Origin of the sequence: Flavobacterium caeni, from assembly GCF_900101895.1 — a bacterium.
GTDB lineage: Bacteria > Bacteroidota > Bacteroidia > Flavobacteriales > Flavobacteriaceae > Flavobacterium > Flavobacterium caeni.
The window spans coordinates 57,672-104,900 of record NZ_FMVF01000013.1 but is presented as its reverse complement, the minus strand read 5'-3'; the positions used below and the strand labels follow the sequence as shown (position 1 = coordinate 104,900).

Genomic DNA, 47,229 nt, shown 5'->3' with positions numbered 1-47,229 from the left:
TGGCTGTAGACCTTCGTGCCGTAGCGGTTGAAGATCTCCAAGCGACGAACGTTCAGGCCCGCCAAATCGAAGAAGTCGTTGTCGCTGCCGTCGCCGGGGGAAATACCCTTCTGGATCGTGCAAGAAACAGAATCGACCGGAATACTCGCCGTATAACTACATCCTTCCTGCGAAACCGTCAAGTAGTAGGTTCCTGTTGCCGTCGCCACTAAAGTAGCTTCGTCGGCCCCAGGAATTGGAACGTTTTCACTGTCTGCCCATGCATAAGTCGCCGATGATCCGAAGCTCGTGCCCGGTGCGATCGACAAGACAAATTGTGGTCCGACGCAATCGCCCACCAACGCAAACTCAGGCAACGAAATGATCGTCACGGTCAGGGTTTGTCCTGTGGCGCATTGACCTGCGTCCGGGGTAAATACGTAATCGGTTGAACCCGGTGTTTGGGTGTTGATCACAGCCGGGTTCCATGTACCGGAGATGCCCATAGGCGAAATGTTCTCTAGGGTTGGCGCCAGCGTATCCATACACAGCGAACCGATCGGCTCGAAGCCCGGCTCCAATACGAAGTTGACCACAACGGTCATCGTCGCCTGTATCGCGCACTGGCCTGGGTCTGGATCAAACGTATAAGTGGTGGTGGTCTGGTTGTTCGGCAGTGGCGACCAGACGCCAGTGATGCCGTTGGTCGAAGTCGTCGGGAGCGTAAAACTCGCACCCGAACAAATTGGTGCCAACGGTACAAAATCTGGCAGTTGGTTGGCCGGCAACACTGTGACGGTTAGACTCGTCGGGAGCGTACAATCTTGTCCGGCCGCAGGGGTAAAATCGAAATTGAAGGTACCCGGAACCGCAGTAGAAATCACCGCTGGCGACCAAACGCCAACCACGCCGTTGAGCGAAGTCGTTGGCAAGCCCGGCGCTACGGTACCCACGCACAACACCGGAATCGGAGCGAATTGCGGCGTCACCTCTGGGTTGACCGTAATATCTAAACAAACCGGCAAGGCGCAAGTCTGGCTCGCGTCTGGCGTAAAGCAATAATTGAGCGTTCCGGCCAGCGATGTATCGACAGATGCCGGACTCCAGGTTCCCGTCACGCCGTTGACCGAAGTGGTCGGCAAGGCAATGGCCGTCGCATTTTGACAAACGTTGGTTGGTAACGTAAACGTAGGCGTCACTTGTGCATCGACCGATACGTTGACACCCGCCGTGTTCACACAACCCGAACGGTTCACGGTTACTTCATAGTAACCTGCTTGGGTTACGGTGATGCTACTCGTGGTATCAGGCAACGGATTGGTGTCGAAGGTCCAGCTAAAGGTGACTTCGCCCAAATCAAAATTGATTGGCGTCACGGCAATCGTTCCAGACGATCCTGCGCAAATCGAGAAGTCGGCCGGCAAGGTAAACTGCGGTGTCAAATCGTTGATGATGAGCTCGAAAGTCGTCACCCCAAAACAGCCCGAGGCGTTCTCTGCCCTGACATAAATGGTTTGCGGATTCGAGGTGTTGGTGTACGCCGTCGGGGTACTGATCTCGGTACCGTCTACACCGGCTTGCGCTTCGGCCAGGGTGGTGTAGTACGTCAAGGTAAAGCCGCTGCCGATTGGTGCGATGATCGACGAAGCATTGGTGGTCAAATCGAACACCCCGGTAGTCGCCGCGTCGCAAATGGTCAACGCGTTGGCTTGGCCAGGAACGACCGGCGGGTAGTATTCGACCACAATCGAATCGGTACCAGAACATGTAGAGTTGTTCAAGACCGCGGTAACTGAATACTCGCCCTCTTGGGTCACGGTCAGCGTCGCGCCCGTAGCATCGGGAATTTGTTGGTCGCCCAAGAACCACGTAAAGGTATATTCATCGGGGTTCAAAGAAGAGTTGAGTTCGATGCTTCCGCCTTCGCACAAAGCGCTTCCGTTCTCTTCGAGCAGGTTGTCGCCGAGTTCGAGGTTGCCCAATCCAAAACTGCCCCCTTCGATGAATACCGCCGAATCGAGCGCGTTGTCTTGGCCGAATGGTCCAAAGTCAGAAATGGCCAACTTGATGTGGTAGGGTTGTCCCGGAATTACAGGAGCCGATGCCGTCAACGGAACGGTCACCCCATTAAAGTTGATCGGCGCTTCGAGCGGATTGCCTTCCGGCGCGTCATAATAGGCCGCAAAATACTCTTCGTTGGCCGACTCACACGCGTCGTTGTACAAATTGTTGCGGATGGTGGTCACCGAAATTGGGATGTCGGTGTTTGGCAACACGGCCAGGTTCGTGGTTTCGTTTGTCGTCAAGTTCGTCAGGATAAATCCGAATACATCCGAATAGTTACATTGGAAAGTACCATACTCCTCCGACGCAAAGATGAAATTAAAGCTGATGTTGTTGGTGAGCGGTACGAAATCGAATTCCAAAGAAGTCGCATTCCCCAAGGTGCCCACAATGCCTTGATCGATCAAAATCTGATCGAGGTCGGCATCGCCCGGCCAAGTGAAATCGCCTTCACTTTGAATATTGGTGTTCGGGCCCGGCGCCATATTGGCATCGCCCGAACTCAGCACCACGCCGTATTCAAACGGGAAGCTCGATCCGTTACGTTCAAAATAACCGATGCCGTTGGTGTCCAATCCGAAGTCGGTGCCTGTAGACGAGGTCACATTCGAAACGCTCGCGCAAGTGGTGTTGAGCAATACGTCTTCGATCAATTGAAGGTTGGTATGGCTGGTGGTAGTCGACGAGATCGGCGGCGGGATCGTTCCGATACAGATGTCGAAAGTCGAGGTTTGCCCCTGTGTCTCTGTCCAAGAATAGACACGGATAAAATAGGTTTGTCCCACGGTAAGCCCTGTGGCGATACTTTGGTTGGCGTCGCTACAATACACCTGGGTCAGGTTGCCGCAGTTGTCGCCTACATAAAGTATGTGGAACAGGTCTTCGGTCGAACCTTGGATGTTGAACAAGTCGATGTTGTGTGCCGTGGTCGATGCCGTAAATTGGAACCAAACGTCGTCGTCTGCCGAGCCACCGCAATCTTGCGGCAAGGTCGATGGCGTCGCACCGATGATGGTACCCGATGCAATTTGCGCACAAGATTGGTCGCCGTTTACCGGCACCACGATGGCCGTGTCGCACTCGTCGTTGGTGATCAATGAAGCGAAAGAAAGCGGACCGGCCCAGTTGCTCAAATCGCCGGGCGCACAAATCGCGCGAACGTAGAAAACATAGGCGGTACCTGAAGTCAATGCGGCCAAATAAGGATTATCTGAAGTTTCGATTCCCTCAGCGTCGGGTGCAGGAATCGGTGAGCCCGCCGGTAGAAGAATAACTTCCCATTGCGTTGCCGTTCCTGATTCGGTCCAGCCCAAAAGCGCCGATGTGGTCGTCACATCGTCTACATACAATTGGGTTGGTTTCGGACAGGTTGCCGGGACGCATTGTACCGTACCCGAGAACAAAGTCGTTCCCTGATCGAATCCATTAGGGCCGTAGGTAAATACCTGTTCGCCCGATTGGTTATGGATTTGGATGCCCACCTCTCCGGCAAAAGCGCCGCCGTTGTTCCAGAACAACTCGAATCCGATGTTGTTACACAAAGTGATTACTTGTTGGATAGGGCCCTCGCCATCGGTAAAGTCGGCGCCAATCGTAGCCACCGGAATACCGTTTTGGAAAATCGTCATCGTGTTGCCGTTCCAACCGTCGCCAAAACTGTCGGTCATCGTAAAGGTATAGTCGCAAACATCGGCAGGGGCGCAAATCTGTGTCGAGAAATCGAATCCTGCGCTCCAGAAACTGTTGTCGGTTTCCGAACACACCGAACGCACATAAACCGTATAGCTCGTAGCCGCCGTCAAATCGACGTCGTACACAAAAGGAGGAGCCGTTGCAAGCACCCAGCCCGTGGCATCTTGTGCAGGAGGCGGTGCCGTAGAAGGCAACACCAATACATTCCAAGAGGTAGCCGCTGGCGTATTGTTTTCGTCCCAAGTAATGGTGGCAGAAGTGAGCGAAGTGCTGGTCACGGTCACACCGGTTGGTGCCAAACAGGTTGGCGGCACGCACTCGGCGGTTCCTGCAAACAAAGTCTCGCCTTGCTGGTTACCGCCTGGGTTGTGGGTAAAAATATTCTGTCCGAGGAAGCTCGTAACGGTAAGCCCGACCTCGCCCGCAAAAGCGCCACCTTCGTTCCAGAAAATTTCAAATGAAACACCGTGACAAAGTGGGATCTGTACATCAATAGGTCCTTCGCCGGTTTCGAAATTGGCACCGATGGTGGCCACCACAACGCCATTCTGCAAAATGTTCATCGTGTTGCCGTTCCAGCCGTCGCCGAACGTATCGATCATCGTAAAGGTATAGACGCATTGTTCCGATGCGGCACAAATGGTTGTGTTCGCTGTGTACGGACCGGCAAGCGTACTGATGTCGTCTGCCGCGCAAATCGCACGAACGTAGAAATCATAGGCCGTTCCCGATACCAATCCGGTAGTGATCGTCACCAACGTTTCGGTGGTGTCTACCCAGTTCGGATCATCGACCGCCGGCGCAGGGCTGCCCGCAGCAACAAAGATGTACTGCCACGCGGTTTCGTTCAAGCCCGGTGTCCAGCCAAACTGGATCGAGGTCAAATCGGGGTTCTGGGTGTACAAGGCTGTCGGTTTAGGACAGGTTGGCAACGTAAAGAACGGCTCCGAAGGGTTCGACCATGGATTGTCGCCCGGCGTCGTACATACGGCCCTTACATAAATCACATATTCTGTGTCGGGCAACAAGCCAGACGTCAGTTCGAATGGATTCTCGGTGGTGTTGGCCGTTGGCGTGGTGTTTTCATCGGGTGCCGGCGATCCTATCGGAAGCACGACAATATCCCACGATGCCGGCGGCAAGCCGTTCGGGGTCCAGGCGATGGTCACGCCATTCGGTGTCGGGCTCGACCAGGTGACCTGGGTTGGCGGCAAACACAGCGGATTGGCGCAATCTACTTCACCGTTATAAATGGTCGAACCTTGTTGGTCGCCTGCAAATGGGCCGAACGAGAAAATCGACTGGCCAAAGGAGTTGATCACGGTAAATCCGACTTCGCCAGGGAAATCGCCACCGGTATTCCAGAAAATCTCGAACGGACCGTCGCACATAGGGATTGAAACCTGGATCGGGCCTTCGCCGTCTTCGAATGTCGGTCCTATCTCGCCCACGGGCAATCCGTCCTGGATGATGCTCATGGTGTTGCCGTTCCAGCCGTCGCCGAACGTATCGGTCAATTCAAAAATATAGTTACAGCCACTGGTACACGATGTGGTGTTGAACAAGTAAGGTCCTGCCCATTGGCTGAACGACACCCCATCTGGGCAAAGCGCCCTGACCCAATACTGGTATGGCGTACCGAGTTGAAGCGTCGTGCCCTCCTGCGTGAGTTGCGTCACGCCAAAGTTCGTGTTGGTGCCCGCCGGGATACCTGCGGCGCTCGGCACCGGTGTTCCTGCGGTTTGTACGAACACTTCCCATGCGGTAGCCCCGCCCGGGTTCTGCCAAGAAAGGTTGGCGCTGTTCGGGCCTGTTCCCGTGGCCGAAAGCCCCGTAGGCGGCGCACAGGTGACGTCCTGTATCGTAAGGTTGTATTCGAAGCTATCGTTGGTAGACGAAATGACGATGTAAATCGTATTGCCCGCCGTGACTTCCAACGCAGGGATGCTTCTGATCGAGCCGTTGTTGTTGCCCACGCCGGCCAAACAGTTCGAACCGATATCGGAACATTCATCGTAAACAAAAACACCCGTTCCGGTATTGCCCAGCGGGTTCATTTCGATGCTGATCAGTCCCGTAGTGGTGGCCGGCACGGTGTACGAATACACCACATCGTTGCCCGCCAAAAAGTCGCCGGTGGTACCGCAACCCGTTCCGCCCGGAGACGGAAAATTGATGTTATTGCCCTGTTGGATCGTGTTCCCCGTATCGAAATACGGAAGCGGCGTCACCACAATCGGGCCGTCGCACGTAGAGCCAAGTGGCGAAGTCGTAAAGTTGAACGGTCCCGTTTGTTGGCTCACCGATTCGGAACAAACCGCGGTCACGTAAAATTGATAGGCGGTGTCTGGTGTCAAAGGCCCTGGCGGATCTTCGAGTGGAATGGTATAGCTGTCGGTAGCGCCGCCATCGGCGATGCCGGAGATAACGGTGCCGGTTCCGGGAACAAATCCCGACGGGCCATATTCGATGTTGTACGAAACGGCCGATCCTTGCCAGGTGAGTGTAGCGTTGTAGGCCGATACGTTCTCGACCCCGAATTGTGTCGGCTCGGGGCAACGCTCGACAATGTGCACGTCGTCGACAAGCCAACGGTCGCCGCTGGTTTGGTCGCCTTCTTGGGTAAACACCTTGACGAACGCAAAATACCGCGTCCCGGTAAAAGAGAAGTTGATGACTTTTTCTTCGTAGTCGAGCTGGTTGGCCGTAACGGTGCTGAGCGTCGTTTCGGTGTACTGCTGCAAGACCACATAGGCCGCAAAATTGAGCGGATCGGGATCGGAAGAAACACGTATTTGATACAACGTACCCGTGTCGCCGTTCAGGGTTTGCCGCGTAAAAAAACGCAATTGGCGGTTGGCCTGGATGTTGAGCACTTGCGGGGTAATCAGCCATTCTTCGGCCAGTACGCCATCGCCTGTATTTTCACGGTTGACAAACGCCGCTTTTGCGCCGCCATTGGCCGGATAAACCCCGGGGTTGACTTGCCAATTGAACGGCTCGTTAAGCCGGTTGTCCTTGACCAGCCAGTTTCCCGACGCCATGGTCCAGACGCCCGAGGCATCCGGTTCGTCGGGAGCGGCTTCGAAATCCTCATCGAGCTGTGCAAAGCCCGAAAAAGTAACAAAGCCCATTAAAAACAATAGGAAATGTTTTTTCATAAAACGAAAAATTTAGTTGGTTGTTATAGGTTTTTGCAATTTTTGCTTCCCAAATTTAACTAATTTTATCAAACTTTTATGAATTTTTTAATGGTTTGGTGTTAAATATAAAATTTGTTGCGTTTTCCCCAATTATAGCCGACTTTCACTAGTTTTGCATACATTCGCTGATCATGCTCGAGAAAGAAAACATCAAATTTGAAAAGACCGTTCTGGTTGGGATTGTCACCCAAAACCAAAACGAGGAAAAGCTCGCGGAATACCTCGACGAGCTTGAATTCCTGACCTTTACCGCAGGTGGCGAAGCCGTAAAACGCTTTTCGCAAAAAATGGATCGTCCGAACCCGAAAACCTTTCTCGGCACGGGAAAAATGGACGAAATCAACTATTATGTAAAAGACAACGGCATCTCGACCGTCATTTTCGACGACGAGCTATCGCCTTCTCAGCAAAAAAACATCCAGCGCATACTGGGCTGCAAGGTGTTGGACCGCACCAACCTCATCCTCGATATTTTTGCGCAACGCGCCGAGACCTCATATGCGCGCACGCAGGTCGAACTCGCGCAGTACCAATATTTGCTGCCACGTCTTTCGGGCATGTGGACGCACTTGGAACGCCAACGCGGCGGTATCGGGATGCGCGGACCGGGCGAGACCGAAATCGAGACCGACCGCCGTATCGTACGCGACCGCATCGCCTTGTTGAAAGACAAAATCAAAACGATCGACAAACAAATGTCGGTGCAACGTGGCAACCGTGGCGCGATGGTGCGTGTGGCTTTGGTGGGTTACACCAATGTGGGCAAATCGACGCTCATGAATGCGATCGGCAAAAGCGACGTTTTTGTAGAAAATAAACTGTTTGCGACACTCGACACCACGGTACGCAAAGTGGTCATCAAGAACTTGCCGTTTTTGCTCTCGGACACCGTGGGATTCATCCGAAAATTGCCGACGCAACTCGTCGAATCGTTCAAGAGTACGCTCGATGAAGTGCGCGAAGCCGATTTGCTGCTGCACGTGGTCGACATTTCGCATCCCGATTTTGAGGACCACATCGCATCGGTCAACCAGATTTTACAGGACATCAAAAGCCACGACAAACCCACGATCATGGTGTTCAACAAAATCGACGCCTACAGGCATTTGACGATAGACGAAGACGACCTCATCACCGAGAAAACCGAGCGCCACTACACGCTCGACGAATGGAAGCAAACCTGGATGTCACGCGTTGGCGAAAAGAATGCGCTGTTCATTTCGGCTACCGAGAAGGCGAATTTCGAGGAGTTCCGCAAAAGGGTGTACGAGGCCGTGCGGCAAATACACATCACGCGGTTCCCGTACAACAACTTCCTGTATCCCGATTACGACGACGCGGTAGAAAAAGAAGACAAAGCATAAAAAAGCCCTCTGTTGAGGGCTTTTATTTTTAGGAGGTATTTTAGAATCCGATGTTCACCGACAAACCAAACACCTCGCGCACCTGGAATCCCTTGAAGGCATTGTCGTCGTAGATGGTCTGGAACGACAGCACCGTGGTCAAATAACGGTTGATTTTCATCACCACGTTGAGCTGGTAATCGAGGTCGACGTTTTGCGGATCCTCGAGGTAATTCGAATACAGCGTCAGGATATTCTCGAACGTGACATTGGTCATCACCGCAAACTTGTAGTAACCCGAAGCGTGGAAACCAAGCTCGTAACGCATGCTTTTGCCACGGTCTACGCCAAAATACGTTCCGTCTACATACGGTTCCAAGGTTGGGATTCCGCCGGCATCATACACGATACGATCCGACGTATACTGGCTGTCTACAAACGTAATTTTTGACGTGGCCGGCGCAATATTGATCTTCAGGTTCTCGCCTTTTTGATACAGCATACCCGGACCAAAAGTCAGGTAGCCCGGCGACAGGAAACTGGTGTTGGGCGTACGGATCTCGCGGTCGAGCGAATCGCGTCCGTAAATGTAACCCTTGGTCAATTGCGTCTTGAAATTCAGGAAGAACGAGTACGACCAATCGCCTTTGGCCTTTTTGCCGAGCAACGAGTTGAACTCAAAGCGGTCGTCGGTTTTCTTTTCGAACGACGAATTCTCGGTTTTGACCAAGCCGTACGACGCGATCACTTTGTTGTCCCATGACCAATCGTCTTTTTTGTAATTGAGGTCGTAGTTGATCCCGACGGTTCCCGAGATGTTGTTCTCGCCACCCGCCTGCCAGTTGCTAAAGCTCGATTGGTTGAGCAACAGCGAAAAGTTACCCTTTGATTTCCAGATTTTTACCGTGTCTGCCGGTGTCGGTGCGGCGGGTTCTTGCGCCCAAATCGACATCGTTCCGACAAAAAATAACGAGAGTAGTACAATTTTCTTCATAGGTCGAAAGTTAGGATTGTATCGTAAATATAGGGATTTACACGCTAATCTGTCGCTGTTTTTCGCGTTAATTTGACGCTTTGGTTTTCTTGTACAACGGAACCGCAGAACAGGCCTCGCCATACATGATGCTCTTGGCCAGCGGTTGCAGGTATTGCGCGGCAAGCAAATACGCGCTCGTGGGCACCGGTTTGCGCGAACAACCCTTGATGATGACAGGCTTGTCTGCAAAAGGTGTGTAGTCGATGGTAGGAAGGATTTCCTGGTACAACGCCGTATCGATGTCCTCGGGTGTGCCGTTGACGATTCTCTTGGCAAATGGCGTCAAATGTACCGTCACCAAAATCGATGCCCACGCCGGCACGATGGCATCGGTCGAGCAATGCACGGCAACATAGGCATCCTGGTACTGCGTCCAATCGTGGTTTTTGAGCTGCTCGCGAAAATCCTTCTCGCGCAACAACAAGCCTTCGAAAAGCCATTGCGCGATGTCGACCTGGATGCGACGCCCGACCGGATAATAATCCTCGAGATCGAACACTTCGAGCGCCGAATTCGCGACGCGGTTGACGATTTCCCCTTCCATCACAGCATCCCAAGTTCAAGTTTGGCCTCTTCGCTCATCAAATCCTTGCTCCACGGCGGATCGAACGTGATCTCTACCTCGACATCCTTGACGTTGTCGATGCCCTTGACTTTTTCTTCGACTTCGCGCGGCAAACTCTCGGCCACGGGGCAGTTTGGCGAGGTAAGCGTCATCAGGATCTTGACCTCGTAATCGGTATTGACCATGACGTCGTAAATGAGCCCGAGTTCATAAATATCGACGGGAATCTCGGGGTCGTAAATTGTCTTGAGTTTCTTGACGATGGCCTCTCCGAGCGCATTGGTGTCTATTTCTTGTTCCATAATCAGTTGTTTTGTGAGTCGAACGCAAGTGCGTACATCTTGATTTGTTTGACCATCGATACGAGTCCGTTGGCGCGTGTGGGCGACAAATGTTCCCGGAGTCCGATTTGGTCGATGAATTGGGTGTCGGCGGCCAAAATATCGGCGGCCTTTTGGTGCGAGAACACGCGGATCAAGATCGCGATGATGCCTTTGGTGAGGATGGCGTCGGAATCGGCCGAAAAAACCACCTTGCCGTCCTGTTGTTCGCCGTGCAGCCACACCTTCGACTGGCAGCCCTTGATCAGGTTGGATTCGGTTTTGTATTGCTCTTGGATCACGGGCAGGGTTTTGCCCAAATCAATCACATACTGGTAGCGTTCGTCCCAGTCCTGCGGGTCGAACATCGCAAACTCGTCGACAATCTCGTCCTGTATTTCTTTGATGGTCATTTTTTTTCGGCTATGGCTACTAAATGGTTCACAAACGCGGCAATTTCTGCCGGTGGCGTACCGTGATCGAACACCGTGGATTGGTAGGTTTCGCCCTCGTACGTCACTTTGAGGTCGGCCATGGCGGCGCCGTCGTAAAACCGTTTCTCGGTGGGTGCTTTGAGGTTCGGGAAATCGTCCAGTTTGAGCTTGCCGAACTCCGCTACCAAAACCTTCCAATCGGCATCGGCAATCTTTGTGGTCTTACCTTGTTTGTCGTTGCGGTCGCGCGACACGGCCATCGATTGGTTTTTGATGGTAATGTGTTGGTAAAACCCGCGCGTGTTGGCCGTGTATTCGACCTCGGCGGTTTTGATCTGTTGTTCGTCTGCGCAACCTTTCCCAAGGAAAATGGTCAACAGCAGCATCGATAGTATTTTCATCGTTTCTATTTTTTAAGACAACATCGTCTTGGCTTTTTTGACGCCTTCGACGAGTCGGTCGATTTCTTCGGTGGTATTGTAAAACGAAAACGAGGCGCGCACCGTGCCGGGAATGTCAAAAAACTGCATCACCGGTTGCGCGCAATGGTGACCCGTTCTAACGGCGATGCCCATTTTGTCGAGGATGGCGCCGATGTCGTACGGATGGATCCCCGCTATGTTAAACGAAATCACCGACGTTTTTTGCGCCGAGGTGCCGTAAATCTTCAATCCTTCGATCCCGAGCAACTTTTGGGTGCCGTATTCGAGCAACATTTTTTCTTGCTTTTGGATATTTTCAAAACCGATGCCGTTCAAATAATCGATGGCCGTCCCCAGTACGATGCCGCCCGCGATGTTGGGCGTGCCTGCCTCGAATTTGTGCGGCAAATCGGCGTAGGTGGTTTTTTCGAACGTCACCTCCTTGATCATTTCGCCGCCGCCCATGTACGGTGGCAACCGGTTGAGCCATTGTTCCTTGCCATACAAAATACCGGTTCCGGTAGGCCCGCAAACCTTGTGACCTGAAAAAGCATAGAAGTCGCAGTCGAGCGCTTGCACATCGGGTTTGAGGTGCGGGGCCGCCTGCGCGCCGTCGATAAATACCGCCGCACCAAACTGGTGGGCTTTTGCGATCATCTCGGCGATGGGATTGATCGTGCCCAGCGCATTCGAGATGTGGTTGACGGTGACGAGTTTGGTTTTTTCCGAAAGTAACTTTTCGTATTCGGATTGGATCAGCGCGCCATTTTCATCCATCGGGATGACCTTTAACGCAGCACCCGTTTTCTCGCAAAGCATTTGCCAAGGCACGATGTTGCTGTGGTGTTCCATGGCCGACACCAGGATTTCGTCGCCCGGCTTTACCAACGATGTAAATCCGTGCGCGACCAGATTGACGCTTTGCGTGGTGCCCGAGGTGAACAGTATCTCGTGCGCGAATTCGGCATTGAGGTGGTGCTGGATTTTTTGCCGCGAGGCTTCGTAGGCATCGGTGGCCAACTGGCTCAGCGTGTGTACGCCGCGGTGGATGTTGGCATTGATTTCCTGGTAGTATTTAGCGATCGCGTCGATCACGACTTGCGGTTTTTGTGCCGTCGCGCCGTTGTCGAAATACACGAGCGGTTTGCCGTTTACCGTTTGGTTCAATATCGGGAAATCTTCGCGGATCTTTGAAAAGTCTGACATGGGTATTCTAAAATGCACCACAAAAGTACGAAAACCGCATCGTTAAACGCTTAATAATATGTTATTTGTTTGGGCGCGGTCAGTAGGTTTCGCTCGACCCGCCGCCGCTAAAACCGCCGCCGCCAAAAGGCATCCCGCCGGTATCGTTCGCCACGGGCTGCACGTTGATTTGCGCATTGACGATGACGGCCTGCGCATACAGCATCGTGTTCTTGTTGGAATGTCGGTCGGGTTCATACGTTATGCCCGATTCCTTGTGACGTAATTTTCGGATCAAACCATAGGCCAGGGCAAACAACAATACGCCGGCCAGTATCAGCGCCGCATCGGGCCGTAGCATGCCATAGTAGTGGCGTATCGTGAGTACCGAAGCCACGAGTGCCAGGCATCCGAGCCACAAAAGCGGCTTGTTTTTGGTCTTGACGCCGTACCACAAATACCCGATGGGCAAGCCAAAAGTCAACACATAAAAAACCCAAGCAAACGGGATGTCCTGACCGGGCAAGACGGCAAGCCCAAGCAAATCGACCGAGAGTTCGCGCACCACGAAATAGTTGACCGAGACATAGGCCAAAACCAACGCAAAAACCTGTACGCTGCACAATACATTTTTATAGAAAAGCATGCCGTCTTTGGCGCGAACAACGTAGTAAGACGCATACAACGCTATACCCAATAAGAGTCCGACAAAGGGCACATACAACTTCGAAAACAATTCCAGATCGAACGCCAAACACGCGAAAAACCCAGCGACGCCTACCATGCCCAACACCGTCGACAGCGTGTGGACGTAACGGATGGACGCAAAAACGCCCGTTATGGCCAAGGCCACAAAAGCAGCCGTCGCGCTTTCGGTATTCATGCCCACGGCGGTGGCGACCAACGTGACAAATCCGAGGATGAACGCGTCGTCGAGCCCATGTGCGAAGAAGTTTTGCCTGGCGAAAAATTCGCTGCCTGCCAAGCCCACGACTGCATAGAGCCAAAGCGCCCATTCATAGCGCTCCGAAAGAATCGCGAATACAAACAACGATGCCGCGCCCACCACCGACGAATACAACAGTGTACCCAACACAAAAAATCCGATACGTACCAGTAGGTTGTTGTGGGTTTTTAGCGTCGGTGTTTTGCTGTGCGCCGCGGCCAGTTGTTCACTGGTGATGAACCCGCCGTCGCAAAGTGTTTGGGCGCCTTCGAGGAAGAAGGTATTGGCGAGCAGTGTTTTATCGTAGGCGATCATCGTTCTTTTTGTTAAAGCGTTTGATGGCAAAAACGAACAACGTGATCGAGCCAATAAAATACAACGGCGCAGCCAAGATCAGCAATTCGCTAAAAAAATTCAAGCCGATAAAATCGATGGCTTTGAACATCAAAATATTCCATCCGATGTAGGCATAGACGAGCGCAAAAACAAACAGCGACAACGCGTCGATCGCATGGCTTTTTTTGTAAAAATAAAACGTTGCTGCGGCCAGGACGATGGCATATACCGGCCAAAAACCTTCGATAAGCCCGGCCACGCAACAAATCCCCAGCAGGTGCTGCGCAAAGGTGAGAAACACCAGGGCAAAGTGCTTTTTCAGCGCGGTGCGCTGGCTGTACTCGGTCCAACCCACAAGCAAAATGCCGAGTATAATCCCCGAAAAAAGCAACGCCGGATGGCCCAGGAAATCATTATCTAAAACCGTCTGTGGCGTGGCGGTAATGCCCACGGCCGCGGCGAGGGCCGTGGTGCCGATGGTCAACGCGCTGCGGTTGTCGAAATAATACGCCGATGCAAACGCCAGCGCGGCCGAAAGCAATGTGGGTACTTCGTGATAGGACCCGAACGAAGCGTACTGGTACTGCCAGTAGCCGATAAACGTAGTGCCCAAAATGGTCGCCAGCAACACCAGGTATTGGTACGCCGGATGGTCAAAATCTACTTCCTCCCGATGGAATCCTGTTGATTTCTTGAAGCAAAAGTAATAGCTCCCCGCGCACAACAACAGCAGTAAAACCAAGATTGCCGTGTGCCCGATGGTATCGATGTTTTCATAGATTAGAATGCCCGCCCCGGCCGTGAACAGCAAGACTGAAGCATAAAGCAACATCTGCAATTCATGGTGCAGCGAAAAAATGCCGAGCGACCGATAGGCCTTGACCTCGGCCAATTGTTGGCGGGAAATGACCGATTCATCCAGCAGCCGCTGCGCAACCGATTCCTGTTCTGCGTTCATTGGTTTTTTTGATGATGTGCAATCAAATATAATTGTTTTTGCATTGGGGCTGTAAAACGTAGGGATGTTTTTTTAATTTTACTACCGCTAACGTATTCACACCTATGAAAAAACGCCATTGGTTTGGTTTGATCGTGGTGGCCGCCTTGGGTGTGGTCGTCGGGGTCAATTATCCGAAGCTCGACCTGATTTCGGGGTTTGCAGCCAAGAGCGTCGCGACCGGGCATTTTGCCGATGGCCGTACGTTGCAGATGATCGAAGAAGGCGACAACGACATCCCGCTCGTGGATCTTGCGCTGAACAACATCGACGAAAAAAACAAATGGGCGACCGCATCGGTTTTTGGGTTGAACACGCGTAAGGCCATCTACCGCGAAGGTTTGGGCTCGGTGTTGGTAGACGACGATTTCGATACCACCAAGCCATACGCCATCCCCAAACGAACCAAAGGGCCTGTGGCCGCGTTTCCCTACGGCGACGCCGAGCCGCGCGATACTTTTTTTGACGAGGTCAATTACGGCCGTTTGCAAAAAGCGGTAGACGACGCTTTTGACCACAACGGCAACAAAACCAAAAGGACGCGCTCGGTACTGGTGGTGTACAAAGACAAAATCATTGCCGAAAAATACGATGCCGGTTTCAGTAAAAAATCGCGTATCCTGGGCTGGTCGATGACCAAGAGTTTAACGGCCACCTACTTTGGCATCCTGCAACACCAAAAAAAGTTCGACATTTTCAAACCCGCGCCCATATCGGAATGGCGCAAGGACCAACGCCGCAACATCACCACGAGTAATTTGCTGCGCATGAACAGCGGGCTCGAGTGGGACGAAAACTACGAAACCATCTCGGACGCGACCCAAATGTTGTTCCTGGCCAAAGACATGACGGCCGTACAACGCGACAAATGCCGTGCTTTTGCGCCCAACGAGCACTGGAATTATTCGTCGGGGACAACCAATCTGCTCTCGGGCATTTTGCGCAAACAATTCAAGACGCACCAGCAATACCTCGATTTTTGGTATGCGTCGCTGATCGACAAGATCGGGATGCACTCGATGTTTGTCGAGACCGACATGTCGGGCAATTTCGTGGGATCGTCCTATGGTTGGGCCACGACGCGCGATTGGGCTAAATTCGGACTGTTGTACCTGCACAAAGGCCAGTGGAAAAACGAACGCCTGTTCGACGAAAAATGGATCGACTATGTGACCACGCCGGCCAAGGGTTCAAACGACCATTACGGCGGCCATTTCTGGATCAACAAGGGTGGTTATTATCCCGATGCGCCGCGCGACCTGTATTCGGCCAATGGGTTTCAGGGGCAGCACGTGTTCATTGTTCCGTCTAAGGATTTGGTGATCGTGCGGATGGGATTAAAGGAAAACCCTGGGTTCGATTTCAACCACTTTTTGAAGGAAATCACCGGAAGTATCAAAAAAGTAAAAGCCTGATCACACCGACCAGGCTTTTTTATTTGTGGGATGCCCTAGCCCCGATGGAAGCGGTTATCCTTTTGCGGCCGCAGCGCAGCGGAGGCCGTAAAAGATAAAAGCGGACAGCGGGAAAAAGCTCCTAAAAATCGTTAATGAAAAACTCGTTTGTCTTTCGTCTTTCGTCTTTCGACTTACAAATCAAACCCCATGTTCACGCCCAATTTCATCGCAATGATCTTGGTGATGCGCTGTTTCAATTCCGGGATTTTAATGCTTTCGATGACTTCGTTCGAGAACGCGTACATGAGCAATGCCTTCGCCTCTTTTTGCGGAATCCCGCGCGATTGCATGTAAAACATCGCCTTGTCGTCGAGTTGGCCGATCGTGCAGCCGTGCGAACATTTGACGTCGTCGGCAAAGATTTCGAGCTGCGGCTTGGCGTTGATCGTGGCTTTGTCGCTGAGCAAAATGTTGTTGTTTTGCTGGAACGCGTCGGTTTTTTGGGCTTCTTTTTCGACGAAAATCTTGCCGTTGAACACGCCGGTCGAACGGTCGCCGAAAATCCCTTTGTAATTCTGGTGCGATTCGCAATTCGGCGTCGCGTGATGGACGAGCGTGTAGTGGTCTACGTGCTGCTTGCCCTCGATGATTGTAATGCCCTTGAGCGTCGAATCGATGCCTTCGCCTTCGTGGTAGAAATTGAGGTTGTTGCGCGTCAAATTCCCGCCAAACGAGAACGTGTGTACCGAAACGTGCGTTTGTTCCTTTTGCGAAATGTAGGTATTGTCTACGAGCGACGCTTCGAGGTTGTCGTTTTGGATCTTGTAATAATCGACGATAGCGCGTTTTCTTGCAAAAATCTCGGTCACCGAATTGGTGAGCACTGGATTGTCGTTGAGCGATTGGTGCCGCTCGATGATTTGCACGTGCGCGTTTTCGCCGACGATGATCAAATTGCGCGGCTGTACGAGCAATGCGGCCTCATTCCCGGTCGAAAAGTTGATGATTTCGATCGGTTTTTCGACGACTTTGCTTTTGGGGATGTTGATGTAGGCGCCTTCGAGTGCAAACGCGGTGTTGAGCGTGGTCAGGCTTTCGTCCTTGCTCGCGACTTTGTTGAAATACTCGTCGATGACCATTTTGTATTTGGGCTTGGTGAGCGCCGATGACATCAGGCAAACATCGAGTCCGTCGTGTGTCGTCGAAGACAAAAACGAACTGAATTTGCCGTCGATGAAAATGACTTTATACGTGTCGATTTCGTGCAGGAAATACTTCTTGACATCGGCGAAATCGACCGCGCCATCGGTCTTGGGGAACACGCTGAAATCGTTTTTCAAAATTGCACCCAGCGACGTGTATTTCCAGGCTTCTTCCTTTTTGGTCGGGAAGCCTTTGGTCTCGAAATTTTTGAGCGCAGACGTTCGAACGTCGTGCAGGTCGGAATGCACGTCGACGCTTTCTTCGAAGGCCATGAAGGAGGAGATGAGTTTTTCTTTTAGTTCCATTTTTTTATTGACGAAAGACTAATGACAAAAGTCGGAAGGACTTTTGGCCTGTGCCTTTGATAAAAATTTAATTAATCCAGCTATCAAACGTGATACATCTGTTACATTTTTGATGTGAATGCGAAAATCATCGTCCGAAATGTAGCCGAGGTCGTAAGCCAAATACAATTGCGAGCGTACTTCCCCTGATGATGCTTTGGCAACGAAAAGAAAATAGCAGAACTCATTATCTGTATTTCTTTCGAAGCCTTCAGCTATGTTCGAAGACACAGAAACTACTGCCCTCCGAATCTGTCGTTTCAAATCGAAATCTTTGTTGAATCCGTTATTTTGATCCGTCAGCAAATAAATTTGTTTGTTGAGTTCCCTGGCCTTCTGCCAAGCAACAATTTCTTCAAATGAATTGAATTTTTTCATGGCGTATAAATAATAATGTTGGCGTGTATATTGAAAAACTACTTTTGAACGCAGTCCTTCGTCATTTGTCTTTCAGACTTTCGTCTAATTTTCGTTCTTAATCCAATCGTAGCCTTTTTCCTCTAATTCATACGCGAGTTCTTTCCCGCCCGATTTGACGATTTTTCCGTTGTACAAAACGTGTACGAAATCCGGCACGATGTAATCCAAAAGCCTTTGGTAGTGCGTGATGACGATTACCGCGTTTTTGTCGCTTTTGAGTTTGTTGACGCCGTTGGCCACGATTCTCAATGCATCGATATCGAGACCTGAATCGGTTTCATCGAGGATGGCGAGTTTCGGGTCGAGCATCGCCATCTGGAAGATTTCGTTGCGTTTTTTCTCACCACCCGAAAATCCTTCGTTGAGCGATCTGGACATGAATTTGCGGTCGATTTCCAGAAGCTCCGACTTTTCACGGATCAATTTGAGCATTTCATTCGCCGGCATTTCCTCTAAACCTTTGGCTTTGCGCGATTCGTTGATGGCCGTTTTCATGAAGTTCGTCACCGATACGCCCGGGATTTCGACCGGGTATTGGAACGACAAAAACACGCCTTTGTGTGCGCGTTCTTCGGGCGCCAATTCGGATAAATCTTCGCCGTCGAGGATGACTTCGCCTTCGGTGACTTCATAGTTTTCGTTTCCGGCGATGACGGCCGAAAGCGTTGATTTTCCGGAGCCGTTCGGGCCCATGATGGCGTGGACTTCTCCGGCATTTACTGTGAGGTTGATGCCTTTGAGGATATCTTTGTCTTCTACTTTAGCGTGTAAATTCTTGATTTGTAACATTTTGAATTTGGAAATTTGAAAATTTGAAAATTTGGAAATGTGTCCCGTTAAAAATTCAAATTCGTTATGTTTTTGATGTGATTATTATTTTGTTGACTATTCTTGAAATGTTTTCTAATTGTTCCTTCAGTTCTTGCGTTGACGGATAATTTTCCGATAACTCGCACAATTCCAGCCAATAAAATGTTTCTTCTATTTCCTTGGCAGCGATTTTAAACTTATGGACAAAATCTTGTTTGCTCTCTGTGTTTTGCGCCTCTCTGATATTCGCTCCGATTGATGTTCCCGACTTTAGCAATTGATTGGCGATGACAAATTTTTTACCTTCTTGAAGTTCTTCTGAATATTTGATGATTTCCAGCGCAAACGCCAATGTTAATTTGACAATAATGTTGTCTTTGCGCTCCATTTTCAAATTTTCAAATTACCTCATTTTCAAATTAACCTACCGAGCCTTCAAGTGAAATCTCAAGCAACTTTTGCGCTTCCACCGCAAATTCCATCGGCAGTTTGTTGAGTACATCCTTGCTGAATCCGTTGACGATGAGCGCAATCGCTTTTTCGGTCGGGATGCCGCGCTGGTTGCAATAAAAAACCTGGTCTTCGCCGATTTTTGACGTCGTCGCTTCGTGTTCGATTTTTGCCGACGGGTTTTTCGATTCGATGTACGGGAATGTGTGCGCGCCGCAATTGTTGCCCATCAAGAGCGAATCGCATTGCGAAAAATTCCTTGCGTTTTCGGCTCTTGCTGAAATTTGAACCAATCCGCGGTAGCTGTTTTGCGATTTTCCGGCAGAAATCCCTTTCGAGATGATTGTTGATTTGGTGTTTTTGCCCAGGTGGACCATCTTGGTTCCGGTATCGGCTTGCTGGAAATTGTTGGTGACGGCAATCGAGTAGAATTCGCCCACCGAATTGTCGCCTTTCAACACGCAAGACGGATACTTCCACGTCACGGCTGAACCCGTTTCGACCTGCGTCCACGAAATTTTTGCGTTTTTCTCGCACAAGCCGCGCTTGGTCACGAAGTTGAATACGCCGCCCTTGCCTTCCTTATTACCCGGATACCAGTTTTGTACGGTCGAATACTTGATTTCGGCATCGTCGAGCGCGATAAGTTCGACAACGGCCGCGTGCAATTGGTTTTCGTCGCGGCTCGGTGCCGTACAGCCTTCGAGGTACGACACATAACTGCCTTCGTCGGCGATGACCAAAGTCCTTTCGAATTGGCCCGTACCGGCTTGGTTGATGCGGAAATACGTCGAGAGTTCCATCGGGCAACGTACGCCTTTCGGGATGTAGCAGAATGAACCGTCCGAAAATACGGCAGAATTCAAAGCCGCATAAAAATTGTCTTTTTGCGGCACGACCGATCCTATGTACTTCTGGACGAGCTCGGGATGTTCTTTGATCGCCTCTGAAATCGAGCAAAAAATGATGCCTTTTTCACTCAGCGTTTTCTTGAACGTGGTGGCCACCGAAACCGAATCCATTACGATGTCTACGGCCACGCCGGCCAAAACCTTTTGCTCGTCGAGCGAGATGCCGAGTTTTTTGAACGTTTCCAAAAGCTCGGGATCTACCTCGTCGAGGCTGTTGTATTTGGCTTTTTTCTTGGGTGCCGAATAGTACGAAATGGCCTGAAAGTCGGGCTTGTCGTAGTGTACGTTGGCCCACGTCGGCTCGGTCATTTCCTGCCACGCGCGGAACGCTTCGATACGCCAATCGGTCATCCACTGCGGTTCTTCCTTTTTTTGCGAAATCGCGCGGACGATGTCTTCGGAAAGTCCTACAGGAAACGTATCCGACTCGATGTCGGTGTAGAATCCGTACTCGTATTCTTTGTTTTCGAGTTCGATTTTGAGGTCGTCCTCGGTATATTTGTTTACTACTTTAGTCATAAGGTCATAAAGTCATAAAGTCATAAAGGCTTGGTATCTTAAAGTAATGTGTCGTTTTTTTGACGATTTCGCGCCTTTACGACTTTAAGACTCTGGCTTTTTTACGACTATAAAGAAAATGATTCCCCGCAACCGCAAGTCCTGCTCGCGTTCGGATTGTTGAACACAAAGCCCTTGCCGTTGAGACCACCCGAATATTCGAGGATGGTTCCCGCGAGGTACAAAAATGATTTTTTCTCGACCGCGATTTTTACGTCGTTGTCTTCGAAAATCTTGTCGTTTTCGCCTATCTGTTTGTCGAATTTGAGTTCGTACGAAAGTCCGCTGCAGCCGCCGCTTTTTACCCCCACGCGCACATAATCCTGGGTCGCATCAAAGCCGTCTTCCTTCATCATGTCGACGATTTTTTTGCTGGCCGAATCTGATACCTTGATCATCGTTATTTTTATTTTGTCTAAATGAACCGCAAAGATATGACAAATAAGGTTTTTTGCCGCATCAACTAACATTTTTATAACGGATGGTGACATAGGCGTTGGCTATTTGCGGATTTTACAATCGGGATTTTGTAAATTGCCGACAGATTTCCGGTGTTGACAGTTGCGTTAGGGATTGCAGCGAAAATCCTTTTTGTGGCGAAGTTTACGAGCCAAAAAAAGATTGCAGCGAAAAGCCCGACCCGCAGGGGAACGCCCACATTCAAAATTTAAAATTCAAAATTTAAAATCCCATGAAAATCTACCCGATCATGGCCGGCAACTTCAAGCTCGACGGCGGCGCGATGTTTGGCGTGGTGCCCAAGACACTTTGGAACAAAACCAATCCTGCCGACGAAAACAACCTCATCGACATCGCGGCGCGTTGCATGCTCATCGAAGACGGCAAGCGTTTGATTTTGATCGATACCGGAATGGGCAACAAACAATCGGAGAAATTTTTCGGGTACTATTCGCTTTGGGGCGACGATTCGATCGACAAATCGCTGGCCGCACACGGCTTTCACCGCGACGACGTAACCGATGTGTTCATGACGCACCTGCATTTTGACCACTGTGGCGGATCGGTGCAATGGAACAAGGACAGAACAGGCTATGAACCCGCTTTTAAAAATGCGAAATTCTGGAGCAACGACAACCACTGGGATTGGGCGACAAAACCCAATGCGCGCGAAAAGGCGTCGTTCCTGGCCGAGAATATTTTGCCGATGCAGGAATCCGGCCAGTTGGAGTTTATAGCCCGTCCGCAGGGCGATTTTTTGAAAAATTCGGAACTCGGTTTTTCGATTTTTTTCGCCGACGGACATACCGAAAAAATGATGATCCCGCAAATCGAATACCACGGCAAAACCATTTGTTTCATGGCCGATTTGCTGCCCACGGCCGGGCATTTACCACTACCGTATGTGATGGGTTACGATACGCGTCCGTTGTTGACTTTGCCCGAAAAAGCCAAGTTCCTGACCGAGGCCGCCGATAAGAATTACTACCTGTGGCTCGAACACGATGCGCACAACCAAATCATCACCGTCGAACACACTGAAAAAGGCGTTCGCGTCAAGGAAATCCTGAAGTGTAGCGACATCCTCTAAAAATTTTACCGGCTTGGTGTAACTAAAGATTTGGTTGTGCTACCTATGGATTAAACTTTATTGATATATCAATATTTTAATCCAAGTGTTATCTTTGCCAAAAACACACCCATGGAAAAATTAAATGACATTCTATTTTACAACATCGACAAAGCCATCCGCACGTACCGCAATTACGCGCAAAAACGACTGCGCGAACACGGTTACAAGATTACCATCGACCAATGGCTGACGATTAAGGCGATACTCGAGAACCCCGGCATCACGCAACAAGACCTGGCCGAGAAGATCTTTAAAGACAACGCCTCGGTCACGCGCATCATCGAAATCCTTGTGCAATCGGGCTATTTGCACCGCGAAGTCAACCCGGCCGATAGGCGCAAAACCATTTTATCGGTCACCGATGAAGGGCTTTCGATCATCGAAAAAGTACAAAACCTGGTGCTCGAAAACAGGCAGGTCGCGCTTACTGGCATCGTCGCATCCGATATCGAAACGGCCAACAACGTACTTCTAAAAATCATCAAAAATTCCAGATAAATCATCCGGGACGCGGCGGGACAAATCAACCCGCGACAACGCGAAACGGACCAATCAAAAAACGAATCATGTTACGCATCATCAATCACTTAACGACCTGGTTGTTGTTGGCATTTGCCACACTGGCCTCGGCCCAGGCCGACAAAATCACCATTTCCGGACAGTTTCAGTCTGGCGACAACCTGAAAGACGCCATTGTCTATCTGAAAAATGCGGCCGACCAATCTTTGGCCAAAACCGAAATCCTCGAGCCCGACGGCCGGTTTGCATTCACGAATGTCAACCCCGGACGCTACGCCGTATTAATGACGCAAAACGGCAACACGCGTTTTTCGGGCGAACCTTTCGAGGCAACTGCCGACCTCAACCTGGGCATGCTCATCGTATCGGCCGCGCAACAGCTCAACGAGGTAACCGTCACCAAGCCGCAGCAATACATCGAACGCAAAGACGGCAAGACGATTCTCAATGTCGAGAACAGCATCGCCGCGGCGGGCTCGTCGGCTTTCGAGGTGCTCGAACGGGCGCCGGGTGTGAACGTCGATGCCAACGACAACATCTCGTTGCGCGGACGCGGCGGCATCCTGGTGCAAATCGACGGCAAGCTCACGCCCATGACCGGATCGAATCTGGCGAATTACTTGCGCGGGATTCCATCGGGATCGGTAGAGAAAATCGAGTTCATCACCAATCCTTCGAGCAAGTACGATGCGGCGGGCACGTCCATCATCAACATCAAGATGAAAAAGGACAAGCGGCGCGGCACCAACGGCACGCTCACCAGCTCGCTCGGGCACGGCCGCTACATCAAAAACAACAACAACCTGAGCCTGAACCACCGCAACAAAGATGTCAACGTTTTTGGCAACTACAGTTTTGCGTACCGCGAAGGATTCAACGATTTGCAGCTCAACCGAAAATTCTATGACGGCCCGGTATTTACGGGTGCATTCGACCAGGACAACTACCTCAAGATGACGTTCCGCAACCACATTGCGCGCGCCGGTGCCGACTATCGCATCAACGAGCAACACACGGTGGGCGTTTTGGTAAGCGGCGTAAGCAACAAATTCAACCCGACGGGCAACAATTTTTCGGATGTATACGACGATGCCGCCGAGCGCGTGTCCTACTTTCGCACGCAAAGCCATAACCGCGACCGTTGGCGCAACTATTCTGCCAACCTCAACTACAAATGGACCATCGACACCACGGGCACCGAATTCACGACCGATTTGGACTATGCGAGCTACAGGAACCGATCTGACCAGAATTTCGACATCCACTACGGCAATTACGACGGGTCGGCGGCGCCGCTTCCGTATCGCTTGCACGGCGATTTGCACGGCGGGCTCGACATTTATGCGGTAAAAAGCGATTTCGTGAAACACCTGGGCAAAACCAAATTCGAGACGGGCATCAAGTCGAGCTATGTCAAGGCCGACAACGATTTGCGGTACTTTGACCGTTCGTCGGGCTTAGACACGTACGACCCAACCAAGAGCAACCATTTCATCTACAAGGAAAACATCAATGCGGCCTATGTCAACGCGGCGCGCGAATTTGGGAAATGGAGTGTGCAGCTCGGGTTGCGTTTGGAAAACACCAACATCTCGGGCGATCAACTGGCCGACGGTCGATCGTTTGACGATTCCTATACGCAACTTTTTCCGAGTGCGCTCATTTCGTACGCGTTGCATCCGAAACACAGCCTCGACTTGAATTACAGCCGACGCATCCAACGGCCGGGGTACGACCAGCTCAACCCGTTTCGCTTTTACATCGACCATACGACGTACAAAGAGGGCAATCCGTATTTGATTGCGCAAACGACACATTCTTTCGAACTCACGCACGCCTTTAACCAAAAGATCTTTACAACGTTGAGTTTTACGCGTACTTCCGACAACATCACCGATACCGTTTCGCCATCGATGACCGAGCCGCAAGTGACCGTGCAAAGCGTGAACAACCTCGATTCGGTGGATGTTTTTGGGTTGTATTTTATAGTGCCCGTCAACGTGACCAAGTGGTGGGACACGACCAACAACGTCAACCTGTACACGGCCAAATACAACGGCAACGTGTCGAATACGCAGCTGACCAATGCGGGAAATTTTACGTGGAACGTATCGACGACCAACAATTTCAAACTGGGCCATGGCTTTTTTGCCGAACTCGGCGGCGAATACCGCGCGCGCGAACGTTATGCGTTCGACCACATCGAACCGATCTGGTTCATGAACGCCGGACTGCAAAAAAAAATCGAGAACAAAAGCACGCTCAAGCTGGCCATGACCGATATTTTTGGGACCAATGCGATCCGCGCGCACTTAAATTATACCGGATATGAGGAACATTTTGACGTTCGGCGCGACACACAGGTCATCACGCTGTCGTACACCTACCATTTTGGGAAGGGCAACGGCCAGCAGCGCAGGCGTTCGGGCGGTGCCGACGACATCAAGCAACGCGCCGGCGGATCTAACGGATAATTTTTGAATGATGAAACGGATACTTCTTCTACTCTGCGCAACAATCTGCTATGGTGTGGTTTGCGCACAAATGCCCGCGCGCAAGGCGTTGATGGGCATGCAAGGCAAACCGGCAAGTGGCGGCATCGCGATCGACACCGTGTATCCAAAGGCGACGATGGCCGCGCTCAAATTGCGCAAAGGCGACATAATCCTGTCGATCGATCAAAAGCCCACGCCCTCGCTCGAAGCTTATGGCCAAGTGGCGGGATCTATCCGCGGCGGCGAAAAAATAACGGTCGACTACCTGCGCGACGGAAAACGGAAAACGGCCACGGGCAAGGCCATCATGCGTCCGTATGAAACGTCGGACAAGGCCGAGGTGTTGTACGACTGGGTTCCGTTCAAAAGCGGCCAATTGCGCTCGATTACCTACAAACCAAAAGGAAAAACAAACGTACCGTGCATCCTGCTTATCCCGGGTTACGGCTGCGGCAGCATAGAAAACTACAGCAAAAGCTATAACGGCAGGTTGATTGATGATTGGCTTATCAATGGCTTTGCTGTAGTGACTATCGAAAAATCGGGGTTGGGCGACAGTTTTGGCTGCGCGCCATGCTCGGAGGTCGACATCCAGACCGATATCGACAGTTTTGATGCGGGCTATCGGTACATGGAAAATTTACCGTTTGTAGACAAAAACAAATTGTTCATCTGGGGCCATTCGATGGGCGGTACGATTGCGCCCGAAATCGCCAAAAAATACAACCCAAGGGGCGTAATGGTTTTTGGTTGTGTGTTTCGTCCGTGGAGCGAATTTTTGCTCGAGATGCACCGCGTACAGAAACCGCTGCTCGAGAATTTGACGCTCACACAAACCGAAGATTTTACGCGTACGATCCAAAAAATCTACTATGAGTTTTTCGTACTCAAAAAATTGCCCGAACAACTCGTGAAAATTCCCGAGTACAAAGACCTTGTTATCTCGGAGCTCGGCTACAAACCCACCAGCAACGACATGTGGGGGCGCCACTGGAAATTCTGGCAGCAGATCGACTCGCTCGATATGGCGCGCAGCTGGGCCGCTGTCAAATGCCCTGTGCTGGTCATACACGGCGGAACCGATTACGAGCAATGTTCGCTTGTAGAGCCGATGATGATCGAAAAAACCGTCAACGAAGCGTATCCCGGCCATGCCCAATGGATTACGATCCCAGACCTCGACCATTTTATGATGACCAGCAAGGATTGGCCCGAGGCCGTCAAAAATTTTCGCGACGCCCAGTACGCCAAGGGAAACTACAACAAAAAACTGTCGGCGCAAACGGTGCAATGGTTGCAATCGCAACGGTGACGGCCACTTGGCGGGCGCGCACAAATAATTGTTAATAAAAGTATGATTTGTAACAAAGTCGGGTTATTTTTGACCAATCCAAAAAATAATCCTGATGCACTGTAAACCTATTTTCCTCACAGCCTTTGCTTTGGCTGTCCTCAGCGGATGCGGATCGTCTAAAATGATCGCCACCGCGCCCGAGAACATCGATAAAGTCCCGCTTAAGATCACGCCGCTCAAGGACGCCGATTTGATGCGTTGGAGCCACCTCGATTTAATCAAGGACACCGTGCCGGGCATGAGCGTCGACAAGGCCTATAAGGAAATCATCAAAGGAAAAAAGGGCGCCAAAGTGATTGTGGGCGTCATCGATTCTGGGGTCGACATCGACCACGAGGATTTGAAAGGCGTCATCTGGACCAACCCGAAAGAGATTGCGGGCAATGGCATAGACGACGACAAGAACGGCTACATCGACGACATCCACGGATGGAATTTTCTGGGCGATTCGGGCAACGAGACGCTCGAAATGACACGTATCGTCAAAAAAGGTGATGTCAATTCGGCCGATTACAAAAAGGCGCGCACCGAACTCGAAAAGAAACTCCAGGAAGCGCAAGGCAACAAACAGCAAGTCGATTTCATCTTCAAGGCCAACCAAACCGTGGCCACGCACCTCAAGAAAACCGACTACACGCTCGACGAGGTCAAGGCCATCACCACCACCGACCCGATGCTCAACCAAAGCAAACAGGTCATGATGAGTGTGATTTCGCAAACCGGCCCGGACTTTAACAGCGAGCTCAACGAGTACAAAAACCAGGTGTACGACCAGCTCAACTACAACCTCAACATCGAGTTCGACGGACGCAAGGTCGTGGGCGACAACCCCGACGACATCAACGATAAAAAATACGGCAACAACACCGTGTATGGCCCCGACAAGAAAGACGTCGTACACGGCACGCACGTGGCGGGCATCATCGCACAGGTACGCGGCAACAACAAAGGCGGCGACGGCGTGGCCAACAATGTGCAAATCCAGGTGGTTCGTGCGGTCCCGAACGGCGACGAATACGACAAAGACATCGCGTTGGGCATCCGCTACTGCGTAGACAATGGTGCCAAGGTCATCAACGGCAGTTTCGGAAAATCGTTCTCACCGCACAAACAATGGGTGTACGATGCCATCAAATATGCCGAGAGCAAGGATGTTTTGATCGTACACGCGGCAGGCAACGATGGGCTCGACATCGACATCGCCGAAAACGAAAACTACCCGAACGACTCGACCGACGGCAAGACCGAGATCGCGAACAACTTTTTGAGCGTCGGCGCACTCAACGTGACCTATGGATCGGGCATGGTGGCCGGATTCTCGAACTATGGTTCGAACAACGTAGATGTGTTTGCCCCGGGCGCCAAGATCTATGCGACCGTGCCGAACAACAAATACAAATACGAACAGGGCACTTCGATGGCCTCGCCGAATGCGGCAGGTGTCGCGGCGCTCATCCGTTCGCACTATCCGGATCTGACGGCCGCGCAAGTCAAAAAAATCCTGATGGATTCGGGCTTGCCGATCACCACCGTCGTGACTTTGGGCGAAAACGGCGAGAAAAGACCGTTCACCAATGCATCCAAATCGGGCAAGATCGTCAACGCCTACAACGCGATGATCATGGCCGCGCAAATGTCGAAAAAGAAATAATTTTTGTATAGAATCATACGGGGAAGGGCCAAAATCCTTCCCTTTTTTTATCCGATACTCATGAAAAAAATCCTGGTGGTTTCGCTGATCCTGACCCTTTGGACGGGGCTGGCGCAAAATTCGAACTATTGGCAACAGCATGTCGATTACAAAATGGACGTGGTGGTCGATGCCAAAAAATACCAATACAAAGGTGCACAGACGCTGGTGTACACGAACAACTCGAACGATACGTTGCGCAAGGTGTTCTACCACCTGTACAACAATGCGTTCCAGCCGGGCAGCGAGATGGATGCCCGTGTCTCGACGATTGCCGATCCAGACCGTCGCATGGTGATCAAGGAAAAAGTGGGCGACAAGGAAATCAAACAAAGCCGCATCGCACAACTCAAACCCGACGAAATAGGCTACCTGAAGATCTCTAATTTCAAGCAGGACGGTGTATCCGCCGCGACCAAAGTTTCGGGAACGATACTCGAGGTGACGCTGGCCAAGCCGATATTGCCCGGCGCGAAATCGACGTTGACCCTTGATTTTGACGGACAGGTTCCGGTGCAAATCCGCCGTTCGGGCCGCAACAATTCCGAAGGAATCGCCTTCTCGATGAGCCAGTGGTATCCGAAACTGGCCGAATTTGACTTCGAGGGATGGCATACGGATTCTTACATCGCACGTGAATTCCATGGGGTTTGGGGTAATTTCGACGTCAAGATCACCATCGACAAGGATTATGTGTTGGGCGGATCGGGCTATTTGCAAAACAAGAACGAAATCGGACACGGCTACCAGGATGCCGGCGTCACGGTAAACCACGGCAAAAAGAAAACACTCACGTGGCATTTCATAGCGCCCAACGTACACGATTTCACCTGGGCTGCCGACAAGGACTACCTGCACGATGTGGTCAAGGGCCCGAACAACGTAGAGTTGCATTTCCTGTACAAAAACAATCCGCAAATCACCGACAACTGGAAAAAACTGCAACCGCTCATGGTGGGCGTGATGGGCTTTTTCAACAAAACCGTGGGCGATTATCCGTACCAGCAATATTCGTTCATACAAGGCGGCGACGGCGGGATGGAATATGCGATGTGTACGCTCATGCTCGGCAACGGCAAGCTCGAAGGCATGCTGGAGACGGCCACGCACGAACTCGCACATTCCTGGTTCCAGCACATTTTGGCGACAAACGAAGCCAAGCATCCGTGGATGGACGAAGGGTTCGCGACCTATATCGAATACCTGGCGTTACACGAAATGTCGGTACAAAAACCCGAACACGCATTCGTAGACGTGTATGCGACGTACAACAACCTCGTACAATCGGGTAAAGAAGAACCGCAAGGCACACATGCCGACCGGTACAACGAAAACCGTCCGTACTCGATCGCGTCGTACTACAAGGGCTGTTTGTTCTTGACGCAGTTGGGCTATATCTTGGGGCAGGATCAGCTCGAGCAAACCGTCAAACGGTATTACCACGATTTTAAATTCAAGCATCCGACGCCCAACGACATCATGCGTACGGCCGAACGTGTCTCGGGCGCCCAACTCGATTGGTACCTGAACGAATGGACGCAAACCACGCATACCATCGATTATGCCGTGGATGTGAAAGAAGACGGCAAAAAATCTACTATCTCCCTCGTCAGAAAAGGACGGATCCCGATGCCGATGGACGTGGTGGTCGAATACACCGACGGCACCAAGGAATATTTCTACATTCCGCTGCGTATGGCGTTTTATGAAAAACCGAATCCGTATCGGCAACTCAAACGCACCGTGCTTCCCGACTGGACTTGGGCCAATCCGAACTATGCATTTTCGATCGAAAAAAGCAAAGCTTCGATCAAATCGGTTACCATCGACCCGAGCAAGCAGATGGCCGATGTCTATCCGCAGGACAACAGCTATCCGGCGGTCGAAGTTAAAAAATAGTATTTATTTACACCAAATAAAAAGCCTTCCAAGTTTTACTGGAAGGCTTTTTCGTAAGCACTAAAATCGAGTTAGTTTTTACTTTGCAGATGCATCTGCTTTCTTCTTTTTGTCTGCTTCGGTAGCAGGTACGGTAGTAGTGGTTGTCTCTGTTTTCGTAGCTGCTTTGGTGGTACCGTTATCCGCTTTTACAGCTGTTTGCGAAGTTTCTTTCGTCGCTTCGGTGGTTGCGGCTTCTGTTTTCGCTTTTTTGTCTTCCTGAGCCGTTGCGCAAACCCCTACGAGTAACATTGCGCCAAGGATTAAATTTTTCATTTGTAACGTTTTTAGTGATTAAATAATACTGGTGTTGTAAAATAAAAAGTTGTTGTAAATGACTTTGGATTTTCAATTATGGTGCCGCGCCGCGACGTCGATGCATCTTACGTGCTGCGACGCTTTGCTTTGCTTTGTTTTTCAGTAGATTACGTCGAAAACAAGTTGGCATCGCCTTTCTGCCGCACCTTGTTACAACTTGTGGATAATGTGGAAAAAGTGTGGAATCGCATTGTTAAAAAATGTAGAACCCAATATTTTGAAACGAGTTCGTACCTTTGGCGCCATGGCGCACACCTATCCGAAACACGAAAAACTCAAAAGCCGCACGACCATCGAATTGCTTTTTTCGAAAGGCCAATCGGTCACGAAGTATCCGTTGCGGTTGGTGTATTTGCCGCAAACTTTCGACGATGGTTCGGCCATCAAAATGGGCGTATCGGTCTCAAAAAAATACTTCAAACGCGCCGCAGACCGCAACTATTACAAACGTCTGCTGCGCGAATGTTACCGGTTGCACAAGGCCGGGCTGCTCGACGCCATGCCGCAGCCGCATGCGATGATGTTGCTCTACCAAAGCAACGACCGTTTGGATTTTGCCGAAATCGAGCAAAAAACGCTCGCGCTGTTCGAGAAGTTCCGCGCCAAAACAACATCGTAAATCTGTGGATTTTGGCTTGCTTTAGGGTTTTCGGCGCGCCGGCTCATAAGGTTTTGTTAGAAAACGATGTTTGTAGGGAACTTTCGGCTATATTTCGTCGATTATTCTTATTTTAGGCGCTAGGTTTTTTCCAACCAAATTATCAGGTTATGTTGCAGTGGTTTAAGAAGCGGTATGTCCTTCCGGTGGTGGCGAGCGGATTTTTGTTTGTCGGGGTCGGGTTCCGCGAGGATTTTTTTGAGGTCGCCAAACAGATCGAGATTTTTACGACGCTTTTCAAGGCCGTCAACAGCAATTATGTAGACGATACCAATCCGGGCGAGCTCATGGACAAAGCCATCAAAAGCATGTTGGCCGATCTCGACCCGTACACGAATTACTTCAACGAGCAGGACGTCGTCAAGTTCAAGATCAACAACACAGGCGAATACACCGGCATAGGCGCGATGATCACGCGCAAAGAAGGCAAACTCATCATCAAGGAACCCTACAAAGATTTCCCTGCCGACAAGGCCGGGCTCAAGGCAGGCGACGAAATCATCCAGATTGGCGACGTGGTTCTGGCCGACTTCAAGGAAGACGCTTCGCAACTGATGAAAGGCGCCAAGGGCACCAAGATCGACGTCAAATACATCCGCCAGGGCAAGACGATGAACGCGCAAATCGTGCTCGACGAGGTCGAGATCGACGCGGTGCCGTTCTTTTCTAAAATAGACGAAAAAACGGGCTACATCGTGCTGACGCAGTTCAACCGCAAAGCATCGCTCGAAACCAAGGAAGCACTCGAAAAACTCAAAACGCAGGGCGCCGAACGCATCATTTTGGATTTGCGCGGCAACGGCGGCGGTTTGTTGCACGAAGCGGTGAACATCTGCAATTTGTTTGTCCCGAAAAACGAGGTGATCGTGACGACCAAATCGAAAATCGAAAAACACAACAACAGCTATAAAACCACGCGCGAACCCATCGATACCGAAATTCCGCTTGTGATCCTCGTGGATGGCAAAAGCGCATCGGCGTCGGAAATTGTCGCAGGCGCCTTACAGGATTTAGACCGCGCGGTTATTGTGGGCAGCCGCAGCTTTGGAAAAGGGCTCGTGCAGCGTCCGGTAGATTTGACCTACGGCACGCAAATCAAGATCACGATTTCGCGTTATTATACGCCGTCGGGACGTTGCATCCAGGCGCTCGACTATGCGCACCGCGACAAAGACGGCAAGGCCATCCGTACCGAAGCCGCCAAATACAATGCGTTCAAGACGCGCAAGGGCCGTACGGTATACGACGGGGGCGGCATCCAGCCCGATGTCGAATTAGAAGAAACCAAGCTGTCGACCATTGCCGATGCGCTGGTCAAAAACGACGGGGTCTTTAACTATGTGACCGACTATTATTACAAGAATCCGAACTTGGGCACGACCATCCCGACGGTTTCCGATGCCGATTTCGCCAACTTCAAGACGTTTCTCAAAAAGCAGAATTTTTCGTTCGACACCGAAACAGAACTGGCGCTCAAGAACACCTTGTCGGTGGCCAAAAAAGAGAAAATAGACGCGGCCATCATGACCGAATACCAGCAACTGCTTTCGGCATTGCAAAAAAGCGATGAGAACCAGCTCAACCAACACCAAAAAGAAATCAAAGGTTTGATCCTGGACGAAATCATCAAACGCTACCAGTACAAAGAAGGATTATACCAATATTACACCAAACACAATTCGGAGATCAAAAAGGCCGTCGGTATTTTGAACAACCTGCCCGAATACAACAGAATCCTAAAAATATGATGCGATTTTTAATGTGGATTCCGCTGTTTTTTTGCGGGATGCTTCATGCCCAGGAAGAACTGGTTTACTCGGTTTACTTTGAATTCAACAAATACACGCTCGACGAAAACCAAGGAAACGGCGTGGTCAATTTCATCAAAACTGCTGATTCGACGCGTATCGAGTCGATCCAGATTTACGGCTACACCGACGACATCGGCAAGGATGCCTACAATTTCAAGTTGTCGACCAACCGCGCCAATACCATCCAGGAGAAACTCGTCAAAAGCGGTATCAAGAACAAGATCATCGTCACGATCGAGGGCAAGGGACGGATCCTGATCGAAGACGACATGGTCGAGAACCTGCCCGAACGCCGTTCGAAAAACCGCCGCGTAGACGTGGTGATCAACCTCAAACCGCTGCCCAAGATCGAAATCCCTGGCTTTTTCACCAACATTCAAAAGAACCATACCGTAGGCGATCACATCTACCTCGAAAACCTGCTGTTTGAACGCGGCAGCAGCAAACTCACGTTCGAGGCCAAGACGCAACTCGATAAAATCGCCAAGCTGCTCATGAAATACAAGACGTTGGAGTTCGAGATACAGGGCCATGTGTGTTGTACGCCGCCGTATCAAAAAGAAGCCATCGACCTGGCCACGCGCAAAAGACATTTGTCGCAAAACCGCGCCGAGGCCGTGTTCAAATACCTGGCATTCAAAAAAATTGCCAAGAAACGCATGACGTTCAAAGGGTACGGGAACACCGTGCCGCTGGGCAAAGGATCGGAATACGACCGCCGTGTAGAGCTCGTGATCACCAAGGCCTAGCGCTGCATACGGATGTGCGGGATGTCGTCTTCGAGATACATTTCGCTGGTTTGCACAAACCCGTGGCTTTCGTAGAATTTTTGAAGGTATTGCTGGGCCGAAATTTCGATGTTTTCCGCCGAAAAATATTGGGTTATGGCCAAAATCGATTCGGTCATCAGGTCGTGCCCCCACTTGCGGTCGCGAAAATCGGGATGCACCACCACGCGCCCGATCGAAGCTTGGTCAAAGTAATCGCCGGGCGCAAACAGCCGCGCATAGGCCACCAATTTGCCTTCGGATTCGCCCAAGACGTGCAGCGCCTTTTGGTCTTTGCCGTCAATGTCCTGGTAAACGCAATTTTGCTCGACCACAAACACGGTACTGCGCAATTGCAACACAGCATACACTTCGGCGCTAGAAAGTGCGTCAAATCGCTTTATTTTGAATTCAAGCATTGTGCTCATTTCTTTGTTCTTTTCTTTTGGTGGAATTCAACCGATTTGATGATCGATTCCAATTCAAACATCAGGTCGCGCTTTTCCTTGGATGGCGCATAGCAAAAACCCTCCAGCACCAGGATCCGCTTGTTCGCGCGATCGAGAATGGCGTAGTTCAGGAAAGGCCCCGACATGAAATCGTTCTTGAGCTCCCACGTGCCGCGGGTTTCATAAGCGGGCTTGCCTTTGATCTTGACATCGAACAAGTACGGCGCATAAGAACCTTCGGTGATCATCTTGGATCCGGGCACGGTCCCCCGAACATACAGGCTTCCTACCGAATCGCGGACGCGGATGATGTTGCTTGTAGGATCCTCATCGTTCCTGATGGCCGAAATTGGCACCTGGTATACCAGCAGGCTGCTGTTCCCGCTCGTGATTTCCTTTTTGAACCACATGAACTTGCGTTTGCGCATGACCAGGTTGAATCCTTTGGGCACGTGTAAAGAGGCGTTGAATTTGTCGGTCAATCTTTGGGTGTCGACGAGCGCGGTGTCGATGATCTTTTGGTTGGCCGTGATTTCGGTGGCGCGCATTTTTTCGATGATTTCGGGCGCGTAGGCTTCGATCAGGTTGAGGATGGCCGTGCCGGTTTTTCCCGAAATATGGAACACATTCTGCGGTGTCGCAAATTCATTCTCGACCAGTTGGAACCGGTTCTGCGCCTCCTTCTTGATCACGATGATGTTGCGGCTGTTGGTCGTAAAACCCTCGAGCAAACGTATCGGGTATTGGTTGATCGTGAACATCGGCTCCTCTTTGGGCAGCCCTATGACGGGCGAGGCAAATTTATTGCGGATGCTGTCGCCCACCTCGCCGTTCCAAAGCAAGTCGTCGATGATGACCGAAATGGTGTTGATTTTGCCCGTGGCCTCTTTCTTCTCGGTTTTCTCCTTGCAAGAGAACAGCACCGCGATCAGCAAAGGCCATAAAAAAAGGGCTTTTTTCATAATTTTTGATTTTATGAAACCAGCCCTAAATGTAGGTCAATATTTTGGAATTATCCGCTAATTTTCAATTTCATGCCCGGCTTGAGCGAATTGCCGCTGATGCCGTTCCATTTTTTGATGTCGGATACCGAAATTCCCTTTTTACGCGCAATGCTGAACAGCGAGTCGCCTTTTTGCACCAGGTAGTGCTCGTCGGTTTCCTTTTGCGCTTTGTCTTTTTTGGCCGGACGCTCCGCCACGGGTTGGCTGTTGTCCAGGACGAGTTTTTTGCCTACGACCAGTTTGTCGCCGGGCTGGATGTTGTCGTCTTCGAGTTCGTTCCACTCCTTGAGGTCAGAAACGGCCACATTGTTCTTTTTCGCGATGAGCCCCAGGTTGTCGCCTTTTTGCACGACATAATCCACCGTTTTGATTTCGGTTTTTGGCGCTTCCTGCTCGGCCACTTCGGTTTCGCCCGCGACGATATCAGATACCTTGAGTTTGCTTTCCAACTTGACGGTATTGTCCGCCAAATTGTTCCACTTTTTGAGGTCTTCTACCGAAACGTTGTATTTTCTGGCGATCGCATTCAAATTGTCGCCCTTTTGCACGATGTAATAATCCGAGGCCGGGCTGTTGTCGGCCACTTCTTCCTTGTCGCGGTCGTTTGCCGCAACGGCACGCTCTGGCTTGATTTCCTTCTTGACCGTAGTGACCACACGTTGTTCGGTCACAATCTTGAGGCGTTGTCCGAGCTGGACGTTGTTGCCCTTGAGCTTGTTCCATTTCTTGATGTCGGCCATCGACACGTCGTACTGGCTGGCAATCTCACCCAGGTTGTCGCCGCGCTTGACCTTGTGGTATTTGGTCACGTCCTTGAACGACACGACTTTTTCTTCCTTGAACGACTTGGCTTGCTTGTCGGCCACCGCGACGCTCGAAGTCGTATCGGGCATCACCGTCGGCTTGGTTTCTTTTTCTTTCTTCGATTGGATGGCGACACGCTCATCGACCACGATTTTGAGGTTTCTGCCCAACGGCGCCTTGTTGCCCTTGAGCTTGTTCCAGCGTTTGATCTCGGCAATCGACACATCGTAACGGTTGGCAATCTTGCTCAGGTTGTCGCCGCGCCGCACCTTGTGGTACTTGGTTTTCGACACCACATAGCTGTCGCCGTTACGTGCCGAATCGCGTGACACCAGGTTCTGCAAGGACGACGAATACGGACGCTCGCGCTTGCTGGCCTCGTACGTCACATAGGCATACACCTTGTCTTCGTTCGAGGTAAAAATGGCGATTTTATCGAGCGGCAAACGCAGTGCGTGCATTTTGTCTTTGTAGGCCGGAATCACGTTGAGTTTGTACGATGGGTTGAGCATCTGCAACTGCGACACCGGGATGTCGAGCAAATCAGACAATTGCTTGAACGACATTTGCTGTTTGACCATGATGGTGTCGGTCTGGAAATGCTTCACAAGTGCGCGATCGGGAACAATCCCGTGCTCCTTGTGGTAGGTGTAAATGTACATCGTCGCCAAGAATGCCGGCACATAACCCGCGGTTTCGTTCGGTAAATACTTGCGGATGTTCCAATAGTTTTGCTTGCCGCCCGAACGACGGATCGCCTTGGCCACGTTGCCCGGACCCGAGTTGTACGACGCGAGCACCAAGTCCCAGTCGCCAAAAATCTTGTACATGTTGGTCATGTATTGCGCCGCCGCCTCGCTCGATTTGAGCGGATCGATGCGTTCGTCTACATAAGAATCGATGCCCAGGTTGTATTGCTTGCCTGTTTGGTACATGAACTGCCACAAACCGGTCGCGCCCACGCGTGAAACCGCCCTTGGGTTGAGCGCCGATTCGACGATCGCGAGGTATTTGATTTCTAACGGGACGTTTTGTTTGGCCAATGCGTCCTCGAACACCGGGAAGTAATATTCCGAAATCGCCATCAGCCTTTCGTAGGCTTTTTTGCGGTTTTTGAGGAACGATTTGATGATGTTTTCGAGGCCCGGATTGTATTCGATGTTGAACGGCGACTTGGCATCCATTTCGGCCAAACGCTGTTTGAGCAATTCGGTCGACAAATCGTAGTCTACTTTTTGGTCGAGGTCGATGGTTGCGATGTCGTTGTTCAGTTCGTTGTACAAATCAAGATTCACGAGCTCTTTCATCCACAGGCTGTCTACGCAGGCGGCCATGTTGTCCTTGACGAAGGTTTTTTTGATGGAATCGAGGTAAGAAACCTTTACGACCGGTTCGGTGTAAGTGGTTTGGGCGATGTCTTGGGCGAATAGGCTGCCGCCGAACATCAAAAGAATCGAGAATGTGGTATTCTTCAGTTTAATCATGCTTACGTTTTTAGTGTCGGCCCGGCATTTGCGCCGACTTCAATTCGTATTAAATTTAAGGGTTCCGCTTTTGATTTGGGGTTAAAAACGGTACAATGGTTTCTGTGTCAAATTGTTGACTTTTGCAAAAATAGCAATCTTGCAATAAAATCAACTAATGCTGTAACGTAAATTTAGCTTTTTTAGTGTTAATTGTGAAATCGACATTTTACGGAAATGGTTTTTTTGACTTAATTTCTCCGCGTTTACCGCAAATTTTCGACCGTTTTCACTGGTTTTTCTAACAAAAGTTAAAATTTGATTTTTAACGTTTGGCGCGAGCCCCCTGCAAAAGCCTTGCCGAAATTTTTACGATTCGAGAATGGCCGCAATACCCGGCAGTGTTTTTCCTTCCAACATCTCGAGCATCGCGCCGCCTCCGGTGGATACGTAACTCATTTTGGGCTCCAATCCGAACTGCTTGACCGCTGCCACCGAATCGCCGCCGCCTACCAGCGAAAACGCACCTTTTTTGGTCGCTTCGGCAATCGAGTTGCCCAACGCGATGGTGCCGTTGGCAAAATTTTCCATCTCGAATACCCCGAGCGGTCCGTTCCACAAAATCGTCTTCGATTCGCCGATGACTTTGTCAAACAATTCGAGCGATTTTGGTCCTGCGTCGAGCCCTTGCCAACCGTCCGGTATTTTGGTGACATCGACCACTTGGGTGTTGGCGGTGTTGTCGAACGCATCGGCCGCGATCACATCTACCGGCAAATGGATCTGTACATTTTTTTGCTTGGCTTTCTCGAGGATTTCGAGCGCGAGTTCGAGCTTGTCGTCTTCGCAAATCGACTGGCCAATTTGGCCACCCTGCGCCTTGATGAACGTAAAAGTCATCCCGCCGCCCACGATCATGTGGTCGATCTTGTCGAGTATGTTCTCGATCACGGTGATTTTCGAAGAAACTTTGGAGCCGCCAAGCACCGCCGTCACTGGTTTTTCGCTGTTGTTGAGTACTTTGTTAAGGCTGTCGATTTCCTTGGCCAGCAACGTGCCGAAACATTTTTCTTCAGGAAAAAATTGTGCGATGATGGTGGTCGAGGCATGTGCGCGGTGTGCCGTTCCAAACGCGTCGTTGACGTATACATCACCGAGCGCAGCGAGGTTTTTCGAAAATTCGACATCGCCGCCCTCTTCTTCTTTGTGGAAACGGAGGTTTTCGAGCAACAAGATTTCGCCTGGTTTCAAATCGGCTGCGGCTTTTTGCGCCTCGGACCCAATGCTGTCTGTGGCGAATTTTACGTCCTTGCCTAAAATTTTTGACGTGGTCTGGACGATGTGCTTCAGCGAATACTTCTCCTCGACGCCTTTCGGACGACCCAGGTGCGACATCAAAATCACGCTACCGCCGTCGGCCAGGATCTTGTCGATGGTTGGCTTGGCCGCTTCGATGCGCGTGGTGTCGGTCACGTTGAAGTTTTCGTCGAGCGGCACGTTGAAATCTACGCGGATTAAGGCTTTTTTACCGTTGAAATTGATGTCCTGAAGCGTTTTCATCTGAAGAAATTTTGAGTTGATTTCCGCAAATATAAACTTTTTTACGCTTTGGCTCAACGCTCGATTTGTGCTTCGTCCCAGGTTTGGTTTTCGGTGCCTTGGTTGCGGTTGGGGTCGTAATTCGGATCGTTCGAACCCACGTACTCGCCATTTTGGTTGACCCAATACTGGTTCGAGCCGCCCTGTACCTGGTAGCGCTGGCCACCCGCCGAGACGGTTTCTTCGCCCTTGATGTAATTCAAAAAGCGGTTGTGGCTTCGGTCCGATGCCGCATCGGCGTTTTGGTAGTTGGCCATGATCGACGCGTTGATCGCATCGCGCTTGCTCTCGAAGGCGCGTTGGCTTTGGTCGAAATTCTGTTGCAACGCCGTCATGCGTTGTTGGTGCGCGGCCATGCTTGCGTTGGCTTTTTGCGCTTCGGATCGGTTGTAGGCCTCGACGCTTTTCGGGTTGTACTGGGTGTGCGCCAGCCCATAAAGCAAGGTTTGCTTGGCCTTTTCGTACACCGCCTTTGGCGCCTGCATCGCCTGGCAATAGTAGCCCCAATTGAGCAGGTTGTTCGCATAGCTCGCATTCTGGTGGATGACAATCAGATACGGATTGCCCTCCTTGTCTTGCCATTCGGTCGCGAAAGCGTTGAATTGTTGTTGGCTCGGCGTCACTTTGAACAGCATGGCGTCGTAGGTGCGGTCGGCTTGGGCGATTTCGGGTACGGCCATTTTCTCGACAAACTTAGATCCTTCGCGATCGGCGATCGGCAAAAAATCTTCGTGCAGCAATTGATCGATTTCTACAAAACGACGTACGGGTTGTCCGCTTTGCGAATACAGTTGCAAAAAATACGGATCGTCGGTATAAACAAAATACCGCAACGGCAAGTTGTAAACGCGCACGCCGTCGGGGCTTTCGATGAGCGCCGCGCCGGTTTGGTTGATGCGCCAGCTCATGGGCAACGGCATCATCGCGTAGGCCTCGTTGGTTTTGGGGTCGATCATGGGTTTGAACACCACTTCATCCGATGGGGCGGCTTCAATGGGTTGGCTTTCGTTTGGCTTATTTTCGCCATCTTTTGTCCCGCAACCCATCAGCAATCCCAACGCCAATAACGTCATCGTTTTTTTCATAATGTTTTGTTTATCAGTTTGTTCAAAGTTACGCCAAAATCAAACAAGCCGAACGACGGATTCTTGCGAATGATGCAAAACCGTCCGAAGTTTGCCGCGTGCGCGGATTCGACTATATTTGCCTATGCGGTTTTCAGAAATCTTAGGACAGGACTACATCAAAAGTCATTTGATCCACAGCGCCCAGGCGGGCCGTATTCCCCATGCGCAACTTTTTGTCGGACCCGAAGGCTGCGGCACCTTGCCGATGGCCATCGCCTATGCGCAATACATCCTTTGTCAAAACCCCGGCAACGAAAACCAGGGCGGCAACGAGGCCTGCAACGTCAAATTCGACACCTTGTCGCATCCCGACCTGCATTTCATTTATCCGACGGTCACCACCGAAGGCGTCAAATCAAAACCCAAAAGCGCAGACTTTGTGCAGGAATGGCGCGAATTCCTGACCGCGCATCCGTATGCCGGGCTGTTCAACTGGTACCAAACGTTGGGCGTGCAAAACAAGCAGGGCGAAATCCGGGTCGAGGATGCGCAGGAAATCCTCAAATCCTTGGCGCTCAAATCATACGAAGGCGGCTACAAAGTGATGATTGTTTGGATGGCCGAAAAACTGAACATCGCCGCGTCGAACAAATTGCTCAAGATCCTCGAGGAACCGATGGACAAAACACTGTTCGTCCTGATCGCCGAAAACGAAGAAGACATCATCCAAACCATACGCTCGCGTTGCCAGGTATTGCAATTCAACCGATTGGCCGACCAAGTCATCGCCGACGAACTGGTGGCGCGCCAAAACCTCGACCCGAGAAACGCGTCAAAAATCGCGCACCAGGCGCAGGGCAATTACAACAAAGCCTTGCAGTTGCTGCACGAAGACGGCGAAGACGCCTTGTTCGAAAAATGGTTCGTCGATTGGGTACGCGGGGCATTCCGTGCCAAGGGCAATGCCGCGGCTGTAGGCGATCTCATTGGCTGGAGCGAGCAAATCGCGGCGCTCGGACGTGAAACACAAAAAAAATTCCTGCACTATTGCATCGACATGTTCCGCCAGGCGCTGTTGCTCAACTACCAGGCGACCTCGCTGGTGTACATGGAGCCCAAAATCGAGAAGTTCAAACTCGAGAATTTTGCGCCGTTCGTCAACGGTAACAATATAAATGATATATTTAAGGAACTTTCCGATGCGGTGTACCACATCGAGCGCAACGGGAACGCCAAGATTGTCCTGACCGATTTATCGATCAAACTTACACGTCTCATCCATAAAAAATAGGCTTATGTTCGACATCGTTTCTATCAATATGGCATCGATCCTGGTGCTGGTTTTGCTGGCCGTGACGTTCATCCAATCGGGCTACGACAAAGTCATGGACTGGAAAGGCAACCTCGAATGGCTCAAGGAACATTTCGCCAATACTTCGTTGCGCAACCGTGTTCCGCTGGCGCTTTTGCACATCCTGGTGCTCGAGTTGATTTCGGGCATTTTGTGTACGGTGGGCGTTATCCAGTTGCTCGTCAACCAAAACCGCACCTATGGCCTTTATGGCGCAATCTTTTCGTGCATCACGCTCATCATGCTGCTGTATGGGCAACGGCTGGCCAAAGATTACGACGGCGCGCGTACGGTGGTGATTTACTTCATCCCGGCCGTCATGGCGGTCTTCTGGCTCAGCTAGCGGGCACCTCCAGGCTGGCTTTGAAAATTTTGAGTTCGTCCCACGTGAAACGGCTGCCGTGTTGCTCTTTGAGTCCGGCGAGCGATTCCTCGGTGTAACCTTCGAACGCTTCGGCCAACGCGTCGATTTTGTCCTGCGGAAATACCTCTGTAATGTTGATGGCCTTGATTTGGATTAGCTTGCCGATGTGGTTGGCGATGGTTTGCGTCGTCAATTTGCGGATGTCCGCGATTTCCTTGATCGTGTTTTGCGCATGCCAAAGCTCGAGCGTGACCAGGATGGTGTTCTTCTTGGGTTCTTTCTTGGTCTTTTTGACGTAGCGTTCGACATCGTCGTCGGTTTCGAGGAGCGCGGCGTGTTTTTCGCGGAACTCGGCCGCCACCGATTCGATTTTTTGGTTTCGGTAGTCGCGCATTTGGGAAGTCTGCAGGTTTTCTTTCGATATCTCGCCGCCCGCCACCACAACATTGACAAGACTTCTGGCCTTGAACAATTGCAACATGGCTTTGGTTTGCAGCTCCTCGAGCTCGAGCAATTCCTCGAAAAAAGCCTTGGCCTTTTTGGTGCGCTTGATTTCTTCGAGCTTCCACAAAATTGTCAAGACCAAATCGTCCAGCGGTTTTTGGAAATAATCGCACGCCGCCTGGACACGTTCGGCCACGAAAGCAAAATCGGGTGTCTCTGCGGCGAACAACTTGTCGAGCTGTACCATAAACTTCCCCGCCGGAGCGAGCAATCCCTCGACCGCCTCGAGGTTCTTGATGGCCCACATCGCGTGTTTGGATTTGGGCGAATTCAAGGCCTCCTGGTTGTAGCTGAACCGGTGGTTGCGCCATTGCTGCGCAAGTTGTCGCCAATCGAAACTGGCCGCAAGAAACCTGTGGATGAACTGGCGCGTATCGTTTTGCAGCGATTGGGCGAGCTGTGTATCATTGGCCTTGTGCTGCGCGTAATCCATGACGCCTTGGTCGTTCGAAATACCGTTCGTTTGGAGCGACGACAGCAAAACGAGCCCGTCTAAGCCACGCAAACGCGACAAGGCTACGTAGGCCTGGCCCGCCTCGAAAACGTTCGAAATATCGAGCGCGGCACGGTCGAATGTAAGCCCCTGGCTTTTGTGGACGGTGATCGCCCAAGCCAGCTTGATCGGGAAATGCGTAAAAGTCCCGAGCACCTCCTCCTCTATTTCCTTGGTGGCTTCGTTGACCTTGTACCGGATGTTCTGCCATTCGTAACGTTCGACTTCGATGGTTTTGTTTTCTTCGGGAAAATAGACGTGGATCTCGGCTTCCGAAAGCGATTTGACCACACCCATCTTGCCGTTGAAGAACTGCTTGTCGAACGACAGATCGTTCTTGATGAACATGATCTGCGCGCCCACCTTGAGCTGCAGCTGCTCGTCTACCGGAAAAATCTTTTCGGGAAAATCGCCGATGATCTCTGGCGCATAGCGAAACGTTTGTCCGTCCAAATCCTTCAACGACTGTGCGTTGATTGCATCGGCCTTGGCATTGTGCGTGGTCAGGATGATGTAGCCCGGATGCTTCTTGAGGTCGAAATCGGGCCGTACATAGCCGTTGAGCACGTGGATATCGTCGGGTGTGATGTGGTTGTTGCGCAGGTTATTCAAAATCGAGATGAACGCATCGTCGCTTTGCCGGTATATCTTAGACAATTCGATGTAAAGCGGCGGCTGGCGTTGGATTACATGCGCGTGGAAAAAGAATTTGCCTTTGTAGAATTGGCGCAAGGTGTGCCATTCCTGGTTCTTGACCACGGGCGGCAACTGCAGCAGGTCGCCAATGAAAAGCACCTGCACTCCGCCAAACGGACTGCTGTTTTGCCGCACCGATTGCATCATGAAATCGATGGCGTCGAGCAAATCGGCGCGCAACATACTGACTTCGTCTATGATGAGCAATTCCATGTTGCGGATCACGGCTTTCTTCAAACCGCTCATCTTGAAATGCCTGCGCAGCGTGGCCTTGGTTTCGAATTTTACAAAATCGGAAAATTGCGGTGCGCGTTCGTCGGGGATGAAGCCCGCAAACGGCAGTTGGAACATCGAATGAATGGTCACCCCGCCGGCATTGAGTGCGGCGATTCCCGTGGGCGCCACCACCACAACGTTCTTGTGGGTGGTGCGGATGATCTCGTGAAGTAAAGTGGTTTTCCCGGTACCGGCTTTCCCGGTCAGGAATACCGAACGGTGGGTTTGGTTGACGAAACGCAACGTGTATTGTGCGGCATCTGATAAGGTTTCCATGGCGTAGAGATTAAAACGTAAAAATAGGTTTTTTTGTCTTCAATCGGTTGGTTTACAGCCATAAAAAATGCCTCCAACGGTAGGCTGAAGGCATCTTTATGCATTAGTGTATTTTTACTTCTTGGCCTCGGTGGCTTTGGCGTCTTTGCTGTCGGCCGGTTTGTCTTCTTTTTTAGGCCCGTTTTTGTACTTGTCGTCGAGCAATTGGATGATCTCTTTGGTGATGTCGTACGAATCCTTGGCATACAGGATCGAAACCGCTTCGCCCGTAGCAAACACATAGTCATAACCTTTTTCCTTGCCGTAATCCTTGATGAATTTTTTGACGTTTTTGACCAACGTATCCATCTCGGCGCCGCTCTCGTTTTGCAATTGCTGCAACATGGCTTGCTGTGCGTAGCCCAATTGTTGTTCGCGTTTTTGGAGCTCGGCCCCTTTTTGCTGTGCCCAGGCTTGTCCGTTGGCTTGTGCATTTTTTTGGAAATTGCTTGCCTCCGACTTGAATCGGTTGACCTCAGCTTCGAGCTCGCGGCCCATTTCCTCTGATTTTGCTTTGTATTTGGCCTCGATGTCTTTGGCTTCGGTATACTCCTCGATCAATTTAGAGGTATCGACATAAGCGGTCTTAAATTCTTTGGCCGGGGCTGCTGCTTTTTCATTGCACGATAGCGCCGCAACGGCCATCACACCCAAAATGATGTATTTTTTCATGATCACGTTTTTAATTCGGTTTCAAAAGTATAAATTTTTGACGCGGCAAAAAACCGGCGTTTAAAAAGTTTTGAATTTTTTGTGTTCTAACTGGTATAGGCCGCGCTTATCGGATACTTGATTCAAATTGAAAACAACTATTAGAAACAGCCTTCACAAATGCGTTTTAAGCGATTTTCAGATTTCCGACACCTTCTCCCTGCTTGAATGTTGTTCGGCCCGCTGGCGGCGCTTAATTCGATTTTCGCGTGTTTTTTAGCACATAAATATGCGACGAATACTGCTTGGTTCGTCTGGCCTTCCAATTCGAGCGCAATCCGGTAATCACCGCGCCGACAAAATTCATCTTGCCTGCTTTGTATTTCTCGGACAGCAGCGAAACGTAAAATGCGTCGAATTTCATCGGCAACACATCGGCCAGTTTAAGGTCTTGCGTCGCAAATAACTTCTCGATCGCGGTTTTTGAAAAATGCCACAAATGCCGCGGCACGTCATAGGCCGCCCAAAAAGCGCCATAGTGTTTGGCATCATGCGACCGGAAATTGGGAACTGCAACCAAAATAGTTCCAGTTGGTTTGAGCAGCCGCTTGAGTTCGGCGATCTGGTGCTCGAGATTGGGAACATGTTCCAGTACGTGCCACATTGTGATCACATCAAACGAATGGTCTTCGAGTTGGCCAAGATCGGTTACAAACGTCACGCCTTTTCTTTCAGCTATCGCGCGCGCCTTTTCGCTGGGTTCAATTCCCGTGCTATGCCATCCGGCCTGTTTGGCTGCATTCAAAAAATCGCCTGTTCCGGCGCCGATGTCGAGCAATCGGCCTTTGCCGGGTTGCAACGACGCAATCAAATCGAGTTTGTTTTTGAGCGCAATGTCCTTTACAAAATGATAGGCTTTTTCAAACAAAGAACGCTTGCCGTCGGTATGTGAAATATAATCGTCGCTTTCGTAATATTTGGGTAACGCTTCGGCGCTCGGTTGCGGATGCGTGACCAGCAAATCGAGTTCCGTATCGTGGCGTAACTCGAATACCTCGCCCGACACCGAATGGTCTTTGACCGTAAGAAAGGTTTGGTTGGGAATCGTCATTGGTTGATGTATTCGTTTTTCAAATCGCGCAAGTATTTGACCGATTTGTTTTGCAGCAGCGATTGATCAGACAAACAATCTTCGTTGTAATCGGTGATCATCGAAATCGCGACAAATTTTCGGGTGCTGTTCCGTTCGTCTTTCGCCTCTTCGTTCATGGGCGAGAAATTGGCGCTGTTGAAATACTTTTCGAAATCGGCGGCATCGTAAATGATCAACTGGTACCGTTCCCCATCGATCGTGACCCAAATCTCGCGTTCGAAATAATTGGCCGATTTGTATTTGTAGGCGATAAATTGCTCGATCGGCAACTTGGCACGCACATTGTTTTCAAACACGAATCCGGTGAGCGGTTTCCCGCCCAAGTGTTCCTTGCCGTTTGGCAACAACAAATAATCTGGAATTTGAACCGTCGCCCTCGCACCGATGCAACTTTGCAAAATCAACAGCAAAATCACCGCGAACCCTTTGGCTACATGGCTTGCCGTTTTCGGTTTCACGTGGAACATCATCTTCCCATATGAATTAGCAGCACCGAAATATCGCTTGGTGAAACGCCCGAAATACGCGAAGCTTGCGAAATGGTCACCGGACGAATCTTGCTCAGCTTTTGTTTGGCCTCGATAGACATCGACTTGATTTTTTCGTAATCGAAAAATTCCGGAATCTTGACATCTTCCAACCGCGTGAGTTTGTCGGCGTTGTTGCGCTCCTTTTCGATATAACCTGAATACTTTACCTGGATCTCGGCTTGTTCAATTATTTCCTGGTCGAGGTCGTTGTTGGCGATGTATTCTTGTACTTTCTCAAATTTGAGGATGTCTTCCAATTCGACTTGCGGGCGCGAAAACACCTTGAACATTTTATCCGATTGCGTAATCGGCGCCGATTCTTTGGCTTCTAAAATCGGGTTGGTTTCGGCCACGGTCACACTGGTTTCCCTAAAGAAATTGACCATCTTGTCCGATTCGTTGAACTTGTATTCCATACGTTTCATACGCTTGTCCGAGGCCAAACCGATGGCGTGCGACTTGGGTGTCAACCTGAAATCGGCGTTGTCCTGACGCAACAGCGTACGGTATTCGGCGCGCGAAGTAAACATACGGTACGGTTCTTCGGTGCCTTTGGTGATCAAATCGTCGATCAAGACGCCGATGTAGGCTTCGTCGCGTTTTAAGATCAACGGCTCTTTCTCCTGGACCTTGAGCGATGCGTTGATGCCGGCCATCAAACCTTGCGAAGCGGCCTCTTCATATCCGGTCGTTCCATTGATTTGTCCTGCGAAATACAGTCCTTCGACCAATTTGGTCTCTAACGTATGTTTGA

The 47,229-nt window shown here is 50.7% G+C and carries 39 protein-coding genes (1 of these 39 cut by a window edge); 13 read left to right on the top strand and 26 right to left on the bottom strand.

The window, feature by feature from the left end:
* On the bottom strand, nt 1–6,896 hold a 6,896-nt coding region (locus BLP55_RS12905; protein WP_139149670.1), incomplete at its 3' end, for a choice-of-anchor L domain-containing protein.
* A gap of 173 nt (nt 6,897–7,069) precedes the next feature.
* Between BLP55_RS12905 and hflX the strand changes: the two genes are divergently transcribed.
* Complete coding sequence (hflX, locus tag BLP55_RS12900; protein WP_091144987.1) at nt 7,070–8,302, top strand: GTPase HflX; 1,233 nt, start codon at nt 7,070–7,072, stop codon at nt 8,300–8,302.
* A gap of 40 nt (nt 8,303–8,342) precedes the next feature.
* On the opposite strand, the gene BLP55_RS12895 is transcribed toward hflX, so the two are convergent.
* The 8 genes from BLP55_RS12895 to BLP55_RS12860 all read right to left on the bottom strand — a co-directional run bounded on the left by BLP55_RS12895 (nt 8,343) and on the right by BLP55_RS12860 (nt 14,483).
* Nucleotides 8,343–9,275: a DUF3078 domain-containing protein gene (locus BLP55_RS12895; RefSeq protein WP_091144984.1), complete on the bottom strand. Its 933-nt coding sequence runs from the start codon at nt 9,273–9,275 to the stop codon at nt 8,343–8,345.
* 67 nt (nt 9,276–9,342) lie between these two features.
* Nucleotides 9,343–9,861: a DUF2480 family protein gene (locus BLP55_RS12890; protein WP_091144981.1), complete on the bottom strand. Its 519-nt coding sequence runs from the start codon at nt 9,859–9,861 to the stop codon at nt 9,343–9,345.
* The gene (locus BLP55_RS12885; protein WP_091144977.1) at nt 9,861–10,184 is read right to left on the bottom strand and encodes an SUF system Fe-S cluster assembly protein; all 324 of its coding nucleotides are present in this window, start codon (nt 10,182–10,184) and stop codon (nt 9,861–9,863) included. The genes BLP55_RS12890 and BLP55_RS12885 overlap by 1 nt, the downstream gene beginning before the upstream one ends.
* Nucleotides 10,185–10,186: 2 nt before the next feature.
* Nucleotides 10,187–10,615 (bottom strand): SufE family protein, encoded by a 429-nt coding sequence (locus BLP55_RS12880; protein WP_091144972.1) that lies wholly within the window; start codon nt 10,613–10,615, stop codon nt 10,187–10,189.
* Entirely contained in the window at nt 10,612–11,037 is a 426-nt protein-coding gene (locus tag BLP55_RS12875; RefSeq protein ID WP_091144969.1) for a hypothetical protein, read from the bottom strand. The genes BLP55_RS12880 and BLP55_RS12875 overlap by 4 nt, the downstream gene beginning before the upstream one ends.
* A 12-nt stretch (nt 11,038–11,049) precedes the next feature.
* Complete coding sequence (locus BLP55_RS12870; RefSeq protein ID WP_091144966.1) at nt 11,050–12,264, bottom strand: aminotransferase class V-fold PLP-dependent enzyme; 1,215 nt, start codon at nt 12,262–12,264, stop codon at nt 11,050–11,052.
* A gap of 79 nt (nt 12,265–12,343) precedes the next feature.
* Complete coding sequence (locus BLP55_RS12865; protein ID WP_091144963.1) at nt 12,344–13,504, bottom strand: hypothetical protein; 1,161 nt, start codon at nt 13,502–13,504, stop codon at nt 12,344–12,346.
* Nucleotides 13,488–14,483, bottom strand: coding sequence for a DUF2157 domain-containing protein (locus BLP55_RS12860; RefSeq protein WP_091144959.1), 996 nt, complete (start codon nt 14,481–14,483; stop codon nt 13,488–13,490). Before BLP55_RS12860 ends, BLP55_RS12865 begins: the two co-directional genes overlap by 17 nt.
* A gap of 104 nt (nt 14,484–14,587) precedes the next feature.
* Here BLP55_RS12860 and BLP55_RS12855 point away from each other — a divergent pair, with 104 nt between their 5' ends.
* Nucleotides 14,588–15,937, top strand: coding sequence for a serine hydrolase domain-containing protein (locus tag BLP55_RS12855; protein ID WP_091144956.1), 1,350 nt, complete (start codon nt 14,588–14,590; stop codon nt 15,935–15,937).
* A gap of 173 nt (nt 15,938–16,110) precedes the next feature.
* On the opposite strand, the gene sufD is transcribed toward BLP55_RS12855, so the two are convergent.
* From sufD to BLP55_RS12825, 6 genes are all read right to left on the bottom strand, one after another.
* Complete coding sequence (gene sufD / locus BLP55_RS12850) at nt 16,111–17,427, bottom strand: Fe-S cluster assembly protein SufD (protein WP_091144952.1); 1,317 nt, start codon at nt 17,425–17,427, stop codon at nt 16,111–16,113.
* An 18-nt stretch (nt 17,428–17,445) separates the two neighbouring features.
* The gene (locus BLP55_RS12845; protein WP_091144949.1) at nt 17,446–17,844 is read right to left on the bottom strand and encodes a four helix bundle protein; all 399 of its coding nucleotides are present in this window, start codon (nt 17,842–17,844) and stop codon (nt 17,446–17,448) included.
* Nucleotides 17,845–17,928: 84 nt separating this feature from the next.
* Entirely contained in the window at nt 17,929–18,675 is a 747-nt protein-coding gene (gene sufC / locus BLP55_RS12840) for a Fe-S cluster assembly ATPase SufC (RefSeq protein WP_091144945.1), read from the bottom strand.
* Nucleotides 18,676–18,739: 64 nt separating this feature from the next.
* Nucleotides 18,740–19,084 carry a four helix bundle protein gene (locus BLP55_RS12835; RefSeq protein WP_091144941.1) on the bottom strand — a complete coding sequence of 115 codons (345 nt, stop codon included), beginning with the start codon at nt 19,082–19,084 and terminating at the stop codon, nt 18,740–18,742.
* Nucleotides 19,085–19,115: 31 nt separating this feature from the next.
* On the bottom strand, nt 19,116–20,576 hold the full coding sequence (gene sufB / locus BLP55_RS12830) for a Fe-S cluster assembly protein SufB (protein WP_091144938.1): 1,461 nt from the start codon (nt 20,574–20,576) through the stop codon (nt 19,116–19,118).
* Nucleotides 20,577–20,683: 107 nt separating this feature from the next.
* Nucleotides 20,684–21,013, bottom strand: a complete 330-nt coding sequence (locus BLP55_RS12825; protein ID WP_091144934.1) for a HesB/IscA family protein — start codon at nt 21,011–21,013, stop codon at nt 20,684–20,686.
* A 293-nt stretch (nt 21,014–21,306) separates the two neighbouring features.
* Between BLP55_RS12825 and BLP55_RS12820 the strand changes: the two genes are divergently transcribed.
* The 6 genes from BLP55_RS12820 (at nt 21,307) to BLP55_RS12795 (ending at nt 30,163) form a co-directional block, all read left to right on the top strand.
* Nucleotides 21,307–22,164 carry an MBL fold metallo-hydrolase gene (locus tag BLP55_RS12820; protein ID WP_091144931.1) on the top strand — a complete coding sequence of 286 codons (858 nt, stop codon included), beginning with the start codon at nt 21,307–21,309 and terminating at the stop codon, nt 22,162–22,164.
* Nucleotides 22,165–22,275: 111 nt separating this feature from the next.
* On the top strand, nt 22,276–22,704 hold the full coding sequence (locus BLP55_RS12815; protein WP_091144927.1) for a MarR family winged helix-turn-helix transcriptional regulator: 429 nt from the start codon (nt 22,276–22,278) through the stop codon (nt 22,702–22,704).
* A gap of 68 nt (nt 22,705–22,772) precedes the next feature.
* On the top strand, nt 22,773–25,199 hold the full coding sequence (locus tag BLP55_RS12810; RefSeq protein WP_091144923.1) for a TonB-dependent receptor domain-containing protein: 2,427 nt from the start codon (nt 22,773–22,775) through the stop codon (nt 25,197–25,199).
* Between the two features lie 10 nt (nt 25,200–25,209).
* Complete coding sequence (locus BLP55_RS12805; RefSeq protein ID WP_170826867.1) at nt 25,210–26,532, top strand: alpha/beta fold hydrolase; 1,323 nt, start codon at nt 25,210–25,212, stop codon at nt 26,530–26,532.
* 91 nt (nt 26,533–26,623) lie between these two features.
* The gene (locus tag BLP55_RS12800) at nt 26,624–28,225 is read left to right on the top strand and encodes a S8 family peptidase (protein WP_091144917.1); all 1,602 of its coding nucleotides are present in this window, start codon (nt 26,624–26,626) and stop codon (nt 28,223–28,225) included.
* 60 nt (nt 28,226–28,285) lie between these two features.
* Nucleotides 28,286–30,163, top strand: a complete 1,878-nt coding sequence (locus tag BLP55_RS12795) for a M1 family metallopeptidase (RefSeq protein WP_091144913.1) — start codon at nt 28,286–28,288, stop codon at nt 30,161–30,163.
* Between the two features lie 78 nt (nt 30,164–30,241).
* Here the strand turns inward: BLP55_RS12795 and BLP55_RS12790 are convergent, their stop codons facing one another.
* A complete protein-coding gene (locus tag BLP55_RS12790) occupies nt 30,242–30,478 on the bottom strand; it encodes a hypothetical protein (RefSeq protein WP_091144909.1) in 237 nt (78 codons plus the stop codon).
* A gap of 286 nt (nt 30,479–30,764) precedes the next feature.
* Between BLP55_RS12790 and rnpA the strand changes: the two genes are divergently transcribed.
* The 3 genes from rnpA (at nt 30,765) to BLP55_RS12775 (ending at nt 33,738) form a co-directional block, all read left to right on the top strand.
* Entirely contained in the window at nt 30,765–31,139 is a 375-nt protein-coding gene (gene rnpA / locus BLP55_RS12785; RefSeq protein WP_091144905.1) for a ribonuclease P protein component, read from the top strand.
* Between the two features lie 149 nt (nt 31,140–31,288).
* Entirely contained in the window at nt 31,289–32,926 is a 1,638-nt protein-coding gene (locus tag BLP55_RS12780; RefSeq protein ID WP_091144900.1) for a S41 family peptidase, read from the top strand.
* Nucleotides 32,923–33,738, top strand: a complete 816-nt coding sequence (locus BLP55_RS12775) for an OmpA family protein (RefSeq protein ID WP_317040309.1) — start codon at nt 32,923–32,925, stop codon at nt 33,736–33,738. The genes BLP55_RS12780 and BLP55_RS12775 overlap by 4 nt, the downstream gene beginning before the upstream one ends.
* Here the strand turns inward: BLP55_RS12775 and BLP55_RS12770 are convergent.
* The 5 genes from BLP55_RS12770 to BLP55_RS12750 all read right to left on the bottom strand — a co-directional run bounded on the left by BLP55_RS12770 (nt 33,735) and on the right by BLP55_RS12750 (nt 40,160).
* The gene (locus tag BLP55_RS12770; protein WP_091145008.1) at nt 33,735–34,175 is read right to left on the bottom strand and encodes a GNAT family N-acetyltransferase; all 441 of its coding nucleotides are present in this window, start codon (nt 34,173–34,175) and stop codon (nt 33,735–33,737) included. The genes BLP55_RS12775 and BLP55_RS12770 overlap by 4 nt on opposite strands.
* Nucleotides 34,176–34,180: 5 nt before the next feature.
* On the bottom strand, nt 34,181–35,167 hold the full coding sequence (locus tag BLP55_RS12765; RefSeq protein ID WP_091144896.1) for a DUF4837 family protein: 987 nt from the start codon (nt 35,165–35,167) through the stop codon (nt 34,181–34,183).
* A gap of 50 nt (nt 35,168–35,217) precedes the next feature.
* Nucleotides 35,218–37,497 (bottom strand): LysM peptidoglycan-binding domain-containing protein, encoded by a 2,280-nt coding sequence (locus tag BLP55_RS12760; protein ID WP_244503463.1) that lies wholly within the window; start codon nt 37,495–37,497, stop codon nt 35,218–35,220.
* A gap of 348 nt (nt 37,498–37,845) precedes the next feature.
* Entirely contained in the window at nt 37,846–39,036 is a 1,191-nt protein-coding gene (locus tag BLP55_RS12755) for a phosphoglycerate kinase (protein WP_091144893.1), read from the bottom strand.
* Between the two features lie 53 nt (nt 39,037–39,089).
* Entirely contained in the window at nt 39,090–40,160 is a 1,071-nt protein-coding gene (locus tag BLP55_RS12750) for a hypothetical protein (RefSeq protein WP_091144889.1), read from the bottom strand.
* A 124-nt stretch (nt 40,161–40,284) separates the two neighbouring features.
* Here BLP55_RS12750 and BLP55_RS12745 point away from each other — a divergent pair, with 124 nt between their 5' ends.
* Together BLP55_RS12745 and BLP55_RS12740 are read left to right on the top strand one after the other, a co-directional pair.
* A complete protein-coding gene (locus BLP55_RS12745) occupies nt 40,285–41,433 on the top strand; it encodes a DNA polymerase III subunit (protein WP_091144886.1) in 1,149 nt (382 codons plus the stop codon).
* Between the two features lie 4 nt (nt 41,434–41,437).
* Nucleotides 41,438–41,836 carry a DoxX family membrane protein gene (locus BLP55_RS12740; protein ID WP_091144883.1) on the top strand — a complete coding sequence of 133 codons (399 nt, stop codon included), beginning with the start codon at nt 41,438–41,440 and terminating at the stop codon, nt 41,834–41,836.
* Here BLP55_RS12740 and BLP55_RS12735 read toward each other — a convergent pair.
* The 5 genes from BLP55_RS12735 to mnmG all read right to left on the bottom strand — a co-directional run.
* Nucleotides 41,829–44,102: a helix-turn-helix domain-containing protein gene (locus BLP55_RS12735; RefSeq protein WP_091144879.1), complete on the bottom strand. Its 2,274-nt coding sequence runs from the start codon at nt 44,100–44,102 to the stop codon at nt 41,829–41,831. The two genes, BLP55_RS12740 and BLP55_RS12735, sit on opposite strands and share 8 nt — an antisense overlap.
* 114 nt (nt 44,103–44,216) lie before the next feature.
* On the bottom strand, nt 44,217–44,813 hold the full coding sequence (locus tag BLP55_RS12730) for an OmpH/Skp family outer membrane protein (RefSeq protein WP_091144876.1): 597 nt from the start codon (nt 44,811–44,813) through the stop codon (nt 44,217–44,219).
* Nucleotides 44,814–45,045: 232 nt separating this feature from the next.
* Nucleotides 45,046–45,903 (bottom strand): class I SAM-dependent methyltransferase, encoded by an 858-nt coding sequence (locus tag BLP55_RS12725; RefSeq protein ID WP_091144872.1) that lies wholly within the window; start codon nt 45,901–45,903, stop codon nt 45,046–45,048.
* A complete protein-coding gene (locus BLP55_RS12720; protein WP_091144868.1) occupies nt 45,900–46,415 on the bottom strand; it encodes a hypothetical protein in 516 nt (171 codons plus the stop codon). Before BLP55_RS12720 ends, BLP55_RS12725 begins: the two co-directional genes overlap by 4 nt.
* On the bottom strand, nt 46,412–47,229 hold the 3' portion of the coding sequence (gene mnmG, locus BLP55_RS12715; RefSeq protein WP_091144864.1) for a tRNA uridine-5-carboxymethylaminomethyl(34) synthesis enzyme MnmG. It continues 1,054 nt past the right edge of the window; 818 of the gene's 1,872 nt are visible here — the last part of the coding sequence; the start codon falls outside the window, past its right edge; it ends in the stop codon at nt 46,412–46,414. The genes BLP55_RS12720 and mnmG overlap by 4 nt, the downstream gene beginning before the upstream one ends.

Bases quoted from the DNA above. Each gene is read 5' to 3' on its own strand.
- BLP55_RS12740 (WP_091144883.1), top strand. From the start codon at position 41,438: ATGTTCGACATCGTTTCTATCAATATGGCATCGATCCTGGTGCTGGTT.
- BLP55_RS12875 (WP_091144969.1), bottom strand. From the start codon at position 11,037: ATGAAAATACTATCGATGCTGCTGTTGACCATTTTCCTTGGGAAAGGT.
- BLP55_RS12810 (WP_091144923.1), top strand. From the start codon at position 22,773: ATGTTACGCATCATCAATCACTTAACGACCTGGTTGTTGTTGGCATTT.
- BLP55_RS12845 (WP_091144949.1), bottom strand. From the start codon at position 17,844: ATGAAAAAATTCAATTCATTTGAAGAAATTGTTGCTTGGCAGAAGGCC.
- BLP55_RS12825 (WP_091144934.1), bottom strand. From the start codon at position 21,013: ATGATCAAGGTATCAGATTCGGCCAGCAAAAAAATCGTCGACATGATG.
- sufC (WP_091144945.1), bottom strand. From the start codon at position 18,675: ATGTTACAAATCAAGAATTTACACGCTAAAGTAGAAGACAAAGATATC.
- BLP55_RS12745 (WP_091144886.1), top strand. From the start codon at position 40,285: ATGCGGTTTTCAGAAATCTTAGGACAGGACTACATCAAAAGTCATTTG.
- BLP55_RS12855 (WP_091144956.1), top strand. From the start codon at position 14,588: ATGAAAAAACGCCATTGGTTTGGTTTGATCGTGGTGGCCGCCTTGGGT.
- BLP55_RS12725 (WP_091144872.1), bottom strand. From the start codon at position 45,903: ATGACGATTCCCAACCAAACCTTTCTTACGGTCAAAGACCATTCGGTG.
- BLP55_RS12790 (WP_091144909.1), bottom strand. From the start codon at position 30,478: ATGAAAAATTTAATCCTTGGCGCAATGTTACTCGTAGGGGTTTGCGCA.
- BLP55_RS12730 (WP_091144876.1), bottom strand. From the start codon at position 44,813: ATGAAAAAATACATCATTTTGGGTGTGATGGCCGTTGCGGCGCTATCG.
- BLP55_RS12895 (WP_091144984.1), bottom strand. From the start codon at position 9,275: ATGAAGAAAATTGTACTACTCTCGTTATTTTTTGTCGGAACGATGTCG.
- hflX (WP_091144987.1), top strand. From the start codon at position 7,070: ATGCTCGAGAAAGAAAACATCAAATTTGAAAAGACCGTTCTGGTTGGG.
- BLP55_RS12735 (WP_091144879.1), bottom strand. From the start codon at position 44,102: ATGGAAACCTTATCAGATGCCGCACAATACACGTTGCGTTTCGTCAAC.
- BLP55_RS12880 (WP_091144972.1), bottom strand. From the start codon at position 10,615: ATGACCATCAAAGAAATACAGGACGAGATTGTCGACGAGTTTGCGATG.
- BLP55_RS12820 (WP_091144931.1), top strand. From the start codon at position 21,307: ATGAAAATCTACCCGATCATGGCCGGCAACTTCAAGCTCGACGGCGGC.
- BLP55_RS12755 (WP_091144893.1), bottom strand. From the start codon at position 39,036: ATGAAAACGCTTCAGGACATCAATTTCAACGGTAAAAAAGCCTTAATC.
- BLP55_RS12765 (WP_091144896.1), bottom strand. From the start codon at position 35,167: ATGAAAAAAGCCCTTTTTTTATGGCCTTTGCTGATCGCGGTGCTGTTC.
- BLP55_RS12805 (WP_170826867.1), top strand. From the start codon at position 25,210: ATGAAACGGATACTTCTTCTACTCTGCGCAACAATCTGCTATGGTGTG.
- BLP55_RS12770 (WP_091145008.1), bottom strand. From the start codon at position 34,175: ATGCTTGAATTCAAAATAAAGCGATTTGACGCACTTTCTAGCGCCGAA.
- BLP55_RS12720 (WP_091144868.1), bottom strand. From the start codon at position 46,415: ATGATGTTCCACGTGAAACCGAAAACGGCAAGCCATGTAGCCAAAGGG.
- BLP55_RS12885 (WP_091144977.1), bottom strand. From the start codon at position 10,184: ATGGAACAAGAAATAGACACCAATGCGCTCGGAGAGGCCATCGTCAAG.
- BLP55_RS12890 (WP_091144981.1), bottom strand. From the start codon at position 9,861: ATGGAAGGGGAAATCGTCAACCGCGTCGCGAATTCGGCGCTCGAAGTG.
- BLP55_RS12760 (WP_244503463.1), bottom strand. From the start codon at position 37,497: ATGATTAAACTGAAGAATACCACATTCTCGATTCTTTTGATGTTCGGC.
- BLP55_RS12860 (WP_091144959.1), bottom strand. From the start codon at position 14,483: ATGAACGCAGAACAGGAATCGGTTGCGCAGCGGCTGCTGGATGAATCG.
- BLP55_RS12835 (WP_091144941.1), bottom strand. From the start codon at position 19,084: ATGGAGCGCAAAGACAACATTATTGTCAAATTAACATTGGCGTTTGCG.
- BLP55_RS12815 (WP_091144927.1), top strand. From the start codon at position 22,276: ATGGAAAAATTAAATGACATTCTATTTTACAACATCGACAAAGCCATC.
- sufB (WP_091144938.1), bottom strand. From the start codon at position 20,576: ATGACTAAAGTAGTAAACAAATATACCGAGGACGACCTCAAAATCGAA.
- BLP55_RS12795 (WP_091144913.1), top strand. From the start codon at position 28,286: ATGAAAAAAATCCTGGTGGTTTCGCTGATCCTGACCCTTTGGACGGGG.
- BLP55_RS12750 (WP_091144889.1), bottom strand. From the start codon at position 40,160: ATGAAAAAAACGATGACGTTATTGGCGTTGGGATTGCTGATGGGTTGC.
- BLP55_RS12775 (WP_317040309.1), top strand. From the start codon at position 32,923: ATGATGCGATTTTTAATGTGGATTCCGCTGTTTTTTTGCGGGATGCTT.
- rnpA (WP_091144905.1), top strand. From the start codon at position 30,765: ATGGCGCACACCTATCCGAAACACGAAAAACTCAAAAGCCGCACGACC.
- BLP55_RS12865 (WP_091144963.1), bottom strand. From the start codon at position 13,504: ATGATCGCCTACGATAAAACACTGCTCGCCAATACCTTCTTCCTCGAA.
- BLP55_RS12780 (WP_091144900.1), top strand. From the start codon at position 31,289: ATGTTGCAGTGGTTTAAGAAGCGGTATGTCCTTCCGGTGGTGGCGAGC.
- BLP55_RS12870 (WP_091144966.1), bottom strand. From the start codon at position 12,264: ATGTCAGACTTTTCAAAGATCCGCGAAGATTTCCCGATATTGAACCAA.
- sufD (WP_091144952.1), bottom strand. From the start codon at position 17,427: ATGGAACTAAAAGAAAAACTCATCTCCTCCTTCATGGCCTTCGAAGAA.